30 protein-coding genes (1 of these 30 cut by a window edge) are annotated in these 42,765 nt (G+C 63.4%); 19 read left to right on the plus strand and 11 right to left on the minus strand.

The genetic code is table 11. The annotated features are described in order from the left end of the window. From C5P05_RS20295 to C5P05_RS20315, 5 genes are all read right to left on the minus strand, one after another. Positions 1–1,608, minus strand: the 5' portion of a protein-coding gene (locus C5P05_RS20295; RefSeq protein WP_114971647.1) for a DUF1631 family protein. It extends 837 nt beyond the left edge of the window; the window shows 1,608 of its 2,445 coding nt (coding positions 1–1,608); it begins with the start codon at positions 1,606–1,608; the stop codon falls past the left edge of the window. 14 nt (positions 1,609–1,622) lie between these two features. Beyond that, positions 1,623–2,576 (minus strand): protein translocase subunit SecF, encoded by a 954-nt coding sequence (secF, locus tag C5P05_RS20300; protein WP_114971648.1) that lies wholly within the window; start codon positions 2,574–2,576, stop codon positions 1,623–1,625. Positions 2,577–2,588: 12 nt separating this feature from the next. Next, complete coding sequence (gene secD / locus C5P05_RS20305; protein WP_114971649.1) at positions 2,589–4,469, minus strand: protein translocase subunit SecD; 1,881 nt, start codon at positions 4,467–4,469, stop codon at positions 2,589–2,591. Between the two features lie 28 nt (positions 4,470–4,497). Further along, the gene (gene yajC / locus C5P05_RS20310; RefSeq protein ID WP_114971650.1) at positions 4,498–4,830 is read right to left on the minus strand and encodes a preprotein translocase subunit YajC; all 333 of its coding nucleotides are present in this window, start codon (positions 4,828–4,830) and stop codon (positions 4,498–4,500) included. Between the two features lie 121 nt (positions 4,831–4,951). Further along, positions 4,952–8,557 carry an indolepyruvate ferredoxin oxidoreductase family protein gene (locus C5P05_RS20315; protein ID WP_114971651.1) on the minus strand — a complete coding sequence of 1,202 codons (3,606 nt, stop codon included), beginning with the start codon at positions 8,555–8,557 and terminating at the stop codon, positions 4,952–4,954. Positions 8,558–9,208: 651 nt separating this feature from the next. On the opposite strand from C5P05_RS20315, the gene C5P05_RS20320 reads away from it, so the two are divergent. From C5P05_RS20320 to C5P05_RS20350, 7 genes are all read left to right on the plus strand, one after another. After that, on the plus strand, positions 9,209–10,522 hold the full coding sequence (locus C5P05_RS20320; RefSeq protein WP_114971652.1) for an ABC transporter substrate-binding protein: 1,314 nt from the start codon (positions 9,209–9,211) through the stop codon (positions 10,520–10,522). A 100-nt stretch (positions 10,523–10,622) separates the two neighbouring features. After that, on the plus strand, positions 10,623–11,483 hold the full coding sequence (locus C5P05_RS20325) for a carbohydrate ABC transporter permease (protein WP_114971653.1): 861 nt from the start codon (positions 10,623–10,625) through the stop codon (positions 11,481–11,483). Positions 11,484–11,490: 7 nt separating this feature from the next. Then, the gene (locus C5P05_RS20330; protein ID WP_114971654.1) at positions 11,491–12,321 is read left to right on the plus strand and encodes a carbohydrate ABC transporter permease; all 831 of its coding nucleotides are present in this window, start codon (positions 11,491–11,493) and stop codon (positions 12,319–12,321) included. Positions 12,322–12,356: 35 nt separating this feature from the next. Beyond that, positions 12,357–13,418: an ABC transporter ATP-binding protein gene (locus C5P05_RS20335; protein WP_114971655.1), complete on the plus strand. Its 1,062-nt coding sequence runs from the start codon at positions 12,357–12,359 to the stop codon at positions 13,416–13,418. Between the two features lie 33 nt (positions 13,419–13,451). After that, positions 13,452–14,924, plus strand: coding sequence for a D-arabinitol 4-dehydrogenase (gene dalD / locus C5P05_RS20340; protein WP_198674799.1), 1,473 nt, complete (start codon positions 13,452–13,454; stop codon positions 14,922–14,924). Positions 14,925–14,941: 17 nt separating this feature from the next. Next, a complete protein-coding gene (locus C5P05_RS20345) occupies positions 14,942–15,724 on the plus strand; it encodes an L-iditol 2-dehydrogenase (RefSeq protein WP_198674804.1) in 783 nt (260 codons plus the stop codon). 23 nt (positions 15,725–15,747) lie between these two features. After that, the gene (locus C5P05_RS20350; protein WP_114971657.1) at positions 15,748–16,671 is read left to right on the plus strand and encodes a helix-turn-helix domain-containing protein; all 924 of its coding nucleotides are present in this window, start codon (positions 15,748–15,750) and stop codon (positions 16,669–16,671) included. Between the two features lie 151 nt (positions 16,672–16,822). Here the strand turns inward: C5P05_RS20350 and C5P05_RS20355 are convergent, their stop codons facing one another. Further along, complete coding sequence (locus C5P05_RS20355) at positions 16,823–19,021, minus strand: PhoX family protein (protein WP_114971658.1); 2,199 nt, start codon at positions 19,019–19,021, stop codon at positions 16,823–16,825. Positions 19,022–19,202: 181 nt separating this feature from the next. On the opposite strand from C5P05_RS20355, the gene C5P05_RS20360 reads away from it, so the two are divergent. Then, on the plus strand, positions 19,203–19,742 hold the full coding sequence (locus C5P05_RS20360) for an Lrp/AsnC family transcriptional regulator (protein ID WP_114971659.1): 540 nt from the start codon (positions 19,203–19,205) through the stop codon (positions 19,740–19,742). A 133-nt stretch (positions 19,743–19,875) separates the two neighbouring features. On the opposite strand, the gene C5P05_RS20365 is transcribed toward C5P05_RS20360, so the two are convergent. Both C5P05_RS20365 and C5P05_RS20370 read right to left on the minus strand, forming a co-directional pair. Beyond that, positions 19,876–20,835 (minus strand): chemotaxis protein, encoded by a 960-nt coding sequence (locus C5P05_RS20365; RefSeq protein WP_114971660.1) that lies wholly within the window; start codon positions 20,833–20,835, stop codon positions 19,876–19,878. 67 nt (positions 20,836–20,902) lie between these two features. After that, entirely contained in the window at positions 20,903–22,060 is a 1,158-nt protein-coding gene (locus C5P05_RS20370; protein WP_232834593.1) for a murein transglycosylase A, read from the minus strand. Here C5P05_RS20370 and C5P05_RS35015 point away from each other — a divergent pair. Beyond that, the gene (locus tag C5P05_RS35015) at positions 22,059–22,187 is read left to right on the plus strand and encodes a hypothetical protein (RefSeq protein ID WP_269813951.1); all 129 of its coding nucleotides are present in this window, start codon (positions 22,059–22,061) and stop codon (positions 22,185–22,187) included. The genes C5P05_RS20370 and C5P05_RS35015 overlap by 2 nt on opposite strands. 27 nt (positions 22,188–22,214) lie before the next feature. On the opposite strand, the gene C5P05_RS20375 is transcribed toward C5P05_RS35015, so the two are convergent. From C5P05_RS20375 to C5P05_RS20385, 3 genes are all read right to left on the minus strand, one after another. Next, the gene (locus C5P05_RS20375) at positions 22,215–22,844 is read right to left on the minus strand and encodes a response regulator transcription factor (protein ID WP_114971661.1); all 630 of its coding nucleotides are present in this window, start codon (positions 22,842–22,844) and stop codon (positions 22,215–22,217) included. A 9-nt stretch (positions 22,845–22,853) separates the two neighbouring features. Further along, a complete protein-coding gene (locus C5P05_RS20380; RefSeq protein WP_114971689.1) occupies positions 22,854–24,782 on the minus strand; it encodes a two-component system sensor histidine kinase NtrB in 1,929 nt (642 codons plus the stop codon). 83 nt (positions 24,783–24,865) lie between these two features. Next, complete coding sequence (locus C5P05_RS20385) at positions 24,866–29,014, minus strand: YhdP family protein (RefSeq protein WP_114971662.1); 4,149 nt, start codon at positions 29,012–29,014, stop codon at positions 24,866–24,868. Between the two features lie 27 nt (positions 29,015–29,041). On the opposite strand from C5P05_RS20385, the gene glnE reads away from it, so the two are divergent. The 10 genes from glnE (at position 29,042) to C5P05_RS20435 (ending at position 42,645) form a co-directional block, all read left to right on the plus strand. Further along, complete coding sequence (glnE, locus tag C5P05_RS20390; RefSeq protein ID WP_232834594.1) at positions 29,042–31,762, plus strand: bifunctional [glutamate--ammonia ligase]-adenylyl-L-tyrosine phosphorylase/[glutamate--ammonia-ligase] adenylyltransferase; 2,721 nt, start codon at positions 29,042–29,044, stop codon at positions 31,760–31,762. Between the two features lie 159 nt (positions 31,763–31,921). After that, positions 31,922–33,937 (plus strand): ribonucleoside triphosphate reductase, encoded by a 2,016-nt coding sequence (locus C5P05_RS20395; protein WP_114971664.1) that lies wholly within the window; start codon positions 31,922–31,924, stop codon positions 33,935–33,937. Positions 33,938–33,960: 23 nt separating this feature from the next. After that, positions 33,961–34,170: an anaerobic ribonucleoside-triphosphate reductase gene (gene nrdD, locus C5P05_RS35020; RefSeq protein WP_114971665.1), complete on the plus strand. Its 210-nt coding sequence runs from the start codon at positions 33,961–33,963 to the stop codon at positions 34,168–34,170. An 82-nt stretch (positions 34,171–34,252) separates the two neighbouring features. Beyond that, a complete protein-coding gene (locus C5P05_RS20405; RefSeq protein ID WP_114971666.1) occupies positions 34,253–34,981 on the plus strand; it encodes an anaerobic ribonucleoside-triphosphate reductase activating protein in 729 nt (242 codons plus the stop codon). Between the two features lie 84 nt (positions 34,982–35,065). Then, positions 35,066–35,728, plus strand: a complete 663-nt coding sequence (locus tag C5P05_RS20410) for a CerR family C-terminal domain-containing protein (protein WP_114971667.1) — start codon at positions 35,066–35,068, stop codon at positions 35,726–35,728. Between the two features lie 40 nt (positions 35,729–35,768). Further along, complete coding sequence (locus C5P05_RS20415) at positions 35,769–37,058, plus strand: efflux RND transporter periplasmic adaptor subunit (RefSeq protein ID WP_114971668.1); 1,290 nt, start codon at positions 35,769–35,771, stop codon at positions 37,056–37,058. A gap of 9 nt (positions 37,059–37,067) precedes the next feature. Continuing rightward, a complete protein-coding gene (locus C5P05_RS20420) occupies positions 37,068–40,250 on the plus strand; it encodes an efflux RND transporter permease subunit (RefSeq protein ID WP_114971669.1) in 3,183 nt (1,060 codons plus the stop codon). Positions 40,251–40,329: 79 nt separating this feature from the next. After that, complete coding sequence (locus tag C5P05_RS20425; protein WP_114971670.1) at positions 40,330–40,575, plus strand: hypothetical protein; 246 nt, start codon at positions 40,330–40,332, stop codon at positions 40,573–40,575. Between the two features lie 447 nt (positions 40,576–41,022). Then, positions 41,023–42,249 (plus strand): lanthionine synthetase C family protein, encoded by a 1,227-nt coding sequence (locus tag C5P05_RS20430; protein ID WP_114971671.1) that lies wholly within the window; start codon positions 41,023–41,025, stop codon positions 42,247–42,249. A gap of 192 nt (positions 42,250–42,441) precedes the next feature. Then, the gene (locus tag C5P05_RS20435; RefSeq protein ID WP_157979405.1) at positions 42,442–42,645 is read left to right on the plus strand and encodes a hypothetical protein; all 204 of its coding nucleotides are present in this window, start codon (positions 42,442–42,444) and stop codon (positions 42,643–42,645) included. Positions 42,646–42,765 lie beyond the last annotated feature (120 nt).

A 42,765-nucleotide genomic window follows, 5' to 3' on the forward strand; every position in this document is an offset into this window, starting at 1 on the left:
CTGGGCCACACTGACCAGTTTTTGCGTGGTGGCCTTGCCGGTCAGGAACTGCGCCAGAAACTTCTGGAACTCGGCATAGACCAGTTGGTACACCCGCTTGCCGGTCTCGGGATACTGCTCGATCACCTGCACCACCCGTTTTATTTCGTTCTCCAGCGCTCTGCCATTGATGCCGCTGCCATCAAAACCCATGACACAGGAGCCCATGCGGTCAATCAGCTGACGTGCCGGATGATTCAGGGTGCCGAAGAAATCCGGCTCGGCCAGGGCCACACGCAGCACCGGCATTTGCAGGCGTGCAAACCACACCCGAATGCCCGGCGGAATCCGATCCTCTTGCAAAATGGCCTGAAACATCAACGCGACAATCTCGATTGTGGCTTTTTCACTTGTCGTTTCCGCCTTGCTTTTGAGTTCGGCCGTTCTAGCCCGCAACTCACCCGCCACCCGCGCCACACCGGCCGGGCTGTAATCTTCCAGGACGGTGCCACCGCCCGAGTAGAGCCCGGCTGAGCGTGAGCGCACGGCAATGGCCGCCGCCAGCGCCGGTGACGGCGGCTGGAAGTGTGTGGCTTCAAAACCTGTTCCGCCCGACCCGATGAGCAAACGCTTGAGCTGCCCCAATACCCCCTGCGCCCGGCTACGGGCTCGGGCCAGTGGCGTGTTGGAGGTCATCATGCGCGTTTCATCAGCGGCGCTGCCATAACCCGAACTGTGCCGGCCAGCCGACCCCGTGTCAGGGCCCCAACCCAAACGGCCGCCAAAAGCCCCACCCGCTGGCGGCTTGACTGGGCCACCCTGACTCGTCGGGCCTTGCACACTGGGGCCGCCGCCCGCCGCCCCTTGAGCTCCGGTGTTGGCGGCAAGATTCGCTTGACCTGAATCGCTCCCGGTTTGTCGCTCCATTGACGCTGGACCCGGCGCAGGGGCACTGGACGGGCCAGCACGAGGGGCCGCAGAAGCCACCCGCTTGACGCGGTTTGTCAACTCGATGACGGGCAGCACGCCCTGCTTGATCAATAGCGCATTGGCGTTGGCGTAGGCTTGCAATAGGCGCTCACTCAAGAGCTTGAGCACCAGATCGCTCACCATGGGCCAGGCCTCGCGCGGCAGCCCTGCATTGGCCCATTGCTCGACCATCAACAAAACCAGCACTTCGGGCCGGAGAATGTCGTGGCCCTCAAGGTCTTCCAATCCCTGCAGGAACTTAATGCGCACCTGCAGATCATTCAGTTCGGTGCTGACTTTTTCCGCCACGCCCAAGACCAGGCGGGACGCGAGTATCTTGTTCTCCACCACATCGGTTCCGACCAGCTCCAGGTCACCTTCCTGCGCCTTCTGGACCGCGCGCACCGGGGGGGCCAAGGCGGCCCGCCAGTCTTTCAAGGTGCCCTCCACCCACGCCGCCCGGTGGCGCTGAAAAGCAGTCCAGGCATCACGCCGGCTCTGCATTTCACGCGATGGTGCGGCTTCACTCATCAGGGCTGTCAGCCGCTCCTGCACGGCTGCCGCCAGTTCCATCAATGCGCGCTCAGCCTCGGTTACGAAGCGCTTGCGCGTCTCTTGGGCGAGCTGGACTCGTTGCTCAAAAGATGCTTTGATGGCCATTTTTCAGTCTCTGATCAGACCGTGGCACCCGCGTTAGGGTCATTTGGATCTTCATCCTTCTTGGACCCGCCCTTGATCAGGTCTTCGCGCTGGATGCCCAGCCACATCGCAATCGCCGCCGCCACGAACACCGACGAATAGATGCCGAACAGGATGCCAATGGTGAGGGCCAGCGCAAAGTAATGCAGCGTGGCCCCGCCAAAAAACAGCATGGACAACACCATCAACTGGGTTGACCCGTGCGTGATGATGGTCCGGCTGATGGTCGAGGTGATGGCACTGTCGATGATTTCGTGCGAATTCATCTTGCGATAGCGCCGGAAATTCTCGCGAATACGGTCAAAGATCACGACCGACTCGTTGACCGAGTAGCCCAGCACCGCCAGCACCGCGGCCAGCACCGGGAGCGAAAACTCCCACTGGAAAAAGGCGAAAAAACCCAGGATGATGATGACGTCGTGCAAATTGGCAATGATGGCCGCCACGGCGAATTTCCATTCAAACCGCAACGCCAGGTAGATCATGATGCCCGCGACCACAAATGCCAGGGCCTTGAGACCGTCAGTAGCCAACTCATCGCCCACCTGCGGTCCGACAAACTCGCTTCGGCGCATGGTGGCGGACGGATCGGCCGCCTTGAGCGCGACCATCACCCGGTCGCTTTGCTGGGAAGAGCTCACGCCTTTTTGCACCGGCATGCGGATCAACACATCGCGTGCAGTACCAAAGTTTTGAACTTGCACATCGCTCAGGCCCAGCGTGGCCACCGTGTCGCGAACCCGGTTCAGGTCTGCGGGCTGTGAGTAGGTCACCTCCATCAAGGTCCCCCCCGTGAACTCCACCGACAGGTGCAAGCCGCGGCTGAACAGGAAGAACACTGCGGCCAGAAAGGTGATGAGCGAGACGAGATTGAAAATGAGCGCATGCCGCATGAACGGAATGTCGCGCTTGATTTTAAAAAATTCCATGAATACCTTCCCTTAGCTCGGCTTCACCTGAGTCCCGGACTCAGGGCGCCAAACCGTACCAATTGACACGCTTTTGAGCTTGTTTTGACGACCGTACCACAAGTTGACCAGGCCTCTTGAGAAGAAGACGCCGGAGAACATGCTGGTCAGAATGCCGAGAACGTGTACCACGGCAAAGCCACGTACCGGGCCGGATCCAAAGGTCAGCAAGGCCAAGCCCGCAATCAGGGTGGTAACGTTGGAGTCCAGAATCGTGGCCCAAGCCCGGTCATAGCCGGCGTGAATAGCGGCTTGCGCCGAGGCGCCATTGCGCAGCTCCTCGCGCACCCGCTCATTGATCAGCACGTTGGCGTCAATCGCCATACCCAACACCAGCGCCATGGCCGCCATGCCCGGCAGCGTCAGCGTGGCCTGCAACATGGACAGAACGGCCACCAGCAGCAGCAGATTGACGGCCAGCGCAATGCTCGAGAACACACCAAACAGCATGTAGTACATGCACATGAAAACCGCCACGGCGGCAAAGCCGTAGGTCACGCTGTTGAAGCCCTTGGCAATGTTTTCAGCCCCCAGGCTTGGGCCAATGGTGGTTTCCTCGATGATCTCCATGGGTGCCGCCAGCGAACCGGCGCGCAACAGCAGGGAAGTGTCATGGGCTTCGACCGTCGTCATGCGACCGGAAATCTGCACCCGACCGCCGCTGATCTCGGAGCGGATCACCGGTGCCGTCACCACTTCGCCCTTGCCTTTTTCAAACAGCACGATGGCCATGCGTTTGCCAATGCTTTCACGCGTCACGTCCCTGAAAATGCGGGCGCCCTTGGCATCCAGCGTCAGGTTGACCACGGCTTCCTGGGTCTGGCTGTCAAATCCGGGTTGGGCATCGGTCAGGTTTTCGCCGGTCAGAATGACCTGCTTCTTGACGATCACCGGCTGACCACTGGTCTCCAGGAAACGCTCGGAGCCAAACGGCACGGAACCCGTGCCACTCTCGGCGGCGCGCGCTTCGCTGCTTTCATCGACCATGCGCACTTCCAGCGTGGCGGTGCGGCCCAGAATATCCTTCGCCTTGGCGGTGTCCTGCACCCCAGGCAGCTGCACCACGATGCGGTCCAGGCCCTGCTGCTGAATGACGGGTTCCGCCACGCCCAGTTCATTGATGCGGTTGTGCAGGGTGGTGATGTTCTGCTTGAGCGACTGGTCCTGCACGCGGCGTGCGGCCTCGGGCTTGATGGAGGCGGTCAGCTTGTAATCCGTGCCGTCCGGCGCATCGACGGTTTGCAGGTCGGCGAACTGGTCCTGGATGATGGCTTTGGCCTCGTTCAGCGTGGCGGCATCACGAAAGCGCACTTCGATGGTCTGGGCATTGCGGTTGATGCCGCTGTGACGCACGTTCTTCTCGCGCAAGCTGGTGCGAATGTCGCCCGCCAGGGACTCGGCCTTCTTGGTCAGTGCGGCCTGCATGTCCACTTGCAGCATGAAGTGCACGCCGCCGCGCAAATCCAGACCCAAATACATGGGAAAGGCATGCAAAGCGGTGAGCCAGGCCGGTGAACGCGACAGCAAATTGAGCGCCACCACGTAACCCGGATTGGCCGGATCAGGGATCAGCGCTTTTTGAATCGCATCCTTGGCCTTGAGCTGCACTTCGGTGCTGTCGAAGCGCGCTTTCACCGATGCGCCGTCCAGTGTCACCAGATCGGCGGCCAGGCCCGCTGTTTTCAGGGCCTCTTCGACGCGAGTCTGTGTGCTGCGGTCCACCTTGATGGCCACTTTGGCCGATGACACCTGCACGGCCGGTGCTTCACCAAAAAAATTAGGCAGGGTGTACAAAATCCCCACCACCAGCGCGATCACGATGATCGCGTACTTCCATATTGGGTAACGATTCATGATCGGGCTCTGTCAGTGAACGCTTGAATTACTTGATGCTGCCCTTGGGCAAAACCTGCACAACGGCACTGCGTTGAATCTGAATTTCCACGCCCGTGGCCACTTCCAGCGTGACATAGCTGTCGCCCAGCTTGGTCACTTTGCCCAACATGCCACCCGCGGTGGCAATTTCATCGCCCTTGGCCAGCGCGTCGATCATGGCCCGATGCTCTTTCTGCTTTTTCATTTGCGGACGGATCATCACAAAATAAAGCACCACAAACATCAGCACCAGGGGCAGCATGCTCATGAGCGTCGACTGCATATCGCTGCCAGCAGCGGCAGCAGGGGCGGTTTGGGCAAAGGCAGAAGAAATAAACACGGACAACTCCAGAAATAAGATTGAGCAGAGGAAACAACGGGCACTGTCTTTTGCACAAGACAGTGCAAAAGACAGGCAACCCGTCATTGTATGCGGGGCCGAAAGGCCCCATTCCTGCGCCTCAAGCCAATTTTTGGGCAGCCTGCGGACGACGGAATTGAGCCAGTTGGATCTCCCAATTCTGGCGTGCCGCCTGAAGGTTGCGCGCCTTCACATGGCCGAAACCCCTGATTTGCTCAGGGATTCGGGCAATCGCCAGCGCCAGCGCATATTGCCCAGCATCTCGGCTGCGGTCGAGCCCGGCAAGCACCTCGTCGATGCTGGCGCGGTACTCGGTGATAAGGGCCCGCTCCTGCCGCCGTTCCTCGCTCTTGCCGAAGACATCCAGCGCGGTCCCGCGCAAGCCCTTGAGCCGGGCCAGCACTTTGAAGGCCGTCAGCATGACCGGGCCAAATTGTTGCTTCTGCAACTCGCCCTTTTCGTTCTTCTTGGCCAGCAGGGGTGGTGCCAGGTGGTAATTGAGCTTGAAGTCCCCCTCAAACATGCCATTGATCTTGGCGTGAAAGGCCGTGTCGGTGTGCAGGCGCGCCACCTCGTACTCGTCCTTGTAAGCCATGAGCTTGAACAAATAGCGCGCCACGGCCTCGGTGAGCGCCAGGCTCTTCTCGCCAGCGGACTCGTCCACGCTTCTGACCTTCTGCACGAAGGCCTGGTACTCCTGCGCGTAAGCCGCATTCTGATAGGCGGTCAGAAACTCCACCCGTTTCGCGATCATCTCGTTCAGCGGCGTGCGCTTGGTGAACGCCACCACCTGGCCCGGATTGAGCACTTTGTCAAACGCAGCCCGATCATGGGCCGCCCGGCGGCCCCATTCGAAGGCGGCCTTGTTGTTATCCACAGCCACGGCGTTGAGCTCGATGGCACGCATCAGCGAGGCTTTTTCCAGCGGAATCCAGCCCTGTTGCCAGGCGTAGCCCAGCATCATCGGGTTGGTGTAAATGCTGTCGCCCAACAGTTGCGTGGCCGCAGCGTCGGCATTGAAGGCACCGACGGCCTCCAGTCCCACCGCCTTGACCACGTCGCTGACGCAGGCGTCGGACGGGTTTTCCCAGTTGGCGTTGGTGACAAAGGCTGCTGTCGGTGCGCCGTGGGAATTGAGCGCCACATGGGTGCGCCCGGCGCGCATGCGCAGCATGGTTTCCTTGCCGGCTGCCACGATCGGGTCGCACGCAATGATGAGATCGGCCGCCGCCATGCTGACACGGGTGGTGCGAATCGCGTCCTGATTGGCGCCGATCAGCACATGGCTCCAGGTGGCGCCGCCTTTTTGTGCCAAGCCACCGGCATCCTGCGTCACGATGCCCTTGCCTTCCAGATGCGCCGCCACGCCCAGCAACTGGCCAATGGTGATGACACCGGTGCCACCAACTCCGGCGACCACAATGCCCCAGACGTTCCCGTCCACCCGGTTGATGCCAGGCAACACCGGCTCCGGCAAAGCGCCCAACTCAAACGGCGACAAGCCCTTGCCTTTGGCTTTCTTCTTGAGCTGACCGCCCTCCACCGTGACGAAGCTCGGGCAAAAACCCTTGACACAAGAATAGTCCTTGTTGCAGGTGCTCTGGTTGATCTGGCGCTTGCGGCCGAATTCCGTCTCCAGCGGTTCCACGCTCAGGCAATTCGACTGCACGCCGCAGTCGCCACAGCCTTCACACACCAACTCGTTAATGACTACACGTTTGGCCGGGTCCACCAGGCTGCCCCGCTTGCGGCGCCGGCGCTTTTCGGTGGCACAGGTCTGGTCGTAAATAATGACCGTGGTGCCCAAGATGGAGCGGAACTCGCGCTGAATGCGGTCAAGCTCGTCGCGATGCTCAATGGCAATGCCTTCGGGCAGACCGGTGATGTGTTTGTACTTTTCCGGCTCATCCGTGACGATGATTATTTTGATAGCCCCCTCGGCCCGCATGCTCTGGGCAATCTGCACCACCGAGTGCCCTTCCGGTCGCTCGCCCACTTGCTGGCCGCCGGTCATGGCGACCGCGTCGTTGTAGAGAATTTTGTAGGTAATGTTGACACCCGCTGCAATGCTTTGGCGCACCGCCAGCAGCCCGCTGTGGAAGTAAGTGCCGTCGCCCAGGTTGGCGAACATATGCTGGTCGTGGCTGAAAGGCTGCTGGCCGACCCAAGGCACGCCCTCGCCGCCCATTTGCGTGAAGCCCACGGTGGCGCGGTCCATCCAGATCGTCATGAAATGGCAGCCAATGCCGGCCATGGCGCGCGAACCCTCAGGCACTTTGGTGCTGGTGTTGTGCGGGCAACCCGAGCAGAACCAGGGTTGCCGGTCCGCGCCCTTTGTTCCGCCCAGCTCAAGGATGTGCATGGCACTTTCCTTGGCCTCAAGAATCGCCAGCTGGGCGTCGATGCGGGCGCCGATATCTGAACTCACGCCCAGTTTCTTCAAGCGCTGCGCAATCGCACGGGCAATGATGGCGGGCGACAGGTCGGCGTTGGCGCGCAGCAGCGTGTTGGCCGTCGGATTCGGATTCGACCACTCACCGCCACTGAACTCGCCCTCGCCCTCGTTGAACTTGCCCAGCACATTGGGTCGCACATCGGCGCGCCAGTTGTAGAGCTCTTCCTTGAGCTGGTATTCAATGACCTGGCGCTTTTCCTCGATCACCAGGATTTCCTGCAGCCCGGTGGCAAATTCGCGCGTCAGTTGCGCCTCCAGCGGCCACACCACGCCGACCTTGTGCAGGCGCAGCCCCACCTGCCGGCAGGTGTCATCGTCCAGCCCGAGGTCGATCAAGGCCTGGCGCGTGTCGCTATAAGCCTTGCCGCTGGCGATCAGCCCCAGGCGGTCGTTCTGCCCTTCAATCACGTTGTAGTTCAGGCGGTTGGCGCGGATATAGGCCAGCGCGGCGTACCACTTGTAATGGAACAGGCGGGCCTCCTGCTCCAGCGCGTGATCGGGCCAGCGGATGTGCAGGCCGCCGGGCGGCATTTCGAAATCGGTCGGAATTTTGATCTGCACCCGGTCCGGATCGATCATGGCAGTGGCGCTGGACTCGACGATTTCCTGAATCGTCTTCATGCCGGCCCAGACGCCAGAGAAACGGCTCATGGCAAAGGCATGAATGCCCAGATCCAGAATCTCCTGCACCGTGGCCGGGAAGAACACCGGCAAGCCGCAGGCCTTGAAAATATGGTCGCTCTGGTGCGCCGCCGTCGAGCTTTTGGAAATGTGGTCATCGCCGGCCACCGCAATCACGCCGCCCCAGGGCGTGGTGCCCGCCATGTTGGCGTGCTTGAACACATCGCTGCAGCGGTCCACGCCCGGGCCCTTGCCGTACCAGATACCGAACACACCATCAAACTTGTTCGAACCGGGCGGGGCAAAGCCCAGCTGCTGCGTGCCCCACAAGGCGGTGGCGGCCAGCTCTTCGTTGACGCCCGGCTGAAAGACAATGTTCTGCGCCTTCAGGTATTTCTCGGCCTTCACCAGCGCCTGGTCGTAGCCGCCCAGTGGCGATCCACGGTAGCCGCTGATAAAGCCCGCCGTGTTTTTGCCAATTTGCTGGTCGCGCAGGCGCTGCAGCATGGGCAGCTTGACCAGCGCTTGCACGCCACTCATGAAAGCGCGCCCGTAGTTGAGCGAATACTTGTCATCCAGCGTCACGGTCTCAAGGGATTTGCGGATGTGTTCAGGCAGCGGTGCGTTCATTGTTTGTAGGTCTCCAGGATGCTGGCGGGGCGAAGGTTCATCGCCTTGTGGGCGACGGAATCAAGTACTGCTCGCGGATAAGAAGCAGCCTCGGCTGGAGGGAAAGTGTATGCGCGCAGCCCAGATATGTCTTTGCGTTCTTTGCCCGGTTTAGGCAAGGTTTAGAAAGAATATTGCCAAAAAATCAAACAAACAGAAACGATCAGCATATTGACCTGCCCGCACTGACGACCCGACCCACCCACCGGTAACCCATACGCCGCTAAGGCGGGGTTGGGGTGCAGGCCGGGCGCGATTTTAAAAACCGAAGGTTCATGAGCGCCCGGCCTGCACCCCAAGCCCGCCGGTCCAGCACCAGCCCTGGCCAGAAAAATACAACAAAACAAGCCTCTAGCCCTCACATCCCTTTCGCATAAAGCTATAAATAACATAGCAATAAACATGAGCAAGTGCCCGCCCATCTCGACCTCAAGCAATACAAAATTCACACCACTAGGTATAAATCCTAAGTCATATGTGAAATTAAATACCAATCAGCTTGATCAGAGTACCAATGCCGCAAGAGGAGATCAGTATCGTTCGGGGTGTCAATGCAAACGCATCAACGCATTGAACAGCGCATTCAACTTCCCACAACAAGGAGACATCCCGATGAAACCAACAACCCGTCTCAGCGCAGCCGCTGCGCTGGTCATGGCGCTCTGCGGTGCCAGCCATGCGGAGACCGAACTCGTGATTGCCACCGTGAACAACGGTCACATGATCGAGATGCAAAAACACAGCAAAGTGTTTGAAGCGGCCAATCCCGACATCAAACTCAAATGGGTCACCCTGGAAGAAGGCGTGCTGCGCCAGCGCGTCACCACCGACATCGCCACCAAAGGCGGCCAGTTTGACGTGATGACCATCGGCATGTACGAAACCCCGATCTGGGGCAAAAAAGGCTGGCTAACCGAGCTCAAGCCCACCGCCGCCTACGACGTGGACGACCTGCTGCCCGCCATGCGCAATGGCTTGTCGGTGGACGGCAAACTGTTTGCCGTACCGTTTTATGGTGAAAGCTCGATGCTGATGTACCGCAAGGACCTGGCCGACAAAGCCGGCGTCAAAGTGAGTGACCACCCCACCTGGGCGCAAGTCAAAGACCTTGCCGCCAAGATCCATGATCCGAAAAACGGTGTGTACGGCATCTGTCTGCGCGGCAAACCCGGCTGGGGCGACAACATGGCCTTCCTGAGCACGCTGGTGAACACCAACGGCGGCCAATGGTTCGACATGCAATGGAAGCCGCAGCTCGAATCCAAGCCCTGGAAAGATTCGATCAACTTCTATGTCGATCTGCTGAAAAACTACGGCCCACCCGGCTCCTCGGCCAACAGTTTCAACGAAATCCTGGCGCTCTACAACGAAGGCAAGTGCGGCATGTGGATTGACGCCACCATTGCGGCCTCGTTCATCACCGACCCCAAGCAGTCCAAGGTCGCCGACAAAGTGGCCTTCGCACAGGCGCCGACCGCCGTGACACCGAAAGGCGCCAACTGGCTGTGGGCCTGGTCACTGGCCATTCCGGCCGGCTCGCAAAAAGTGGAAGCCGCGACCAAGTTCGTGACCTGGGCCACCAGCAAGGAATACATCAACATGATCGGCAAGGAAGTGGGCTGGGGCAACATCCCGACCGGCACGCGCAAGAGCACTTACGCCAATGCCGAGTTCCTGAAGGTTGCCAAGTTTGCTGCCGCCGAAAAAACAGCCATTGACAGCGCCAACCCCGCTGACAGCACCCTGCCGAAGAGCCCGTATGTCGGCGTGCAGTACGCCGCCATTCCTGAGTTCCAGGCGATTGGCACCACGGTGGGTCAGCAGATGAGTGCGGCCCTCGCGGGCAAATCGACGGTGGATGCCGCCCTGAAGGCCTCCCAGGTCGCCGCGGAACGTGAAATGAAAAAGGCCGGCTACTACAAGTAGGCCCTCCGGTTAGGACAGACGAACCCACCGTCTGCTCACGACTGAGTACTGACCGGCGCGCGGGGATTCCTCGCGCGCCCTTTTCCCCAGAGGCTATGCCATGAACCGATTCCTTCCCCGCGTCTTGCTGGCGCCCGCAGTGCTCACGCTCTTCCTGTGGATGATCGTGCCGCTGGTGATGACCATCTATTTTTCGCTCATCCGCTACAACCTGCTGCAGCCGGACCAGACCGGCTTCATCGGGCTGGAGAACTTCGAATACTTCATCACCGACCCGTCCTTCAGCACGGCGGTGATGAACACCTTGTTGCTGCTGGGCAGCGTGATCCTGGTCACCGTCATCGGCGGCATTGGGTTGGCGCTGCTGATCGACGAACCGTTCCCGGGTCGGGGTCTGGTGCGCATTCTGCTGATCTCGCCCTTCTTCGTCATGCCCACGGTCAACGCGCTGCTGTGGAAGCACATGATGATGAACCCGATTTACGGCGTGCTGGCCCAAGTCTGGATCTTCTTTGGCGCCACCCCGGTGGACTGGCTGACCGACTGGCCGCTGTGGAGCGTGATCCTGATCGTGTCCTGGCAGTGGCTGCCGTTTGCGACGCTGATCTTCATCACCTCGCTGCAAAGCATGGACCGCGAACAGCTGGAAGCCTCGCGCATGGACGGCGCCAACTACCTGCAGCAACTGCGCTACCTCTACCTGCCGCACCTGGGCCGTTCAGTCGCCGTGGTGGTGATGATCGAGATGATTTTCCTGCTCAGCGTGTTCGCCGAAATCTACACCACCACCAGCGGTGGACCGGGCGACGCCAGCACCAACGTGGCCTTCCTGATCTTCAAGCAGGCGCTGTTGAACTTCGATGCCGGTGTGGCCTCGGCCGGAGCCTTGTTCGCCGTGGTGCTGGCCAATATCGCCGCCGTGTTCCTGATCCGCATGGTCGGCAAAAACCTCGACAAGTGAGAACACCATGACGCACTCCACCAAAATTCTGGCGCTGTACTGCCTGCGCACGCTGACCGCCTGGGGCGTGACCCTGCTGCTGTTTTTTCCGCTCGGCTGGCTGGTACTCACCTCCTTCAAGACCGAGCTGCAGGCGATCTCGGTGCCGCCCAAGCTGTTCTTCCTGCCGACGCTGGAAAACTTCTACATCGTCGAGGCGCGCAGCGACTACCTGCTGTATGCCAAGAACTCGCTGATCACCAGCGTGGCCTCCACCGTGCTGGGTCTGGCGCTGGCCTTCCCGGCCGCGTATTCCATGGCCTTCTTCAAGGGCAAATACACCAAAGACATTCTGATGTGGATGCTCTCGACCAAGATGATGCCGGCGGTCGGCGCGCTGGTGCCGATCTATGTGCTGGCGCAGACCTCGGGCTTGCTGGACACCCGTACCGCCTTGGTCATCGTCTTCACCTTGAGCAACCTGCCCATCATGGTGTGGATGCTGTACTCGTACCTGAAAGACATTCCCAGCGAAATTCTCGAGGCCTCGCGCATGGACGGCGCCACCCTGTGGCAGGAGTTCCGCCACGTGCTGCTGCCCCTGACCCTGGGCGGCCTGGCCTCCACCGGCTTGTTGTGCCTGGTGCTGAGCTGGAACGAAGCTTTCTGGTCGCTGAATCTGAGCGCCGCCAAGGCCGGCACGCTGGCCACGCTGATTGCCTCGTACTCCAGCCCCGAGGGCCTGTTCTGGGCCAAGCTGTCGGCCGCCTCCTTCATGGCGATTGCGCCCATCGTGGTGTTCGGCTGGTTCAGCCAGAAACAACTGGTGCAAGGCCTGACCTTCGGCGCCGTCAAGTGACCCACACCCTAACAACCTCTATTGGAGACTCTTCCATGGCTTACCTCAAACTTGAGCGCGTCGAGAAACTGTTCGGCGCCAACCGCGTCATCAAAGGCATTGACCTTGAAATCAAACAGGGTGAATTCGTGGTCTTTGTCGGCCCGTCCGGCTGCGGCAAATCCACGCTCTTGCGCCTGATTGCCGGGCTGGAAAATATTGACAGCGGCTCACTGCAGCTGGATGGCCGCGACATCACCCACCTGCCTTCGAGCAAACGCGACCTGGCCATGGTGTTCCAGAGCTACGCGCTGTACCCGCACATGAGCGTGTTCGAAAACATGAGTTTCGCCCTCAAGCTGGCCAAGGCCGATCCGGCCGTGATCCAGGAAAAAGTCGGCCGCGCCGCCAAGATACTGAACCTGACCGACTACCTGGAGCGCACCCCCAAGGAGCTCTCCGGCGGCCAGCGCCAGCGCGTGGCGATTGGCCGCGCCATCGTGCGCGCGCCCAAGGTGTTTTTGTTTGACGAGCCGCTCTCCAACCTGGACGCGGCCCTGCGCGGCCAGACCCGCATCGAGATCGCCAAGCTGCACCGCGACCTCGGCGCCACCACCATTTATGTGACCCATGACCAGGTCGAGGCCATGACCCTGGCCGACCGCGTCGTGGTGCTGCGCGACGGCCAGATCGAGCAGGTCGGCACGCCGCTGGAGCTGTATGACCGCCCAGCGAACCAGTTTGTCGCCCAGTTCATCGGCACGCCGCGGATGAACGTGGTGGCTGCCGCCGACGTGGCGGCGCTCGAAACCGTCTACGGCCTCGCCGTCCCCCCGGGCGGCTTCGTGGGCTTGCGGCCCGAATACGTCACGCTGCGTCCGGCGGGCCAGGGTCTGCTCCAAGGCACCGTGGACCTGGTCGAAGCGCTGGGCGCTGAAACGCTGATTTACATCAGCACCGCGCAGGGGGCGCAGCTGGTGTCGCGCCTGAATGAACGCACCCCGCTGCGTGCGGGTGACCACGTCGGCGTGCAAATCGATGCCGATACCGCCCATCTGTTCGACGCCCAGGGTCGCATCACGCGCACCGGTCAGGCACGCGATGCGGTGGCCCATTGAACCCTTTTTCTTCTTGAACCGCTCGCGTCAACCATGCAGAACACCGCATCCCCTCCCTCCCCTCGCCTGACCCTGCTGCACCTGGGCCTGGGCTCGTTTCACCGCGCCCACCTGGCGCTGTATCTGCACCAGCTGCAAGAAACGGGCGACCGGCGCTGGACGCTGGCCGCTGGCAACCTCCGCCCCGACATGGCCGACACCCTCGAGGCGCTGATCGCCCAGCACGGCGCCTACACGCTGGAGACCGTCACGCCGCAGGGCGAGCATGCTTACACCCGCATCACGTCCATCCAGACCGTCGTGCCCTACGACCCGGACTTGAGTGGCCTGATCCGCATCGGCGCCGACGCCAGCACGCGCATCATCTCCTTCACCGTCACCGAAGCCGGCTATTACCTCGACGCCGGGCATCAGCTCGACCTGAGCTTTGCCGACCTGCAGGCAGATCTGGACGCGGCACGCCTGGGGCAGGCCGGCAGCACCCAGCCCCCACGGGGGGCGGACGTCGCAGGCGACCGGGGGCACACCATTTATGGCGCACTCACCGCCATGCTGCGCGCGCGCATGCAAGCCGGCGCCGGCCCGGTCACGCTGCTGAACTGCGACAACCTGCGCCACAGCGGCGAGCGTTCGCGCGACGGCCTGCTGCAGTTCATCGCCTTGCTTGGCGACACGGCGCTGCTGGCCTGGGTACAGCAGAACACCCGCAACCCCAACGCCATGGTGGACCGCATCACGCCACGTCCGACGCCCGCTGTGCTGGCGCGCGTGCAGGCCGCCACCGGGGTGTATGACCCGGCGGCGCTGATGGCCGAGAGCTTTATCCAGTGGGTGATTGAAGATGACTTCATCGCCGGCCGCCCGGCCTGGGAAACGGTAGGCGTCGAAATGGTGAGCTCGGTGCAAGCCCATGAGGAAGCCAAGATTCGCCTGCTCAATGCCACCCACAGCGGCATCGCCTGGGCCGGTACGCTGGCGGGCTACCAGTTCATCCACGAAGGTACCCACGACCCCGTGATTCGCCGGTTCGCCTACGACTATGTCACGGACGATGTGATGCCGGTGCTGGACACGCCCGAGCACCCCAGCCCGCTGGACCTGGCGAAGTACCGCGACGTGGTGCTGGACCGCTTTGGCAACCCGGCCATTGCCGACACCAACCAGCGCGTGGCGATGGACGGCTTCTCCAAGATTCCGGGCTTCATCACGCCGACTATCCGCGAGCGGCTGGCGCGCGGCGAATCGATTGCCAGCGTGGCCATGCTGCCGGCTTTGTTTCTGGCCTACCTGCAGCGCTGGCACGCCGGACTTATTCCCTATGCCTACCAGGACCAGGCCATGGACCCGGCTGTCGCGCATGCGATGTGCGAGGCCGCCGACCCGGTGGCCGCTTTCTGCGCCGACGGGCTGCTGTGGGGCACGCTGGCCAACGACGAGCGGCTGGTGAGCGCCTTGCGCACCGCCACCGCCCGTGTCACCCAATTTATCAAGGACCGTCAAGCATGAATTCAATTGTTGTCAACCTGCGTCTGCAAGACAAACACGCCCTGCTGACCGGCGCCGCCGGCGGCATCGGCCTGGCCGTGGCCACGGCCTACCTGCAACACGGCGCGCGCTGCACCGTGGCCGACATCGGCGCACAGCCCACGCCCGAGCTCGGCGCCCTGATCAGCGCCCACCCGGACACCCTGCATTACGTGCGCACCGACGTCACCGAGCTGGCGCAAATCGACGCGCTGATCGCGGCCGCTCAACAACGCTTCGGCCCCATCACCACGCTGTTCAACAACGCGGCCATCTTCGACATGGCGCCGCTGCTGGACAGCGGCGAGGCCATGTTTGACAAGATGTTCGCCGTCAACGTCAAGGGCGCCTTCTTCGTCATGCAGAAGGTGCTGACACAGATGGTGGCCCACAAGGTGCAAGGCGGCGCGGTGGTCAACATGGCCTCGCAGGCCGGTCGGCGGGGCGAGGCGCTGGTATCGCACTATTGCGCAACCAAGGCGGCCGTCATCAGCTACACGCAAAGTGCGGCCCTTGCCATGGCGCCGCACAAAATTCGCGTCAACGGCATCGCACCCGGCGTGATCGCCACGCCGATGTGGCAGCATGTGGATGCCCTGTTTGCCAAATACGAAAACCTGCCGCTTGGCGAAAAGAAAAAGCGCGTCGGCGAAGCCGTGCCGCTGGGCTACATGGGCGAGCCCGGCGACATTTGCGGCGCGGCCGTATTCCTGGCCAGCGACGAGGCTTCCTACATCACGGCGCAAACCCTCAACGTCGATGGTGGTAGCGTCATGTCCTGAGACTCAGCGTCCCCTCACACACCATGCCCAGGAAACCGCGTCAAATCAAGCCCGAGCTGGAGCACGACTACAGCCGCTCGACCGAGCTGGGTTACGAGCCGCCGGACGAGGCCGGCTTCATCCGCTGCCTGGCGCATGGCTACCCGACGCCCCTGGCGCGCTGGCACCACCACGAAGAGTACGAGCTGCACCTGATCACCGCCACCTCGGGCAAGGTGTTTGTGGGCGACTGGATCGGCCAGTTCCAGCCCGGCCACCTGGTGCTGACCGGGCCGCGACTGCCGCACAACTGGGTCACTATGGACCTGCCCGAAGGCGGCGTGCCGGAACGCGATCTGGTGATCCAGTTCCCACACGCCCCGATCGAGGCCGGCGGTCAGCACATCCCGGAACTGCGCGAACTGCTGCCGCTGCTGGAGCGCGCCAAACACGGTATTGAATTTTTCGGCATGCACGAGCAGGCGCTGGCGCACTGGCGACGCATCAAGACACGCCACGGGCTGGCGCGCTTCGCCGCCTTCTGCGAATTTCTGAGCGAGCTGGCGCAGTGCACCGACTACCGCCTGCTGTCCAATGCCCAGCTGCAAAGCGTGGACAACGACGCCCAGCAGGACCAGATCAACGCCATTCTCAGCCGCCTCACCGACAAGCTGGACGAGCCGCTGTCGGCCGCCGATCTGGCGCAGGAACTCGGCATGAGCGAGAGCCGCTTCTCGCGCTTTTTCCGGCGCGCCACCGGCAACACCTTCACCGACTTCGTCAACCATGTGCGGGTCAACCGGGCCTGCCAGTTGCTGATGGAAACGGACCTGCTGATCATGAACATCGGCGTCGAGGTCGGCTTCAACAACATCGCCAATTTCAACCGGCGCTTTCTCGACATCAAAGGCATGACGCCAAGCGAATACCGCCGCCAGGTGGCCAAGCGCTTCGGCCTGAAAACCTGAACTTCGTGTGAACCAGGGCGCTGCAGCATTTGTTCTGACGCGACGCCCAGACAGGCTTGAACGCCCGAAAAAAAGCCCACGCCCTTTGCAGGGGGCGGGCAACCGGCAGGGCCGGAATCAACTTCTCTTTATGAACTGGAGTGGCAAACCATCAGGTGCCGATCTTGCCGCCATCGTTTTTCGTGATCACGATGGTGGCCGAGCGCGGGCGTTTGCCGGCGCCATAACCCGCATTGCTGGGCCACTGGCTGGTGTATTTGGCTGGGTCGGCAATGTCTGCCATCTTGGTGCCCTCACCGGGATGCTGGATGTTGATGAACATCGCCTTGCCATCCGGCGTTTCGCACAAACCGGTGATTTCACAATCCTTGGCCCCGACCAGGAAGCGTTTGAGCGTGTTCGCCGTGGGCGCCTTGCCCACGTAGGTGTCAACGTTGAGCGCACTGCCGTCCGCCTTGGTGTAGCTCAGGGCTTTCTTGCTGCCATCGCCCACTTGTCCGGGCAGGGCGGCCAGCATCATGCAGTTGGTCACGTCGGTGTAGGCGCCGTCGTCGGTCTGGATCCACATGATGCCGGTGGACGGGCTGAACACCAGGCCGTCAGGGCTGGAAAAGTCCTGGTCAGCGGTCAGGCTGGACAGGTTGACGGTGCCCGATGCGGCGCCCGACTCGGCGCCGAACACATACACATCCCAGCTGAAGCCGATGGCCGCGTTGCCGGCTGTGCCTTCCTTGAGGCGCAGGATGTGGCCGTTCGGGTTGCCATTCTGCGCGCTGGTGCCATTCTTCAGGTCGGTGTAGACGCGTGGGTTGGCGCTGTCAGGCGGCATCGTGGCTGACGCGACGGCGCGGTTGCTGTTGTTGGTCAGCGTGAAATAGATTTCACCGTTGGCCACATTGGTCGAGCACCACTCGGGGCGGTCCATCTTGGTGGCGCCCACGGCGTCGGCTGCCAATCGGGCATTGACCAGCACGTCGGCCTGGTCGGCAAAGCCGTAGGTGGCATAGGCGGCGATCAGCGGGTTTGAGATCGACAGTTCGACCCAGTCACCCTGGCCGTCGCTGTTGAACTTGGCCACGTACAGCTTACCGCTGTCCAGGTATTTGTCACCGGTGGTGACGCGGTCGGCGGGCGTTGCGTCAGCGGCGGCCCAGTTGGCGGCAGACAGGAACTTGTAGATGTACTCGCCGCGCGAGTCGTCACCCATGTAGACGGCCAGCGGCTGGCCGACCACGGGCGTGCCGAAAGTGGCGCTTTCGTGGGCAAAGCGGCCCAGAGCGGTGCGCTTGCGGGCGGTCTTGTTCTTGTCGTAGGCATCCAGCTCGACGATGTAGCCAAAGGTGTTGAGCTCGTTGCGATAGTCGGCGCTGGCCGCGCCCGCGCCCTGGCTGATTTCCCAGCGGGCATATTGCTCATCGGTGCCCGCCGATTCCCAGCCGTGACGGCTGGCAGCGGCCGCGTTGCGGCCATAACGCTTGAGGGACACCACACTCTTGTCGTTGCGGGCCGTGTCGTCAGCGGCCTTGCGGGTGAAGTAGCCAGCCCAGTTTTCTTCGCCCGTCAGGAAGCTGCCCCACGGCGTCTTGCCGGTGCCGCAGTTGTTCAGTGTGCCGCGAGCCTTCGTGCCGTCAGTCGAGTACTTCGTGACCATCAGGGCATTGCCGCGTGCCGGTCCGTTGAGCTGGATGTTGGTGCTGAGCGCGGTGAGGCGGAAGTTTAAGGCCGACGCTGGCAAGGTAGCCCACTTGCCGCTAGTGTTTTTCACTTCGACGACCGAGATGCCGTGAATCGCGACTTCCTTGTCCACTTCAGCCGCCGGACGGGGCAGCGTTGACGTGCCGCCATTGGCATGCAGGAAAAAGGAACTGAGCTTTTCGTCGGTGGTGGCTTCGTGATTCATGGCCAGCAAGCCGCGCTCGATGGCCGAGCTGGACGGCTTGCCACTGGCGTCCAGGCCGAACCATTCCATTCCGTCATGGTGATCGCCGGCACGGTTTTCAAAGTCGGTGTCGGTGCCATCGTTCTTGTAGGCTGCGGTGGTGGCTGTCAGCGGGTCACCCAGTGCATACAACACACTGGCGGTGTAGCCGGGCGGGACGATCACGGTGTCGGCCAGGCTTTTGGCCACGGCGCTGAAGCCCAGCAGGGCGGCTGGCACCGGCGCAGCAACGTCGTCGCTGCCACCACCGCACGCGGCGAGGCCCAGACCACCCAGCATGGTCGTGCCCACGGTGCCGACGCCGCCGCGCAACAGACCACGGCGGTTCAGGCGGGCCTGCAGCACCGAGTCGAAACTCGGATTGGCGCTGGTGTTGGAGTTTTCATCGTTGAAGTCGATTCGGTCATTCATCGCAGTGCCCTCAGAATAGATGGAGTGTTTAGGTAAGCCCCAGACCATAGACAACGGGTGTGACGCCACCGTGAAAAATAGGTGGCGTTCGTGTGACAGCGTGTGTGGATTCGCGCAGGCCGGCACCATTGATGCCTGGACCGTCGCGTAATCCGAAAGAATCTTGCTTAAAATTTGTCCCATGGAAACACTCGACAAGTTTGACCTGGCCATCCTGAACGAACTGCAGACCGATGGACGCCTGAGCAATGCCGAATTGGCAACCCGCGTGGGCCTGAGCGCCGCACCCTGCTGGCGGCGCGTGCGGGCGCTGGAAGAGTCGGGCTTCATCAAGGGTTACCGCGCGGAGATTGACCGCCACAAAATCGGCCTGGGCGTGCTGGCCTTTGTGCGCCTGGACGCCGACCGCAACGCCGGCGACGTGCTGCGCGGTCTGGAAGAAGCCATCCGCGCCATCCCCGAGGTGGTGAGCTGCCACTACATCAGCGGCACCGGCACCTTCGAGCTGCAAGTGGTCAGCCGCGATCTCAACTCGTTCAGCCAGTTCGCCCGCGACGTGCTGATCAACCTGCCCAACGTGAAAGACCTGCACACCAGCTTCTCACTGGGCGAAGTCAAGGCCAGCAGCGCGCTGCCGCTGGGCCATCTCGGCGCAGGTGGCGCCGTTGCAACCCCGAACCTATCGCCAGGCCCGGCGGCTCGCCAGACCAAGGCAAAGTGAGGCGGGGGCGGGGCGGAGGACGGGCGCGATTTCGGGACCGAAGGGCCATGAGCGCCCGGCATCCGCCCCGCCTCCGCCGGCCCGTGCATCACTGATGCACAACCAAGCCCCAACCGCCAAGCAAGCAAAAACGTCAGCGCGTCAACACCTTGTGGATCGTGGCCGCCAACTCTTCCGCGACAAACTTGGCCACATAGCCATCGGCCCCCACGCTCTTCACATGCACTTCATTGGTCGAACCAGTGAGCGACGAATGGATGACAACCGGGATCGACTTGAAGCGGGCGTCCTGCTTGATGTTGCGCGTCAACGTGAAGCCGTCCATTTCGGGCATTTCCAGATCGGTCAGCACCAAAGCCACTTTGTCTTTGACCGTTTTCCCCTCGCTCTCGGCCTGCGCCGCGATGGACTGCAGGCGCTCCCAGGCTTCCTTGCCGGTCTTGGTCATGATGTAAGGCACATTCATGGCTTTCAGACCCTGCTCAATCATCATCCGGGCCACCGCCGAATCGTCCGCCGCCAGGATGACCGTCCCAGCCGGCAGCTGCACCTTGGAAAGGACTTCAGCAACCTGGGCCGCCTCATGCTCCTGAGGAAACACATCCCGCAGAATCTGTTCCACGTCCAGCACCTGCGCCAGCCTGGTGTTCTCGGCGTTGCCGTCCAGCCGGGCAATGCTGGTGACCAGGCCGCCGCCTGTGCCCTCGGCCGACAGCACCTGCTTCCACTCCAGGCGCACAATTTCGTTCACCTCCTCCACCGCAAAAGCCTGCGTGGTGCGCGCAAACTCAGTCACCAGCAAGATGCCCAGCCCCTTGGTCGGATTGCAGCCGACCAGCGCCGGCAGGTTGATCACCGTGATCATCTGCCCGCGGATATTGGCCACGCCCATGACGGCAGGCGGCGAGTTGACCATGACGGTGATCTCGGGCATCACCAGAATCTCGCGCACCTTGAACACATTGATGCCAAACAGTTCCCGCCGATCCGTGCCCGGTGCTTCACCCAAACGAAACAGCAGCAACTCAAACATGCTGTTGCCGGCCAGGTTGGTGCGCTCGTCGATGTCGCGCATGGGCTGTGATTTGTTCATGAATTCATCCGGTAAAGGGAGCAGGGGTAAAGGGATTGCGGCCCCGATGGTAACGCGTGGTCAGGTCCTACTTGGGCCACAGCACCCACAGGCGCAAGGGCTGCTTGAGACGGCCCGCCAACTCGGCGGCGGCGGGGCTCCAACCGGCAAAATAGTCGGCCCGCACGGCACCCACGATGGCGCTGCCCGTGTCCTGCGCCAGCACCAGTTTTTGCAGGTTGACATTGGGGCCTTTGGACGCCAGCCAGACCGGCGTGCCGTAGGGAATGCTGCCGGGATCGACCGCGATCGAGCGGCCCGGTGTCAGCGCCACGCCTTGCGCGCCTTTGGGGCCCCAGGCCGCGTCCTGCTCGGACAAAGGCTCTTCCTTGAAGAAAACCGTGCGTGGATTGCTCCACAGCAGCTCATTGACACGCCCCGGATTCTGTGCCACCCAGGTCTTGATGGCAGGCCACGAGGCATCGCGCACCGCGCCCTGGTCTATCAGCCACTTGCCCACGCTTTTGTAGGGCTGGTCGTTGGAGCCGGCATAGGCCAGCCGGACCATGGCCTGCGAGCCGTCGGGCGCCGTGATGCGCATGCGCCCGGAACCCTGAATCTGCAACACCAGCGCATCGATGGGGTCCGCCAGAAAGGCAATTTCGCGACCCTTGAGCGCCGCCTGCACCGGCGCCTGGGTGTCGATCTCCTGGCGCGTGTACCAGGGCTTGCGCTGCGCCAGCCCCAAAGGCGGACGGTACAAAGGCACGCTGAAACCGGCGCTGGCCTGGCGCGCGCCTTCCAGCACCGGCTCGAAATAGGCGGTCAGCAAGCCTTCCGCGCCGCCGGCCAGGGCCTCGACCCGGTAAGGCTGCAGCCGTCCCATCAGCCAGGCGCGCTGTTCGTCGACGCCGCCGATGCTCAGACCTCGCACCTCGGCGCACAGGGGCGCAAACACCGGGCCCGGTCGCTCGCAGCTCTTGATCCAGGCATTCCAGGCTTCATGCAAGGCATCGTCCTCGAAGCCCGGCAGCTCAGCCCAGCGCACCGCCGTCCAGCGGCTCTTGGCCCGCACAATGGGCTCCGGCAGGGTGCCGGTGTCGCCCGCCAGCACCCCTTTTGCCGCCGCCACCGGCCCGGTCGCCGGGGGACTCTGCGGCGCAGGCGTGGACAAGGGCACACTGCTGCACGCGGCCAGCATCCCTACAATCAGGGCCATCCAAACGGTACACAGGAGTCGGTTCATGAGTTTGCTATTACTTGAAGCATTGGGGGCGCTGCTGCTGCTGCTGCTGATTGTCTGGTGGACCATGTTTTCAGGGCGCAGCAAAGGTGAGTTGCCAGCAAAGCCTGACGAAAAAAAACCGGACTGAAGCGAGGCGTGCTGGGAGCGCATGGCGTCAGGGGTTCGTGCGCAGCAGATTGACCAGTTCCACCGCGGACTTGACTTCCATTTTGTCAAACACGCGGGCCCGGTGAACTTCAACCGTTCTGACACTGATGTCCAGCCGGTCGGCGATCAACTTGTTGGGTAGCCCCTCCAGTACCAGGCGCATAACATCCCGTTCCCGCTCGGTCAATTCGGCCTGGCGTTCCTGCAGCAGCCCGGTTTTTCTGCGCGCCTGCGTATAGGCCTGTGATTGCGCCAGCGCCTGTTCCACCCGGTCCACCAGGGCATTGTCGGAAAAGGGTTTTTCACAAAAATCAAAAGCGCCGCGCTTGACCGCATCCACGGCGGTCGGCACATCGGCGTGGCCGGTCAGGAAGATCACCGGCATGGCGCGATGCAGATCGCGCTCGATCAGCCAGTCAAACAGTGCCAGACCACTCATGCCCGGCATGCGCACATCCAGCAGCAGGCAGCTGGGCTGATTCGGTGGCGCGTTGCCGGTCAGCTTGCGCTGAAACGCTTCGGCGTTCTCAAACACTTCGCTCAGCAAACGGCGCGAACGCAGCAGCCACGCCAATGCGTCGCGCACGCTCGCGTCGTCGTCCACGACATAAACCAGGGCATCAATCAGAGGTTGCATGGGGCGATGTTATGCCACAGCGCCGGCGGGCAGGGTGAAGATGAAAACCGTTCCCTGGGGCACATTGGGCTCGAACACCAGGGCGCCGCCGTGTTGCTCCACCACCGTGCGGCACAGACTCAAGCCCAGCCCCATGCCCTCCGCCTTGGTGGTGAAGAAGGGATTGAACAGCTGCAGTTGCACCTCCGGTGCAATACCTTCCCCGATATCGGCCACCGAGAACTCCACCCATTGACTGTGCCCCCCCGCTTTCACCCGGCGAACGCGCATCAGCAACACCCGCTCCAGAATATGCGGCTGGTCCATGGCCTGCATGGCATTGCGCGCCAGGTTGAGCAGGACCTGCTCAACCATGGTTCGGTCGCACAGCACGCACGGCACGCCGGGCTCGACTTCGATCTGCACCCGTACCAGCAGCTTGCGCGCCTGCAGGTGGATCAGCGGCAGGATGGCGTCCAGCAAGACTTGCGGCGCCACCGCGTCGCGCACCTGATCGCGCCGGCGCACAAAGTCGTGAACGCTCTTGATCACTTTGCCGGCCCGCTCGGCCTGCTCCGCAATGCGCTGCATGGCCTGGGTCAATTCGCTCCCGAATTCTTGGGCCGCGTTGGGCCCATCGGCCAGCAGATTGATCGACCCGGTCGCGTAGCTGGAGATGGCGGCCAGGGGCTGGTTCAGTTCGTGGCTCAGCAACGACGCCATTTCGCCTACCGTGGCCAGGCGCGCCGTGGCCTGCAGCCGTTCCTGGCTGGTGCGCGACAACTCCTCCACCCGGCGCTGTTCACTGATGTCCAGAAAAGCACTCATCCAGCCACTCTGCACGCCTTGGGCATTGATCAGCGGGGCCTCAATGATGAGCACGGGAAACCGGGAACCGTCCTTGCGCATGAACACGGACTCGAACCCTTCGCGCGGCGGCACATTGCCAGCCAGACGGATCGCCTGGCGTTGCTGGTATTCGTCGATCGACTCTGGCGGCCAGTAGGGCGCCGGTATGCTGTGCCCCAGCAACTCCTCTTCTGTGAATCCCACCATCTGGCAAAAGGCGGGGTTGACGTAGGTGATATGACCGTGCAAATCGCGCGCCCGCAAGCCCGTCACCAAAGAGTCTTCCATCGCCTTGCGAAAAGCGAGGGCATCGGCCAGATCGTGCTCGGCCTTGAGGCGCCGGCGCATGTCCTTGCCCAGAACGGCCAGCACCGACACCAGCGTGATCGACATCACGGTGACCAGCGCCGTCAGCACATTGGGAAACAGATCAGGCGCGCCACGCCAGCTGTCCATGCGCAGCACCAGTGTCGTCCCCGGCAGATCCATCAATTGGTGGGCCGTAAAGACCCGGCTGCCCCGGCGCGCCGAGCCACGCAGCGCCAGTCGGGTACCGTCGCCCTCGGTGAACGAAATTTCATAGTTGCGGGTCATCTGCTGCCCCACCAGCACGTCCAGCACGTCTTGCAGGGCATAGGTCGCCACCACGAAACCCGTGAGCTTGCCGCCTCGCTGCAGGGGCAGGCACAGCTCCATGACTTCCACGCCGAGCCCATCCATCAGCGGCACAAAATAGCTGCTGGCATAGGCCGGGCCACTGAAGCGGCGGGCCGTGGCACATGCCTGCGTCACATCGGACTGCGTATTGTCGCGCCCCATGCGGTCAAACACCGGCGGGCGAAAGGGCGTGTCGGCGTGGGATTGCACATGCATGGCGCTGTCGCGCCATTCCAGGCGCACGAGTTCGCGGTGCTCACGCAACATGGTGGCTGCGTCAATCGCCCAGGAGTTGGGCGTCGGATCGCTGTACTGCAGGGCCTGCAGGCTTTGCACATTGCGCGTGAAAGCCGCCCGCACGTCACCCACGGCCTGCTCCGCATCACGCTCCAGGCGGCCCTGCACCTGGGCGGCCTCATACAGCCCGGCCAGCCAGACCAGCATGACCAGCATGGCCGCGACCAGCAACACCAGCACGCTCCACAGGGCACGCCGACGCAAGGCAGAAGGGGGGCGCTCGGCGCCAGGCTCCGTCTTCAGCGTGGCACCTCATTCTTGCTGCCGTCTGCCGCCGCTTTGCGCTGCACCCGAGTGATTTTTGGATCGGCCCAGGCACCATCAATGTGAAACTCCTGCGTGGCGGCTTCAATCAAGGGCCGGCGCAAAAACATCTGGGCCAGGAAGGTGCCCAACCCAACCGCCGGGTTGATGACCGTCGCGATCAGGGAGGCGGTGCCGGCATTGATTTCAGGCACTACCACTACCTTGATATCCTGTGTTTCCTTCGCAATATCGGCGCGTCCCTCCATCAGCACCGCCGCATTGACGCCCTTCATTTGCAGATTGTTGGTTTTGGCGATGCCCTGCTCGATCGTAACGTCACCGCGCAGAAAGTCGAAAGAGAAGCCTTCGCTGAAGACATCCCTGAAATCCAGCGTGAAGCGGCGCGGCAAGGCCTGCAGACTCAAGACCCCCAACAACTTGGCCATGCCCGGATCGGCCTTCAGGAACTGGCCTGTTTCCACATTGACGGTGAACGCACCCGTCATGGACGGGTAGTCCAGGCTGAAGGGCGAGCCCATCCAGGCGACTTGCCCTTCCATCTTGCCGTGCCCCTGGCGCACCACGTCCTTCATGCCAAAACGCGACAGCAGTTCGCCACCATCCGCGATGTCGAGCTTGAAATTCATCACCGTGCGCCGCTGCGCCGGCGCACTGCGTGATGAGGCCGAACCGACCGCCGCCCAGTTGCCTGTCGCGGTCAGCACCGCCTCTGGCGTGATCACGTTGAGCTTGCTGAGCCGCCACTCGCGCGCACCCACACCGGCATCCCGGTTGATGGCCTCCACCTCGACCCGACCGAGGCGTTTGCCGCGCAGCTCAAAATCTTCCACCACGATGTCCAGGGCCGGAATGCTCGCCGGCTGCTCATTGAGCAGGGCCTCCACCTCGCGGGCCGTGCCGGGCGCGATGGTCAACCTGGCCAACCGGGCATGGACGCGACCCAGCCCGGCGTCCGACGGCTGCCGGTATTCCACATACCCATTGAGTTCGGTGGCGTCCAGATTGGCCCGCCACAGCAAGCCCTCACGCGTGCCACCGACGACCACGTTATGCAGCGTGCGCCCGCCAAAGCTCAACTCGCGCGCCCGCACGGCCATGGCGGTGGGCAGATAGCCCAGAGGCGCGCTGCTGACCGTGCTGACGGGCGGGCGCGGGGTGCCAACCGGGGCAGGGACAGGCGTTGGCGCGGCCACCGCCAACGGCGTGCCCGCCGCCTGCGACAACACGGAGCTCCAGGCATCCATATCCACGTTGCTCAAGTTGATGTTGGCCAATACCCCTTCATCGGGCATGGGGGCCGACTCGGGCGGCGACAGGCCCACCCCGATTGAGCCACGCAGCACGCGCGGCTCAGGCCCCGACAGATCGCGCACATAGGCGATCGACGCCAGACGCCCCAGCTCCAGCGTCAACTGGTCGCGCAATCGCAGCTGCCCACCTGGGCCGGGCAGCTGCGAGTCACGGGTCAGCGCGGTCTCCAGCCGAAAAGGCAGCAAGGCTTCGGCGCTCTTGTTCAAGGGCGCGGGCAGGCTCAAGGCCAGGCCCTGCAAATTGCTGGAGACCAGCAGCTCAGGTTCGCCCTGGCGAAAGCCCAACACCGCGGTGTACGCCGCACTGCCACTGGCATGCTGCGCCATGCGTGCCACAAAGCCCAGCTCGTTGGCCTGGCGCAGCCCCTCGGCAGAGGCCGTGCCGCTGGCGCGGATCACGATCGGCGCCTCCACGCGCCCGGGGCTGACCCCGGACGGCGCTACCGATCCCCCGTCCAGACGCACGTCCCCACCCAGCATGCGCGCCTGGCCCGCAGCAATGGCAAAACCGCTCTCTGAAAAACTCACCACCCCACGCGAGCGCGCCAGTTTGGGCGTGCCCGGAGTGATCTGGATGTCGTTGCCGCTGAGCGTGACGCTGCCCTGCACCACGGACTTGTCAATATTGGCAATCGGCAGGATCAGCTTCAATTTGTAGTCGGCCGTTCCGCTCGCCACCGCCTGGCTCAGCGCCCGCCCGGTCATCGACCCCAGCGGCGAGCCATTAACGATGCCCAGGCCCTCGCCCAAGGCACCGCGCGCTTCGGCGTTGACCGTCACCGTGGCGTGGGTCAAGTCGGGAATCACGGCCTCCGCCTTGCTGATCTGCACGCCGCCCGTGGCGCCCATCCTGGCACGCGCGCCCTTGACCTGCAACTGCAAACGATCGATCACCAACTCGCCGCTAAGCTGTGTCAACGCCGGCCAGGGTAGCGCCTCCTGAGGCTGGATGCTGCGCGGCACATAAGCATAGGTGGCATCCTGGACGTTGGCCGTAATCCTGAATTCACCCTGCTTGGGGTCGGCAAAAGGCATGTTGTGCAGATCGCCCTTGACCTTGAACCTGACGTTGTTGGAGGTGCCGCCCTGGAGCGCATTGCGCAGGTAGTCACGCACCGCCTGGTGGATGACCAGGGGCAGATAGCGGTGCACGCGCGTGCCGTCGGCACGACTCAGTGTGGCCTGCAAGTCCAGCACACCCGGAAACCGCGCGCGGCCAAGGGCCGTGGCGGGGTTGCTCGTCTCCCATTTGAGCTGCGCCTCGCCTTGCGCATCGGCGTTGTTGAACTTCGCATTCGGCAGCTGTACGGCGACACGCTCACCGTTGATTTGCCACTTGACGTCGCCGGAAAACTGCGTGAGCGGGATCACCGGTTCGTCAAACACGCCCGGCAGCTCGACGGCGCCGTCGGCCAGACTGACGCTGGCCCGGCCAGCGGACTGGTTGAGGTCAAACTCGATGCGGGCACCGCGGATACCGGGGGAGCCCAAGGCGATGGCGGGGTTGGCCGTCGTCGTCTTGGTCGTGCCCGCCGCCAATTCAAACTGACTCACCAGCCCCTTGAGCTCGTATTTGCTAAAGGCCCCCATCGGCCCCTGCCAGCTGGCCTGGATCCGCTCCACCAGCCCCTTGGGCGCATACGCCAGCAGCAGGGCACGGGAGGAGGCCTCAATCGGCAGGCGATCGGCGATCTGCGCCAGCGCCGCCAGATCCAGCTTGTCGCCTTTGAACTCTCCACGCGCGGCTATTTTGCCCTCGGCCCCCATGTACATCACGCGCAGATTGCCGCCCGGCCAGTGCAGGCCGTCGCGGGTGTCAAACTGGAGCCCTTGGGTGGAAAACTCGAAACCGGTCGCCAGCCTGCGCCCCCCCAGGCGCCCGCGCACCGATTGCAACTCCAGCGCCTGCAAACCGGTGCCCAGCGTCATGTTCACCTCGGCCAGCGCCACGTCCGCCTGAGCCCCCACCAGCTCCCCCTGGCTAACCTCGGCCCAGGCGGTGACGGCGCCATTGCCCTGGTGCAGATCGACGCCAACGTCGGCATAACGGCGCAGCTCGGACAAGTCCACCCGCGGCAAGGCGGCGTAGAGCTGGCCGTCCCAGTCCTGCCAGCGACCCCGGTGGCGTGACAGCAAAGGCTGCTGGAGCTGGCCCCGCACACTGAAGCGCTCGCCCCATGACACGGGCGGCGTGGCGTCGAAGCGCATGTCGTGACGACGCCCCTTGTTGCGCACCACCAGCGCGACCTGCTTGAGTGCCAGCGTCGGCGTCGCCCGCAATTCATCCGTCCACAGGATGGTGCCATCATGAATGGCGAACTCGATCTGCGAAAAAAACCAGTCGGCCGCGCCATCGCCGGTGTCGCCGCTCCCGGAAAAATCGAGCCCCGCGACGATTATTTTTCCGTTGATGTTGCGCCGGATATTGAGCTCCGGCCGGTCAATGTAAAGCTGTTCAAACCCGAGCCGCCAGACCGATCGCGGGGACAGCGCCGCCAGCACGCGCGGCAGCCGCAAGGCTTCCCGACCCTGGGCGTCAAACAGCTGGATATCGGTCAGTTCAAACGAGGGGATCATGCCGGTCGAATGCGCGCTAATGGCCCCGATGCGCACCGGAACCCCCAGTAGCTGCGAAGCCCGGGCTTCGAGCTGCGGGCGAAACTCGCCGATACGCGGCACAATCAGCCAATGCAGCGCGCCCCAGACCACCCCAAACACAAGCCATGCAGCAAGCAGCAAACCCAGCGACCAGCGGGCGACGGTTGTCAGGGTTTTCAGCAGTGATGAGGGGGCCGGCGTCAAGTCAATCATTGTGAAACTGGATATATGACAGGAATTATGACCGGCCCCGCATTGTCGACCCACTCGCGTTTTGGCCAGCGCGTACGCCGCCGTTACGAGAACCAGCTGCATTTGTTGCCGCCCGGCGTCCCGGATCAGGCGGCGATGGCACAGGCCTTCGAAGCCTTGAAAACTTTGGGTGGCGATACCGGCAGCGCTTTGCGCACCACACGCCAGCTGGTGCTCGAACGCCTGCTGTACCTGGACTGCGATGAACAGACCCCCCTGAGCCAGATCACCCAAGCCATGACCACGCTGGCGGAATTCGCGCTGAAGACAGCCTGCGCAGACGTTCAGCACCTGCTGGAGCAGGCCCACGGCCGCCCCGGCACGCCGGACGGTGAACGCGCCCTGCTGTGGATCGTCGGCATGGGCAAATTGGGGGCGCGCGAACTCAACGTCTCCAGCGACATCGACCTGATCTATGTCTACGACCAGGACGGCGACACGACAGGCGATGCCCAGGGGCGCGGGCGCATCTCGAATCAGGAGTACTTTGCCAAGGCGGTGCGGGCTATCTACGCCCTGATCGGCGACACCACCGAACACGGCTTTGTTTTTCGCGTCGATCTGGCGCTGCGGCCCAACGGCAACTCCGGGCCACCCGCGGTGTCGCTGGGCGCGCTGGAAGAATACCTGCATGTGCAGGGCCGCGAGTGGGAACGCTTTGCCTGGCTCAAGAGCCGCGTGGTGGCCACGCTGGGCGGCGAGGCCAATGGCTCGGCCCAGGCGCTGCGCGGCGTGGTGATGCCCTTCGTGTTCCGACGCTACCTCGACTACAACGTGTTTGATTCGCTGCGCGTGCTGCACCGGCAAATCCGCGACCACGCGGGCAAACGCAGCGCCGGACGCCCCGAGCGCGCCAACGACGTCAAGCTCTCGCGCGGCGGCATTCGCGAAATCGAATTCATCGTGCAGGTGCTGCAGGTGGTGCGCGGCGGGCAGTTTCCCGAGCTGCGAACACGCCCCACGCTGAGTGCGCTGACGCGGCTGGCCAAGGCCGGTCTGATGCCGCAAAAAACCGCCGAAGCGCTGGCGCAGGCCTACGATTTTTTGCGCCGGGTGGAACACCGAATTCAGTACCTGGACGATCAGCAGACCCATGTGCTGCCGACGCAGGACCACGACCTGGACTGGATTGCCAGCACTCTGGGCTACGCCACAACTTACCAACTGTTACACGAACTCGATACCCACCGTGAGCTGGTGGCGCAGGAATTTGACGCCCTGCTCGGCGGCGGGGCGCACAAGGAATGCAAGGGCTGCAACGGGAACAACGGCGGCAAGAACGGTGCGGCCGCGCCCGATTTCGATGAGTTGCTGGAGCAATTACCGGCCAATTTCCGCGCCCGCGTGCTCGCTTGGCGCGAGCACCCGCGCGTGCTGGCCCTGCGCGAGGAGTCACGCGCCCGGCTGGTACGGCTGATTGGGCGCACCGCCCAGTGGGTGCGCGAGGGCAAGGTGACCGAGCAAGCGGCGGTGCGGCTGGCCGACTGGATTGAACCCCTGCTGCGGCGCGAAAGTTACCTGGCCCTGCTGCTGGAGCGCCCCAATGTGCACGAACGCTTGCTGCGCCTGCTGGGCGCGGCACGCTGGCCGGCGCGTTACCTGCTGCTGCACCCGGGGGTGATTGATGAACTGGCCGGCGCCGGCATGCTGGATGAACGTTTTTGCGCCGCTGACTTCGAGCATGAACTCGACCACCGGCGCGCCTCATTGGCCGGCACCGGCGAAGACGACGACGAGGTGCTACTCAACCTGCTGCGCCGCGCCCACCATGCCGAAGTTTTCCGCACGCTGGCGCGAGACGTTGAAGGCAAACTGAGCGTCGAGCAAGTGGCCGACGACCTGAGCTCGCTGGCCGAAGCGGTGTTGCGCGTGACCAGCCGCTGGTGCTGGGACCGCCTGAAAAACAAGCATCGCGCCACACCCCAGTTTGCCATCATTGCCTACGGCAAGCTCGGCGGCAAGGAACTCGGCTACGGCAGCGATCTGGACATCGTGTTCGTCTACCAGGACGAGGACGAACGGGCCGGCGAGGTCTATGCCAGCCTGGTACGCAAACTGATCAACTGGCTGACTGTCAAGACCGGTGAAGGCGACCTGTACGAGATCGACACCGCCTTGCGACCCAACGGCAACTCCGGCCTCCTGATCACCAGCTTTGACGCCTACGCCGATTACCAGCAGCAGCGCGGCTCCAACACCGCCTGGACCTGGGAACACCAGGCCATGACGCGCGCCCGCTTCGTCCTGGGCGACGACAGCTTGCGCCTGCGCTTTGACGCCATCCGCAAAGCCGTCATCGCCGCGCCGCGCGACGCCCTGGCCTTGAAGGCCGAAATCATCAGCATGCGCAACCGGGTTCGCGCCGCCCATCCGGTCCGGGGCGAGCAGTTTGACGTCAAGCAAAGCCCGGGCGGCATGATTGATGTGGAATTCGTCATGCAGTACCTGGTGCTGTCGCACGCCGCGCAGCACCCCGAGCTGATCGACAACGCCGGCAATATTGCCCTGCTGGAGCGCGCCGAAGCGCTTGGCCTGCTGCCGGTCGGGGTCGGCCACGCGGCGGCTAGCGCTTACCGCGAGTTGCGCCGGGTGCAGCATCGCGCCCGCCTCAACGAAGAACCAACGCATGTCTTCATGCCTGAACTGCAGCAACAGCGCGATGCCGTGTTGGCTTTGTGGCAAACCGTGTTTGACACGGCAACGTACTGAGTGTCCGCAGGCGCGCGCCGGGGGCGTCCCGGTGCTTTGCTGATCCAAATCAAGCTATGGCGCAAAGCCGGACTTTGCGCGCCGCCATTTATAGAAACCACTACATATAGTGGTTAGCATCGTGTTCCGCACTACCTATAGTGCTTCGAGGGGACACCGATGAACACAGCTATTGCACCCGTTGTCACGCACATCATCAAGCGCGACGGTGGCATCAAACCGTTTGACCTGGCCAAAATTGCCTTTGCACTGGAGCGCGCCGGCCAGGCCGGCGGCGAGTTCGGCGCGGCCGAGGCCCAGCACCTCACCCAGTCCGTGGTGGCGCCGGCCATCCGGGCGCTCGGAGCGGTCACGCCGCACATCGAGCAAATTCAAGACGCGGTCGAGTCCGCCCTGTTCGGTGCCGGCCATCCCAAAACCCTGCGCGCCTACATCGTCTACCGCGAGCAGCACAAAAAGCTGCGCCACGACCGCAAGACCCTGGTGGACGTGGAGTCCAGCATGAACGAATACCTGCAGCAGCTCGACTGGCGCGTCAACGCCAATGCCAACCAGGGCTACTCGCTGGGCGGCCTCATCCTCAATGTCTCGGGCAAGGTGATCGCCAACTACTGGCTGAACCACGTCTACCCGCCGGAGGTGGGCGCGGCGCACCGCAGCGCCGCCCTGCACATTCACGACCTGGACATGCTGGCCGGTTATTGCGCCGGCTGGTCGCTGCGCACCCTGCTGCATGAGGGCCTGAACGGTGTGCCGGGCAAGGTCGAGTCCGGCCCGCCCAAGCACCTGTCCAGTGCCGTCGGGCAAATCGTCAACTTTCTGGGCACGCTGCAAAACGAGTGGGCCGGCGCCCAGGCCTTCAGCTCGTTCGACACCTACATGGCGCCCTACATCAAGAAGGACAGCCTGGACTACGCCGACGTGCGCCAGTGCCTGCAGGAGCTGATTTACAACCTGAACGTGCCCTCGCGCTGGGGCACGCAAACGCCGTTCACCAACCTGACTTTTGACTGGGTCTGCCCGGAAGACCTGCGCGAGCAGGTACCGGTGATCGCCGGCGAGGAAATGCCTTTTTGCTACGGCGAGTTGCAGGCCGAGATGGACATGATCAACCGCGCCTACATCGAGGTCATGATGGCCGGCGACGCCAAGGGCCGGGTCTTCACCTTCCCGATCCCGACCTACAACATCACGGAAGACTTCGAGTGGTACAGCCCGAACGCCGAAGCCCTGTTCGAGATGACGGCCAGGTACGGCCTGCCCTACTTCCAGAACTTCATCAATTCGGAACTCAAGCCGAACATGATCCGCTCCATGTGCTGCCGCCTGCAGCTGGATTTGCGCGAGCTGCTCAAGCGCGGCAACGGCCTGTTCGGCTCGGCCGAGCAGACCGGCTCGCTCGGCGTGGTCACGATCAACTGCGCGCGCCTGGGCTATCTGCACCAGGGCGACGAGGCCAGCATGCTGAAAGCACTCGACACCCTGCTGGAGCTCGGCCGCGACAGCCTGGAGATCAAGCGCAAGGTGATCCAGCGCCACATGGACAACGGCCTGTTCCCCTATACCAAGCGCTACCTGGGCACGCTGCGCAACCACTTCTCCACACTGGGCGTGAACGGCATCAACGAGATGATCCGCAACATCACACAAGACCAGCACGACATCAGCAGCGAATGGGGCCACGCCTTCGCCATTCGCCTGCTCGACCATGTGCGCGCCCGCATGCTCGAATTCCAGGACCAGACCGGCCACATGTACAACCTGGAAGCCACGCCGGCCGAGGGCACGACCTACCGCTTCGCCAAGGAAGACGCCAGGCAGTTCCCCGACATCCGGCAGGCGGGCACCCAGGACATGCCTTACTACACCAACTCCAGCCAGTTGCCGGTCGGCTTCACCGACGACCCGTTCGAGGCGCTGGAGCTGCAGGACGATTTGCAGCGCAAGTACACCGGCGGCACCGTCCTGCACCTGTACATGACCGAGCCCCTGAGCAGCGCCGAGGCCTGCCGCCAGCTGGTCAAGCGCGCGCTGTCGCGTTTCCGTTTGCCCTACATCACCGTGACACCCACCTTCTCGATCTGCCCCAAACACGGTTACCTGGGCGGACGCCACGATTTTTGCCCCAGGTGCGACGCCGAGATCATCGCGCGCAAGCAACTGGAAACTGTTTGACCCCCAACCCAAGAAAGACCCCCATGACCGATCAAAGCGAACAACAATTTCTGGCCCAGCCAGCCCAAACCATTCTGCTGCGTGACGACGAGCGCCAGCGCTGCGAGGTGTGGACCCGCGTCATGGGCTACCACCGCCCGATGGCGTCCTTCAACACCGGCAAAAAAGGCGAGTTCCATGAGCGCACCTACTTTGACGAACGCCGCTGCCAGCTGGCGGATGTCAGCGCCTAATTCCATTTCCAAATCATTCATGTCTAGGCGACGAGCCGCAGGCAGTGCTGTAGCACGACAAGGCGAGACAACAACGACAGGGATGATTTTGAAAGGGAACGAGTTGGCCACCGACAAGGAACTCAAGGTGGGCGGCCTCACGCCCTTCAGCGCCACCGACTACCCCGGCCAGCTGGCCGCCGTGGTGTTTGTGCAGGGTTGCCCCTGGCGCTGCGGCTACTGCCACAACCCGCATCTGCAAACGCGCACCGGCGACAGTCCGCTGGCCTGGCCGCGCATCCTGACCCGCCTGCAGCGGCGCATCGGGCTGATTGACGCCGTCGTCTTCAGCGGCGGCGAGCCGACCATCGACCCCGGCCTGGAAGCTGCGATGCGCGAGGTGCGCGCACTTGGCTTTGGCGTCGGCCTGCACACGGCCGGCGCCTACCCGCGGCGTCTGGCCGAGGTGCTGCCGCTGGTCGATTGGGTCGGCATCGATGTCAAGGCCACCTGGCCCGGCTACGACGCCATCACCCGCATCAGCGATAGCGCCCGCCACGCATTCGCCAGCGCGGAGCTGGTGCTGGCCAGCGGCGTAGCACACGAATTTCGCACCACGGTCCACCCCGACCTGCACACGGAGCAGGACATCCTGGCCCTGGCGCACTCCTTGAGCACCATGGGGGTCAAGCACTACGCCTTGCAGGTGTTTCGCGGCACCGGGTGTGCCGATAAGGGTCTCCCATCGCGGAGCACGGCGGGTTATCCCGGCACCGAGCTGCTGGCACGCGTGTCGGCCTTGTTTACGGGATTCACCTTCAGACGCGAGTAAGCCGGCGATAGATAGACCTACCGCACGGCGGGCCTTGGTCAAACTTAAATCAAACGATTGATTTAAGTGCTTTAATCAGCGCCCATGCGTAAATCCAGCACCCCTGTTGCGCTGCGCGGCGACGGCATCGAAGCCCGCCGGCGGCTCTTGCACACGGCCCTGAGGCTGTTTGCCGAAAAAGGCTTTGCCAAGACCTCCACGCGCGCGATCGCCTTGGCGGCGGGGGCCAACATTGGCGCCATCAGCTACTACTTCGGCGACAAGGCGGGTCTGTACCGCGCGGTGTGTGCCGGCCCGCTGGGCGGCGCCGACGAGGACCCGACCCAGTTTGACCAAGCCGGTCTCAGCTTGCGCCAGTCACTGCAGGGCTTGCTGACGGGGTTTACCGAGCCCCTGAAGCGAGGCGACCTGGCGCAACACTGCATGCGGCTGCATTTTCGCGAAATGCTGGAGCCCACCGGGATCTGGGACCAGAAGATTGACAAGCACATCAAACCGGCGCACGAGGGTCTGCTGCGCGTGTTGTGCCGTCATCTGGATCTTGAAGCCGCCGACGACGATTTGCACCGCCTGGCCTTCTCCATCGTGGGCCTGGGCATTCACCTGTTTGTCGGCTACGACGTGATGCAGGCCCTCAAGCCGGAACTCGCCGGCACACCCCAGGCCATCGACCTTTATACCGAACGCCTGGTCGATTACGCGCTGGCCATGGTGCACAGCGAAGCGCTGCGACGCCAGAGCGCCTGACACCGCATTTTTCACACCCTCCCGAACCGAGCCCCTCACCATGAACCGATTCAAACTCAAACCAGTTGCTCTTGTATTGATAGCTGCTTGCGTAATAACGGCGGGGGCTATCGCCCTGTTTTCTTCAAACTCCGGGGGCGCTGTCAAGCCGGCGGCCTCCAGCACACCGGCCAAACCGGCACTGACCGTGACCACCACGCAAGCCCAGGCCAGCGCCCTGCCCATCAAGCTGGCGGCCAACGGCACGATCGCCGCCTGGCAGGAAGCCAGTGTCGGCACGGAGAGCAATGGCCTGCGCCTGGCCGAGGTGCTGGTGAATGTGGGCGACGTGGTGCAGCGCGGCCAGTTGCTGGCCCGCTTTGCCACGGAAAGCGTGCAGGCCGACGTGGCGCAGTCCCGCGCCGCCGTCAACGAGGCCAGCGCCAGCGCGCTGGAAGCCACCGCCAACGCCGACCGCGTGCGCGCGCTCCAAGGTACCGGCACCTTCAGCGGGCAACAAATCAACCAGTACCTGACGGCCGAGCAGACCGCCAAGGCACGGGTGGATTCAGCCAAGGCCGCGCTGGCGGCGCAAGCGCTGCGGCTGAAAAACACCGAGGTGCGGGCGCCGGACAGCGGCATCATCTCCGCGCGCAGCGCCACGGTCGGCGCCGTGGTGGCCAACAGCACCGAGCTGTTCCGCCTGATTCGCCAGGGCCGGCTGGAGTGGCGCGCTGAAGTCACCTCCACCGAACTGGGTCGCATGGTGCCCGGCACCGCCGTCACGGTCACCGCCGCCAACGGCACGCAGCTCAGCGGCCGGGTGCGCATGGTGGCGCCGACCGTGGACCCGCAAACCCGCGCCGGCCTGGTCTATGTCGATCTGCCACCGATGTTGGCGCCAGCGAGCGAAGCCAAAAACGTGGGGGCCAAATTTTCCGCCGGGCCGCCCCAAGGGAAATTAGCCCCCTCGGGGGGCAGCGCAGCACACGAAGTGGCCAGCGTGGGGGCCACACTCCCAGGTATGTTTGCGCGTGGCGAGTTTGAACTCGGCAGCTCGAATGCCCTGAGCGTGCCGCAGCAATCGGTGGTGGTGCGCGATGGGTTCAGCTACGCGTTTCGCCTGAATGACGACCAGCGCGTCAGCCAGGTCAAGCTGCAGATCGGGCGGCGCGTCGGTGACCGGGTCGAGGTGCTGGACGGCATCAGCGCCGACGCGGTGCTGGTGGCCAGCGGCGCCGGCTTCCTGAACGATGGCGACCTGGTGAAAGTGGCGCCAGCTCCTGCCCCAACTCCAGCCTCAAATACGCCTCCAGCCCCCGTCCCACCTGCGCAAGCAGCTTCTAAATAAGGAGCAGTCATGAACTTCTCCTCGCTCTCCATCAAGAACCCGGTGCCGGCCATCATGCTGTTTGTGCTGCTGACGCTGGCTGGCATTCTGTCGTTCCGCTCCAACGCCGTGCAGGACTTTCCCGATATCGAACTGCCCATCGTCATCGTCAGTGCCGAGCTCTCGGGCGCCGCCCCGGCGCAGCTGGAGACCGAAGTCGGGCGCAAACTCGAAGACGCGGTGGCCACCTTGCAAGGCGTGAAAAACATTTACACCAAGGTGCTGGACGGCACGGTGCAGCTCACGGTCGAATTCATCCTGGAAAAACCGATTGCCGAGGCCGTGAACGACGTGCGCGACGCCGTGGCGCGTGTGCGCGCCGACCTGCCCGCCGACGTGCGCGACCCGACGGTCACCAAAGTTCCGACCTCGGGTCGCGTGGTGCTGACCTTCACGGCGGCGGCCGCGTCGGCAACCGCCAACGCCAGCGCCAGTCCGCTGGACGACCAGGCCCTGAGCTGGTTTGTCGACAACACCGTGGCCAAGCGCCTGCTCAGCGTGCCGGGCGTTGGCACGGTCAAACGCATGGGCGGCGTGAACCGCGAAGTGCGCGTCGAGCTGGACGCCAACAAGATGGCGGCACTGAACGTGGCCGCCGTCGATGTGTCGCGCCGCCTGAAGCTGGTGCAGCAGGAAGCGCCCGGCGGCCGCGGTGATGTGAGTGGTGCCGAGCAGTCGGTGCGCACCATCGCCACCGTCAAGACCGCAGCCGAGCTGGCCCGGCTCGACATCCCCATGGAAGACGGACGCCATCTGCGTCTGGACCAGGTGGCGACCGTGCTCGACACCGTGGCAGAACCACGTGCGGTGGCGACCCAGGACGGCCGCACCGTGGTCGGCTTCGAGATTTTCCGCACCAAGGGCGCCAGCGAAATCGACGTCGCCAATGGCGTGCGCGCCGCCGTCGCCGAGCTGCAGGCGGCCAACCCCACCATCGTGCTGCAGCAGGTTATCGACAACGCCCAGCCGGTGGCGGAAAACTTCCAGGGTTCAATGGAGCTGCTGTACGAGGGCGCGCTGCTGGCGGTGCTGGTGGTGTGGTGGTTCCTGCGCGACTGGCGCGCCACGCTGGTGTCGGCCGCCGCCCTGCCGCTGTCGGTGATCCCGACATTCTTGGGTCTCAAATACTTTGGCTACACCCTCAACACCGTGACCCTGCTGTCGCTGGCGCTGGTGGTCGGCGTGCTGGTGGACGATGCGATTGTCGAGATCGAGAACATCGAGCGCCACCTGCGCATGGGTAAGTCGCCGTTCAAGGCCGCCATGGAAGCCGCCGACGAGATCGGCATGGCGGTGATCGCCACCACCTTCGCCCTGGTGGCGGTGTTCTTGCCGACCGCTTTCATGGGCGGCGTGCCGGGCCTGTTCTTCAAGCAGTTCGGCTGGACCGCCGTGCTGGCGATTCTGGCCTCGCTGGTGGTGGCGCGCCTGCTCACCCCGATGATGGCGGCCTACCTGCTGAAGCCGCACAAGAACGCCGCGCACGCCGACCCGAGCGCGGCCTACCACGAGGCGCCCGATGGCTGGCTGATGAGCCGTTACATGCGCACCATGCGCTGGTGTCTGCGCCACCGAGGCATCACCATGCTGGGCGCCGCCCTGTTCTTCATCGGCTCGATCGCGCTGGTGCCCCTGCTGCCCACCGGCTTTGTGCCGCCGGCGGACCGCGGCCAGACCCAGATCAACATCGAACTCCCCCCCGGCAGCACCTTGGCCGAGACGCGCGCCGTGGCCGAACAGGCGCGCCTGGCCAGCATGACGGTGCCCGAGATCAAGGGCGTGTTTAGCTCGATTGGCGGCGGCTCCAGCGGCGACGCGTTTGCCCCCGGCGCCTCGGCCGAGGCGCGCCGCGCCGTGCTCACGCTCACCACCAGCCACCGCAACGACCGCTCCGAATCCATGGCCGACATTGACGCACAGCTGCGCGGCAAGATGGGCGACATTGCCGGCGCGCGCTTCAACGTCGGCCCGCCCGACACCGGCGTGAAAATGCAGCTGGTGCTGCAAAGCGAAGACCCGGTGGCGCTGCTGGCCAGCGCGCAAAAGGTCGAGCGCGAACTGCGCACCCTGCAGGGCGTGGGCAATGTCAGCTCCAGCGCCTCGCTGGTACGACCGGAGATCATTGTGCGACCCGACAGCGCGCGCGCCGCCGACCTCGGCGTCACGGCCGCCAGCATTGGCGAGACCGTGCGCGTGGCCACCGCCGGCGACTACGACACCAGCCTGCCCAAACTCAACCTGTCCGAGCGCCAGGTGCCGATTCGCGTCAAGCTGCCGGATGCCGTGCGCGCCGACCTGGCGGCGCTGGAGCGCCTGACCGTGCCGGGCAAGAACGGCCCGGTGATGCTGGGCAACGTCGCCACCGTGACCATGGAAAGCGGCCCGGCGCAGATTGACCGGCTGAATCGCAAGCGCAACGTCACGCTGGATGTGGAGCTGGGCAGCCGCCAACTCGGCGAGGTGAACGCCGAGGCGCGGGCCCTGCCCAGCATGCAGAGCCTGCCACCCGGCGTGAAGATTGCCGAACTCGGCGACGCGCAGGAAATGCAGGCCTTGTTCGCCAGCTTTGGCATCGCCATGCTGATTGGCGTGCTGTGCATCTACGGCGTGCTGGTGCTGCTGTTCCATGACTTCATGCAGCCCGTGACCATTCTGGCCGCGCTGCCCTTGAGCATGGGCGGCGCTTTTGTCGCCCTGCTGCTGACCGGGCGGGCGCTGTCCATGCCGTCGATGATCGGCCTGATCATGCTGATGGGCATCGTCACCAAGAACTCGATTCTGCTGGTGGATTACGCTATCCTGGCGCGCCAGGGGCACCCGGCCAACGGCGACCAGCCGGCGGTGGCCGGCATGAGCCGCTTTGACGCGCTGGTGGACGCCTGCCACAAACGCAGCCGCCCGATCCTGATGACGACGATTGCCATGGGTGCCGGCATGATGCCACTGGCCCTGGGCTGGGGCGCCGACCCGAGCTTTCGTTCGCCGATGGCGATTGCCGTGATTGGCGGCCTGATCACCTCCACCTTGCTGAGCCTGCTGGTGGTGCCGGCGGTGTTCACCTACATCGACGATCTGGAGCACCTGATCCGGCGCGGCGTGGCGCAGCTGCGGCGGCCGGCGCCGGCTGCTGTGGCGGCACCGCAGGTGTCATGAGTTAGGTCGTTTTTGTCGCTTTCCAGAATGCGCATCTGATTCCAGCCGCGCATTCGCATCACACAACCGAGAGCAGAAAATGCCAGCAACCGAACTCGTCGTCACCTCATTTGGCAAAGTGGGGGACAAAGAATTGCTGGTGCCCACCGGCCAGCAAGGAAGCACCTTTGCGCACGTTCAGGACTGGGTCACTGAAAAGCTGAAGGCCAAGACGCAGGTGAAAGACATCAGCACATCGGTCCTTGTCAAAGGGATCAAGCAATGGTCTGTTTTTGAGGAAAAATCCGGTTCAAAAACAATTCGGACGGTCTTCAAGATCACGTAAGCCGGTGGGCCGGCCGGAAGCCCCTGATCGCTTGAGCCACGGCGTCTCTTGCGGAGCCTGTGCCTGGCGCCTTGTCCGGCGACATTCGGTCCGCTGAAGTCGGCCCCCCTTGCTGACGGTTGACTGTCAAATGCAGTGTCAGCTATGGGGCGAGTCGTGTAGCCGCAGCGCAGCGGAAAGAGTCAGTCACGAGTGCCCGGTATCGGGATGCCCAATTGCACAAGTTCTGTCGCCGAGGCCGCCGCCGTTCATGGCGGACTTCTGGGTTCCGAAAATCGAGGCCCGGCAAGTTTGAATACACTGGTACAGATGAGGCACACCTCTGAACAGAATCGTAATCGAGACAAGCTTGTTTCCTACGTTTTGGAGCGGAGATTGCAGTGATTAAGTTCTTTCTTCGCTATGACAAAATCGTTGCCGAACCGCTTTCAGATTCAGGAGTGAGCCATGTTGTTTGACCCCGCGCGCCACGAGGCGCTTCAGGCCATCCCCTGGGACGAAAACCGAGTTCGTGCCAACATCGGCATGATCGTGGCCGATGCCGAGTCACGGTTCACACCCCAAGCCTGGTGGCCGCCGCACCCGCGAGATGTGGAACCGTGTGAGGGGGCAAAACAACCCGCCACGCCTTTGTACTATGGCGCCTGCGGTGTGGTGTGGGCACTGCACTACCTGCAAGACGTGGGCGCAGTGCGCCTGCAGCGCAACTACCGCGAGCCGGCACTGCTGGCTGACCTGCTGGCTCGCAACAACGCATGGCTGGGCGACGACGCAGCTGCGCAGGCCGGCTCTTTCATGATGGGCGAGCTACCTATGCGCCTGCTTGAGCACGCAGCGCAGCCGTTGCCAACCACCGCGGACAGGTTGGCTGAATTGATTTCCGGCCAACTGGCACACCCGGCGCGAGAGCTAATGTGGGGATCACCCGGCACGCTGCTGGCCGCGCTCTTCTTGCACCAGCGCACCGGCGAAGTGCGCTGGGCCGACCTGTTCCGAAGCACGGCAGCAATGCTGTGGTCGCAGCTGTTGTGGTCCGAGGAGTTTGGCTGCCACTATTGGACCCAAGACCTGTATGGTCAGCAGTTCACCTTCATCGACGCCGTTCACGGCTTCGTGGCCACCGCCGCGCCCTTGATCCATGGCCGCAACTTGTTGGCCGAAGCCGATTGGGCCGCTTGGCAGGCCTGCTTTGAAAACACCGTGCTGCGCACCGCCACTTGGGAAGGCCAACAAGCCAACTGGCGCGCCCATCTCACACCACCGCCCACCAAGCCCCTGCTGATGCAGTACTGCCACGGTGCACCGGGCTTCGTGATCTGCCTAGCCGACTTGCCGGGCCATGCGCTGGACGATGCGCTCGTCGCAGCGGGTGAAGCGGTCTGGGCCGCCGGCCCGCTGAACAAGGGCTCAAACCTGTGCCACGGCACAGGTGGCAACGGCTATGCCTTTCTCAAGCTCTACCAACGCACAGGTGACTCTGTGTGGCTGCAACGCGCGCAATCCTTTGCTATGCACGGCATCGCGCAGAGCCAGGCGGATGCGAAGCAGTACGGCCAGATGCGGTATTCGCTGTGGACCGGCGACCCCGGTTTTGCTATCTACCTGTGGGACTGCCTGCGCGGCCGCGCCGACTTTCCCACTTTGGACGTGTTCTACGGCGCGGCCAGTACCTGATTGCACGCCGCATGTTGAAAGACGGGCTTTGCTGTGCGCTCGCTCACAGTAGCGGCTTGTATGTCAGGGAAAGTAACTGCCGGTGTCGGCTTTGGAGCGACCAGTTCGCAGACCGCATTACCCGCTAAGGGTCTATTGCTGTCCGACACTGACATTCACCGTTTTTTTCTTCGAGAACTAGAGCCGCGCCGCGTGCGATCCACGGGCGACAAAAAGCTTGTCACAGCGCGCCAGGCGCAGCTCGCGAAGTCGGAAGTCGGCATGATCCCGCTGGTCCTGGGCTGGGGCACCGGCCCAAGCGTTCGTTTGCCGATGGCGATTGCTGCAGCAGTTGGCGGCCCGATGGCCTCCACGCTGCTCAACCTGCTGGCGGCACCGCAGATGCTATCAAAATAACCATCCTCCGGCAAAGCCGGAGGTTTTCATAAATGTGAGCCGCTCAAAGCGGCTAAACAGGGACGCTTACGCGGCCCCTACTCTTTGAGCCACCGAAACGGTGGCAACTTATCTCCACAG

The organism is Rhodoferax ferrireducens (assembly GCF_003347515.1).
GTDB lineage: Bacteria > Pseudomonadota > Gammaproteobacteria > Burkholderiales > Burkholderiaceae_C > Rhodoferax.

Bases quoted from the DNA above. Each gene is read 5' to 3' on its own strand.
- secF (WP_114971648.1), bottom strand. From the start codon at position 2,576: ATGGAATTTTTTAAAATCAAGCGCGACATTCCGTTCATGCGGCATGCG.
- secD (WP_114971649.1), bottom strand. From the start codon at position 4,469: ATGAATCGTTACCCAATATGGAAGTACGCGATCATCGTGATCGCGCTG.
- C5P05_RS20315 (WP_114971651.1), bottom strand. From the start codon at position 8,557: ATGAACGCACCGCTGCCTGAACACATCCGCAAATCCCTTGAGACCGTG.
- C5P05_RS20320 (WP_114971652.1), top strand. From the start codon at position 9,209: ATGAAACCAACAACCCGTCTCAGCGCAGCCGCTGCGCTGGTCATGGCG.
- C5P05_RS20325 (WP_114971653.1), top strand. From the start codon at position 10,623: ATGAACCGATTCCTTCCCCGCGTCTTGCTGGCGCCCGCAGTGCTCACG.
- C5P05_RS20330 (WP_114971654.1), top strand. From the start codon at position 11,491: ATGACGCACTCCACCAAAATTCTGGCGCTGTACTGCCTGCGCACGCTG.
- C5P05_RS20335 (WP_114971655.1), top strand. From the start codon at position 12,357: ATGGCTTACCTCAAACTTGAGCGCGTCGAGAAACTGTTCGGCGCCAAC.
- dalD (WP_198674799.1), top strand. From the start codon at position 13,452: ATGCAGAACACCGCATCCCCTCCCTCCCCTCGCCTGACCCTGCTGCAC.
- C5P05_RS20350 (WP_114971657.1), top strand. From the start codon at position 15,748: ATGCCCAGGAAACCGCGTCAAATCAAGCCCGAGCTGGAGCACGACTAC.
- C5P05_RS20355 (WP_114971658.1), bottom strand. From the start codon at position 19,021: ATGAATGACCGAATCGACTTCAACGATGAAAACTCCAACACCAGCGCC.
- C5P05_RS20360 (WP_114971659.1), top strand. From the start codon at position 19,203: ATGGAAACACTCGACAAGTTTGACCTGGCCATCCTGAACGAACTGCAG.
- C5P05_RS20365 (WP_114971660.1), bottom strand. From the start codon at position 20,835: ATGAACAAATCACAGCCCATGCGCGACATCGACGAGCGCACCAACCTG.
- C5P05_RS35015 (WP_269813951.1), top strand. From the start codon at position 22,059: ATGAGTTTGCTATTACTTGAAGCATTGGGGGCGCTGCTGCTGCTGCTG.
- C5P05_RS20370 (WP_232834593.1), bottom strand. From the start codon at position 22,060: ATGAACCGACTCCTGTGTACCGTTTGGATGGCCCTGATTGTAGGGATG.
- C5P05_RS20375 (WP_114971661.1), bottom strand. From the start codon at position 22,844: ATGCAACCTCTGATTGATGCCCTGGTTTATGTCGTGGACGACGACGCG.
- C5P05_RS20380 (WP_114971689.1), bottom strand. From the start codon at position 24,782: ATGCTGGTCATGCTGGTCTGGCTGGCCGGGCTGTATGAGGCCGCCCAG.
- C5P05_RS20385 (WP_114971662.1), bottom strand. From the start codon at position 29,014: ATGATTGACTTGACGCCGGCCCCCTCATCACTGCTGAAAACCCTGACA.
- glnE (WP_232834594.1), top strand. From the start codon at position 29,042: ATGACCGGCCCCGCATTGTCGACCCACTCGCGTTTTGGCCAGCGCGTA.
- C5P05_RS20395 (WP_114971664.1), top strand. From the start codon at position 31,922: ATGAACACAGCTATTGCACCCGTTGTCACGCACATCATCAAGCGCGAC.
- nrdD (WP_114971665.1), top strand. From the start codon at position 33,961: ATGACCGATCAAAGCGAACAACAATTTCTGGCCCAGCCAGCCCAAACC.
- C5P05_RS20405 (WP_114971666.1), top strand. From the start codon at position 34,253: ATGATTTTGAAAGGGAACGAGTTGGCCACCGACAAGGAACTCAAGGTG.
- C5P05_RS20410 (WP_114971667.1), top strand. From the start codon at position 35,066: ATGCGTAAATCCAGCACCCCTGTTGCGCTGCGCGGCGACGGCATCGAA.
- C5P05_RS20415 (WP_114971668.1), top strand. From the start codon at position 35,769: ATGAACCGATTCAAACTCAAACCAGTTGCTCTTGTATTGATAGCTGCT.
- C5P05_RS20420 (WP_114971669.1), top strand. From the start codon at position 37,068: ATGAACTTCTCCTCGCTCTCCATCAAGAACCCGGTGCCGGCCATCATG.
- C5P05_RS20425 (WP_114971670.1), top strand. From the start codon at position 40,330: ATGCCAGCAACCGAACTCGTCGTCACCTCATTTGGCAAAGTGGGGGAC.
- C5P05_RS20430 (WP_114971671.1), top strand. From the start codon at position 41,023: ATGTTGTTTGACCCCGCGCGCCACGAGGCGCTTCAGGCCATCCCCTGG.